Here is a 51,438-nt window from a genome sequence, read left to right as displayed (position 1 = left end):
AACGCTTCCACGCCATCGCCGAGGGCTTCGCTCTTGCAAATCCAAACTAATCCCCGCCAAATCAGATGTGTGCGCACGCTAGCCCACAAGGGGAGAAGGCAAGAGGGTGTCGCAAAACCGGATTCCACTTTTGCTGATCGCGCTTGAGTGCTAAACGCCCGCCTTCATGCATAGCCGAACCGCGTTCGGCCGGAAGCTTTTCGGGAAAGAAAATGTCCGCCTTCAAATCCGATTTCCTGCGCACGATGAGCGAGCGCGGTTTCATCCACCAGACCTCGGACGATGCCGGCCTCGACCAGCTTTTCGCCACGGAAACGGTGAGCGCCTATATCGGCTTCGACGCCACCGCCAGGAGCCTGCATGCCGGGTCGCTGATCCAGATCATGATGCTTTACTGGCTGCAGCAGACCGGCCACCGGCCAATCGCGCTGATGGGCGGCGGCACCTCGATGATCGGCGATCCGTCGTTCAAGGACGAGGCGCGCAAGCTTTTGACGCCGCAGGACATCGAGGACAATCTCGCCGGCATCCGCCGCAACTTCACGCCCTACCTCAAATTCGGCAGCGGCCCGAACGACGCCGTCATGATCAACAATGCCGACTGGCTGATGGACATCAACTACGTCAATTTCCTGCGCGATGTCGGCCGGCATTTTTCGGTCAACCGAATGCTGGCCTTCGATTCAGTCAAGCTCCGGCTGGACCGCGAGCAGTCGCTGTCGTTCCTCGAATTCAACTACATGATCCTGCAGGCCTATGACTTCGTCGAGCTCTACAAGCGTCTCGGCTGCCGGCTGCAGATGGGCGGCTCCGACCAGTGGGGCAACATCGTCAACGGCATCGATCTCGGCCATCGCATGGAAGGCGCGCAGCTTTATGCGCTGACGACGCCGCTGCTCACCACCTCCTCCGGCGCCAAGATGGGCAAGTCGGCCTCGGGCGCGGTCTGGCTCGATGCGGAGATGCTGAGCCCGTACGACTTCTGGCAATACTGGCGCAACACCGAGGATGCCGATGTCGGCCGTTTCCTGAAGCTCTACACGACCCTGCCACTCGCCGAGGTCGCACGCCTCGAACGGCTCGGCGGCTCGGAGATCAACGAAGCCAAGAAGATCCTCGCCACCGAAATCACCGCCATGCTGCATGGCCGCGAGGCGGCAGAGGAGGCCAGCGAAACGGCGCGTAAGACGTTCGAAGAAGGGGCGCTCGCCGAAACACTGCCAACCGTCGAGGTGGGCAGGGCCGACCTTGAAGCCGGCGTCGGCCTATTGTCGCTGTTCGTCACCGCCGGGCTGGCTGGGTCCAACGGCGAGGCACGGCGGCATATCCAGGGCGGCGCCGTGCGCCTCAACGACCAGCCAGTTTCCGACGATCGCAGGATGGTGACGCTGCAGGACCTTGGCCCGGAAAACGTCGCGAAACTGTCGCTCGGCAAGAAGAAACACGTTCTGGTGCGGCCGGTCTGACCAGGGCCCGGCACTTCCTGTTAGATCTTTTCCGAAACCGGTTTCATCTTGCGGCGCTGACCTTCGGTTCGGAATCACCGCCGAGGTTAATCAGCTAGCTCCCGAGAATGGCCGAGATGCCATTCGTCTCATCGATCGGAACGAGCAGGTAGCGCAAATAGCGGACGTTCTGCGGCGCTTCGATGAACGTCTTGTTCGGGGCCGGAAGCGGACTTGCGGCTTGGCGGCTTGGAATGTGAGAAGCGGACGTTCAGGCGCCCCCATGCATCGACGCGATCTGACCCATTCACGACAGTCGAAATCACGGTGAACGGGTCCGCTTGCGCCTGTAAAGCGAACGTACGACGTGCTACGAATCTCGCCTGGCTGGTCCTGGGCGGACCAGAGGAGCTAACGTCTATGCTATAGCCCTCCATGGCCCTCCTGAATCCCTGGGTTTGGACACCAGTTCGAGCGGAGCGCCAGAGAGATGCCCTGAGGCGCTGCTGTCACGTGGGATGGCTGCCTCGCAGGCGCCGCCCTCCGATAGCTCATGGGCGGCTTGAGGCGGCGATCGCGGGATAGTCGGTATAGCCAGCGGAGCCGCCGCCATAGAGCGTCGCCGAGTTGAACTCCGTCAGCGGCGTGCGCGTCTTCAGCCGTTCCACAAGGTCGGGATTGGCGATGAACGGGCGCCCGAAGGCGAAGAGGTCCGCCTTGCCCTCGGCGAGCCGCGACGCCGCGAGTTCGAGGTCATAGCCGTTATTGGCGATATAGGTATTGTTGAAGCGCCGGCGGAGCGATCCGAAGTCGAACGGCGCGACATCGCGCGATCCGCCCGTGGCGCCCTCGACGACATGGATATAGACGATGCCCAAAGCATCGAGTTGATCGACGATATAGTCGAACTGCGCCTGGGGGGCGCTGCTCGAGACGCCGTTGGCGGGCGAGACGGGCGAAATCCGAATGCCGGTGCGCTCTGCGCCGATCTCCTCGACCACCGCAGTCGCAACCTCCAGCATCAGCCGGGCGCGGTTCTCGACCGATCCGCCATAAGCATCCGTGCGGACATTGGCACCGTCCTTGGCGAACTGGTCCAGCAGATAGCCGTTGGCGCCATGAATCTCGACGCCATCGAAGCCGGCCTCAATGGCGTTCGCCGCTGCTTGCCGGAAATCGTTGACGATCCCCGCAAGCTCGTCGAGCGCCAGCGCGCGGGGCTCCGAAACCTCGACAAAGCCGTTGTTCACGAACGTCTTGGTCGCGGCCCGGATTGCCGAGGGCGCGACGGGCGCGGCGCCGTTCTCCTGCAGATCGACGTGCGAGACGCGGCCGACGTGCCAGAGCTGCAGGAAAATCCGCGCGTCCTTGGCGTGCACCGCGGTCGTGACCTTTCGCCAGCCGTCGATCTGAGCCTGAGAATAGATGCCGGGCGTGTCCTGGTAACCTTGTCCCTGCCGCGAGATCTGCGTGGCCTCGGAGATCAGCAGGCCGGCGGAGGCCCGCTGGCCGTAATACTCGGCGGCAAGATCACCCGGAACGAAGCCCGGGCCAGCGCGATTGCGCGTGAGGGGCGCCATGACGATACGATTGGAGAGCGTCAGCGAGCCGAGAGAATAAGGCTCAAAAAGTGCTTTGTTGGTCATAGGTCACCTTGTTTGTCCCCGCCGCGACGAGGTCGTTATCAAATGGATTCGTTGGTGCTCAGGCGACCTTGCGGTACCGCTCGGCGGGATGTTCGTTCCGATAGTTCGGAAGCATGGCCTGGCGCGCGGCCTGAAGCGCGTCCCACTGACCGGCATCGGGGAGTGGCGGGATGGTCACCGGTTCGCGGCGGTCGAAGCCGACCAGCGCCGCGTCAACCAGATCGTCCACCTCCATCACGTTGGAGAGCGTGTTGATGTCGGCGCCGACGTGGCCCCAGATCTCGGTTCGCGTCGTGGCGGGCAGCACGGCTTGGACGTAGACGCCCTTCGGCTCAAGCTCGAGGCTGAGCCCCTGCGACAGAAACAGCACGAAGGCTTTGGTTGCGCCGTAGACCGTCATGCCGAACTCCGGCGCCAGCCCGACCACGGAACCGATGTTGACGATCGCCCCTGCACCCGCCTTCGCAAGTCGCGGGGCGATGGCGCTGGCAAGTCGCAGAAGCGCGGTCGTGTTGAGCGCAACGAGCCGGGCGACGTCATTGGTACTCTGCTCGATGAAGCTTCCGCCGATGGCTGTTCCGGCATTGTTGACGAGAATCCCGATGCGGGCGTCATCGCGCAGCCTCGTCTCTACCGTTGCAAGCTCGGCAGGCTGCGTAAGATCAGCCTGGACGATGTCGATCGCAACGCCAGTTTCCTGACGGAGCCGGGCTCCCAGTGCCTCCATTCGTGCCACGTCACGGGCAACCTGCACGAGGTCGTGTCCGCGGCGGGCGAACCGTTCGGCATAGGAAGCTCCGATGCCCGTGGAGGCGCCGGTGATGAGGACTGATGGAATGGTGGTCATGGCATTGCTCTTTTCTCTGATGGAACCTATATTCATGACGATCATCATGATTGCGGCTAAATATGATGGGCATCATGTAAATGTCAACGGGGCCGACGGAGAATTTTGAAATGAAGGTCAGTCGAGAGCAGATGGCGGAGAACCGTCACCGGATATTGGATGCGGCCAGCCGGCTGTTTCGCGAGAAGGGGTTCGACGCGGTCAGCGTGGCGGAAGTGATGAAGGCCGCCGGGCTCACCCATGGCGGCTTCTATGGCCATTTCAGTTCGAAGGACGACCTGATCGCGCAGACCCTTGCCCACGTCCTCGCCGCGGACTCAGGCGGAGGGGGCGATCTTCGCGCTTATGTAGGTTCCTATCTTTCGCCCCGGCATCGCGACAACTGCGCCGGCGGTTGCCCGACGGCGGGCCTTGCCGCAGCCATCCGCCATCAGACCCCGGCTGCACGCTCGGCCATGACGGAAGGCCTACGATCGCAGATCGACCGTATCGGCAAGGCGCTCCCGGAGTTGGATCCGGCAGACAGACGCCGCGCGGCGATCGGAAGCTGGGCAGCGATGGTGGGGGCAGTAATCCTCGCCCGGGCGATCGACGATCCCGCGCTCTCGGATGAAGTGCTTGAGCAGACGCGTGCCTGGGTCGATGCCGGGATCAGCCAAGTGTCTGCCAGCTAGGTGGTCTGCGGCAGGAGTGCTCTTGTCGAGAGCAATGCGGCTATCGGCGTTGGTTGGGTGGCTATCTTGCAGAATATCGCACCGCAGCGTGCAATCAGCGGGATTCGCGGACCAAGAGGGTTTCGAACTTCCCTGTTGAGGCAACCATGCTGTCGCCCAATTTCCGCTAAACTGGCGAATGAAGCCGTTCAACGGCAGAACATCGAATGACCGCTCCTGGCGCAACTACGCCCTCAAGCGCGGTCGCCGGTGATGTCCGCTGTAAGGCGGTGGCACAACTAACTTTAACGGCCGACATTAGGCGCAAAGCGGCCATTTAGGCCCGGGCGGACGTCAGTCGCCTTTGGATCATGGGCGTGAATTCGCGGGGCGGACGAGCGGCCGCTTAAGATCAAAACTCGGTCGCTCGAGGTAATTGGGTTTTGACCTCAGCGATACTCGAAGATCGACCGGAAAATCCCGGGCGCTATCACCGATAGCGGATTGACCTCCAGGTTCGGCTTGTTGGCGTTGCCCTTGAGCCTGTAGGTGACGCCGATCAGGCCGCGGTCGCGGCCGTTGCCGAGCAGTGCGCCGATCAGCGGCAGTTCGCCGAAGATGCGGTTTACGCCGTAGGCCGGCATGAACGTGCCGGTCATGTCCATATTGTTGTTCTGGTCGTAGAGCGTGCCCTGGAAGGTGGTGCCGATGCGCGAGCCGCGCAGCACGCCGTTGCGCAGCTTCAGATAGCCGCTGCCCTTGTCGATTTCGCTGAAACCGCGCTCGAAATTCACCCTCGACGTGTCGAGATTGCCTTTGACCGCCTCGTTGAGGCTGCGGCTGTCGCCGGCCGGCGTCGTCGACACGATCGAGGCGAGCTTCGGCTCATTAACGATAAAGAAGTTCTTGGCGTCGACCTGGCCTTTCATCGGCCCGTCGCCGGCCCCGGTGAGCGCCAGCGTGATCGAGCCGCCTTCCATATGCTCGTAGATGTTGAGGAAGCGCAGTATGGCGCCGGCGTCGGCCGACTTCATGTTGAGCGTGCGCAGGCCGCCGCCGGTCGTGTTGCTGATGGTGATGGCGGCTCCCGAACTTGCTGTGGCGCTCACCTTGAGCCCGTTCACCCGGGAGCCGGCGGCGCTGTAGTCGAGCTTCAGATTCGACAGCACCTCGTCATGGAAGCCGGTCAGGGAACTGACGTCGGCGCTGACCGAGATCGCATCGACGCCAGTGGTCTTGGTGGCGGTGTCGACGTCGGACGTGAATTGCTTGATCAGCGAGCGTGCGTCTAGCGCGCTGCCGCTGACCTCGACAGCATAGGCCTTGCCCGACCGCTTCACCGAGACGGCGACGTCGTCGCCCCTGTTCAACGTGACCTTGCTGAACCGGGCCGAGGACAAGGCGCCGTTGACCAGCACCGCGCTGCCGTCGATGGAAAAGGTCTTGCCATCGAGTTCGAAATTGGAGAGCGTCGTGGTGTCGCCGGTCTTCGCCATGGCGAAGACGACCTTGGCGGGAATGCCAGGCCCCTTGCTCCAGCCGGCCCAGGGAATGTCCAGCCTGGCATTGGTCAGGTCGGCCGACACGTTCTGGTTGCCGGTGCCACTCTTGTCGATCGCCACCTTGATGGTTCCGGAAAGCAGCGTCGACAGGCCAGGCATGGCGGTGGCGCGCGTCTTGTCGTCGAGCACCAGCGCCACTTTACGACTGCGCGGCGGGCCGCCATCCCTGAGCGGCTCGATCAGGTCGAGCTCGGCCGGAATGCCGTTGAGCAGCGCCTTCGCCGAGATCACCGCCCGGTCGGGCGCGACCGTGATCGAGCCGTCGGCATGGCTGACTGTCTGGCCCTCGAACGGCTTGCCCAGCGACAGGTCCTTGTAGTCGAGCGCCACCAGCCAATCGAGTTTGGAAGAGTCGACACCGGACTGCAGCGGAATATCGGCCTTGACGTGGCCGGTCACCGTGCCGGATAGGTCGTCCGGCAGCAGGCCGACATGGCGCATGGCGTTGATCGGGTCAAAGGATGCCAACTCGGCGATTGCCGGCGCCTCGCCGGCGACATCGATGTCGAGCGCGCCGATCACCGGCGGATGGTTCGCGGCCTTGACGGTGAGCGTGCCGTTGCTCGCCGCCACCGTGCGGCCGCTCGGCATATAGACGCTGCCCGACGACAGCGCGACGTCGACGTCATTGCCGTGGAAGCCGACGACGCCAACGGCATCGCGGATCGGCGGAATGCGGCCGGCCGTGTCGAAGCGCGATCCTTCGACCTGGAATCGGCCGAACACTTCATCGGCGGAAAGCGGCACGCCGTTGCCGAGCCGTCCGGGCACGACCTGGAACTGCAGGCTGCCATCGACGACGCGGCCGCCGAACAGGTTCTTAAGCACCCACAGCCTGGCATTGCGCGCCGAAAACCATGGCCATAATTGCTTGACGTGCGAGACCGGCATGTCGTGGACATTGAGCGCCACCGATATGCCCGGCGCCTGGTTGGCGACGAATGAAACCGAAGCCGTGCCCAGCACTTCGCTGCCCGGTCCGGACCGGACGCCGATCTGCTCGGCGACCAGCTTTTGGCTCGTCGGCTGGTAGACGCCGGCGATACGGGCAATGAAGCTGAGTGCCGGCTCCGGCGAATCGGAAGGCGCCAGGGTCGAACCGTCGCTGGTCAGGTCGTAACGATAGGATGGCTCCTCGCCCGCTGCGCCGGTAGCCGGCTTCGGCCCGATCGAACCGGCGAAATCGAAGGTCGAGCGGCCGGTTTTCACCAGCAAACTGTCGACCTGGATTTTGTTCGACCCGGCGACGAGTGTTGCATCGAGATCGATGTCGGCCGGAAGCAGGCCGCGCGAACCGAGATCGAGCACCGATCCGGTCAGTGACAGGGCAGCGGTCAGCCGCGAACCGTTGTCGCCGGTCCCTTCCGACCCCGCCAGCTTCAAGGCGATCGCACCCAATTTGCCACCTGCCGCAGTGTCGGCATCCGCTGCCTGGATGCTGGCGTCCAGCGTGGTGATGCGTCGCGTCGCCGGATCGCGGGTGGCGGAAGCGGCGATGGTAAGCGCCCTGCCGTCGACATCCGCGTCGGATGAAAACTCCATGCTTCCCGGTCCCGACTGCGAGACGGAGGCCTCGGCGATGGTGACCGACTTGACGGATCCGGTCTCGGGCAGTGCCAGTTCGACGTTGCGCAGATCGATCTGGCGCATCGAATCCTCGCGCACCGCGTCGAGCGCGCGGTTGAGGTTGGCGAAGACGGCGGCGGAAAGTTTTTCCGGATCGATGAGGCCGTCCTGGTTGCGCAGCTCGGCCGTCCAGTCGCCGCCGGACGGCATTGCCGCCATGACGATGTGCGCGTCGGAAATCCGGGCGCTGGTCAGCCGTACCTCGCCCGAAAGCAACGGGATCAGCCGGATGCCGAAGCGGACCCGGCCTGCATCGGCCATTGGTTTTCCGTCGGCGGTCTTGAGGCTGACGTCGCTGACCTGCAGCGCAATGAAGCTCGACCCGTCAAGCGTCAGCCGTGCCGGCCCGACGGCAACGTCGACATCGAAGCCGGCCAATTTCTCGATTGCCGTTTCGGCTTCCGCGCGAAGCCGCTCCGAGCCGAAGCCGGACACGCCGATCGCATAGACGCCGGCGGCAGCCAGCAACACAAGGGCGACAAGGCCGGCAAACAGCCGCGCCATCATACGGACGCCGCGACCGATCGACGCCTGGCCGAGCGGCGGGACGCGGCACGCGGACGGAAAGGTTCCCAGGTCGGTGATCTCGTCACGCCTGAACCTGATCTTCTCGTGCTGCGGTAGCTCCTGATCCACGCAATCTTCCGTTGAAACGAATTCGATCGTGGACGAATCCCCGCTCGACATTATATCGATGCAGCCTGGCGCGTAACCTCAAACAAGGGCATCGATATGGCTGACCTCGACGTGGGCGATGTTGCGCCGCAGTTCGATCTTCCGCGCGACGGCGGCGGTTCACTCAGCCTCGCCGCATTGCTGGGAAAACCCATCGTACTCTATTTCTACCCACAGGACGACACCACAGGCTGCACCAACGAGGCGATCGGCTTTTCGCAGTTGAAGCCGGAGTTCGAAAAGGCCGGCGCTGTCGTCATCGGGCTCTCGCCGGACAGCGTCAAGAAACACGACAAATTCAAGGCGAAATACGATCTGAGCGTCGACCTTGTCGCCGACGAAGAGCGCAAAGTGATCGAGGCTTACCATTTGTGGGTAGAAAAGAAGCTCTACGGCCGCACCTATATGGGCGTCGAGCGGGCGACGTTCCTAATTGGCCGGGACGGACGCATCGCCAGGATCTGGCGCAACGTCCGCGTCAAGGGGCACGCCGAAGAAGTGCTGGAGGCGGTTCACGCCCTTTGAGAGCTGCGCCAGGCCGCTGCAATTCGATACCCGTTTTGCGCGAAGACCTTTGCCTGTCGTTCGATCCGGCAAAACTTTGTTAACCCTAATAATGTGTAATCAGGCTCGTCGTTGGTGTCGTAACGAAAGCTTGGTCCCGTGAACGTAGCCAGTCAGTCAGCGGTCTTCGGCAGACGCAAAGAGCCCCACACGGTCATCATCGCCCGGGGCGACCAGATAAGGCATTTCACCATACGCCCGTGGCTTGCGGCATTTTGCGGCTCGGCGCTGGCGGCGATCGTCATTGGCTACCTGCTGGCGACCTCCTATCTGGTGCTGCGCGACGATCTGATCGGTGCCACGACGGCGCGGCAGGCGCGCATGCAGCAGGCCTACGAAGACCGCATCTCGGCACTGCGCAGCCAGGTCGACCGCATCACCAGCCGCCAGCTACTCGATCAGCAACTGATGGAAACCAAGGTCAGCGAGCTGCTGGAACGGCAGAGCCAGCTCAGCCTGCGTCACGGCCGCCTCGGCCCGATCCTCGAACGAGCCGAAAACGAGGTCGCAACGCCGCCCGTGCCGGCGGCAAAGCCGGACGAACATGCCGACGCGACCGGGAGTATCCAGCCGACGGCGTATACTGTCGCCAGCCTTGCCGCTCCTGTGGGCGTTGACGACACCAGGCCGTTCTCGCTGTGGTCGACCCGCGCCGATCCGCTGCCGAGCGAAAGCGCGGCCGACCGGGCAGACAAGCTCTTCGTTTCGATCAACAACTCGCTGAAGGCCATCGAGAGCCAGCAGCTCACCCGCATCGCTACACTTGCCGACAATGCCTACAAAAGCGCCGACGCGATCTCGCAGGCGCTCGAGGCCGCCGGCCTGCCCGTCGATAGCGAATTCGAAAAGAGCGACGTTGGCGGCCCGCTGATACCACTCGACAGCTCGTTGGTCTTCGACAGCAAGGTCAAGGAGTTGGACGAGGCTCTTGACGCGCTGGATCATCTTAAAAAGGAAGCGCGCCGGCTGCCGCTCGCCAACCCCGCCCCCGGCCGCAGCGTTACCAGCCCATTCGGCGTGCGCACCGACCCCATCCTCGGCACGGCCGCCTTGCATTCCGGCATGGATTTCAGGGCGCCGGTCGGTATGCCAGCCAAGGTCACGGCAGCCGGCGTTGTCGTCAAGGCCGGCTGGAACGGCGGCTACGGCCGCATGATCGAGGTCGACCACGGCAACGGTTTTGTAACGCGTTACGGGCATCTCAGCGAAATCGACGTCGCCGTCGGACAGAAGCTCGATGCCGGAGACATCATCGGCAAGACCGGCAACAGCGGCCGCTCAACCGGCCCGCATCTGCATTACGAGGTCCGCCACAACGGCGAGGCAATCGATCCGCTGCGGTTTTTGACCGTCGGCAAGAAGGTCGAGCGGTATCTGTAGAGCCGGCGATTCATTCGGCGTGAAGCCTAGCGCGCGGCCAACCGCCCGCCACGCAATATTAAAGATAGATCGCTTTCAGCCCTCAGCAGCAGCCATGAACGCGCCGAGCCGCCGGTTGAACGGCTCACCGGTCTGCTGAACGCTGTGCCCCGCGCCGGCGATCACGGCACGATCGGCACCAAGCACGTTTTCGAGCACGTCGCAGACGGCGTCGAATGCTGCGCTGTGCCCGCCGGATACCACCAGTTTCGGGAACGGCGCATCGGCAAGTTGCCGAAGCGGAATTTCGGCCTCCCATGGCCCGCGTTCGACGACGAGCATGGCCGCGCCTTGCGCGAGCGGGAGCGGCAGCGGGTCTGGCAATTGTATCGCCGAGCCGACCAGATGGAGGAACTGGCGCAAGAAAAGCGCGGGATCGTCGCGGGGTCCGCTTTGCCAGTGGGTCTTCAGGCGCGTCACGAGTTCATTCACGGCAACATCCCCGCGCGCAAGGTCAAAGGCCGGCGGCTCGATCACCGTGAGCGAACGGATCGCTCGCGGGCGCATCGCTGCTGCAAGAAGAGAGATGACGCCGCCATAGGAATGCCCGACCAGATGGACGCGGCTTTCGTCCCAGAGGTCATGCGTCCGATCGAGGAATCCGGCGACCAGTCCGGCGTCGACGACGAAATCCTCGCGTTCGGCAGGGGAACTTGATCCGTATCCGGGCCGGTCGATCACAACCAGCTTCCAGCGCTCCGCAAGCGGTTGCTGGGCGGACCATGTCATCATGCCGTTCGTGACGCTGCCGTGGACGAACAGAACCGGCGGCCCGTCGCCCCGCACCTCATAGCCGAGATCAATCCCGTCGAGGGTCAGCTTCGGCATCGCATCTCCTCCCGCAGACCGGCGAGAGGAAGTATGCTCCCTGCAACGGAAAGGCGCAACGAACTCCGATCCCCTGGCCGGCTCACAGCCGGGTTCCGAATGGGCTTCAGGGCGCTGATCGGATTGCCGGCCAAGGTCATGCCTGGCTCCCGTCCAGCCGGTGGCGCTTCATACTGGAAAATTGCCAGAGTTGGCCCATCCGCCAGCGGGCGCGAATTCGCCGGCGTTAGAAGGACCTTGGCCACAGGCGAATTATTTTTGAATTCCATTTGACTGAATAAATATTCGGTGCGAACCTCTGCTCTCTCTCGAGGGCACAAGGCATGGCACTGCGGGGAACCAATCAGGAGTTCGGGCGGCCGTATAACCGGCGCATCGTGCTCGAATCCATCCGCCTTCACGGACCGATCGCCCGCGGCGACATTGCCAGGCGGGTCGGGCTCACCGTGCAGACCGTGTCTACCATCGTTCGCGAGCTGGAAGAGCACGGTTACGTGTTGTCGCTGCGCGAAGAGCCCAAGGGGCGCGGCCTGCCACCGGCAACGCTGCGCATCAATCCGGAAGGCGGCTATGCCGTCGGCATCCACGTCACCCCGCTGGGCATCAATGCCGCCCTGATCAACCTAAGCGGCGATGTTATCGAGAGCACCTACCGCGAAGCCCCAAATGCAACGCCCGACCACGCTTTCGAGCTGATCGGCGCCATGGTGCTCGAATTGACGGCATTGCGGCCCGGCGGCCGCGTTCTCGGCATTGGCATGGCGCTGCCCGGACCGTTCGGCGTGGAGTCCATGAGCTTTGTCGGGCCGACCACCATGACCGGCTGGAAGGATGTGGCGCTGCGCGAGCGGTTGGCCGCCTCGACCGGACTGCCGGCCTTTTTCGAAACCGATATGGCGGCGGCTGCCATCGGCGAGCGCCTCTACGGCCTCGGAACGGCATATTCCGAGTATTACTATCTTTATTTCGGCGTCGGTCTCGGCGGCGTCATGGTGCATGACGGGGCGGCATTGCGCGGCGCCTGGGGAAACGCCGGTGAAATCGGCCACATTCCCGCGGTGCCGGGCGGCGAGCCCTGCCCGTGCGGCAATCGCGGCTGCCTCGAACGGTATCTCTCGCTCGAGGCGCTGCGGCGCCGCAACATCGCCGACGCCGAGTGGGTGAGCGAGATTGCGCCGATCTTCCGCAACGCCGTCACCATCATCGAAAACCTGTTCGATCCCGAAACCATCATCCTCGGCGGGCTTGCCTCCACCGACCTGCTCGAAAGGCTTGCCGGCGCGGCCGCGCACCTGCCCAATTCGGTCTCGGCGCGAAGCGACCGCGCGACCCCCCGCGTCCGCGTCGCGCGCGGCGGCCAGCATGCGGTGTTGCGCGGCGCCGCCGCGCTTGCCGTCTCAGGAGTGCTTTCGCCACGCTTCGGCCAGATCTTCACCGCCGAGCGCGAACGCGGACGAGATCTCTTGCATAACAAGGGGATCGCAGCATGAGCGAACCGCTGCTGGTGCTCGACAACGTAGCCAAGAATTACGGCGCCATCGAAGCGCTGAAAGGCATCAGCTTTTCGATCGACAAGGGCGAAGTGGTGGCGCTTCTGGGCGACAACGGCGCCGGCAAATCGACGCTGGTCAAGATCATTGCCGGCGGCCTGGAGCCGACCTCCGGCCGCATGCTGTTCGAAGGCAAGGAATTCCTCGCCAAGTCCCCCGCCGAGGCCAAGGCCGCGGGGATCGAGACGGTCTACCAGGACCTGTCGCTCTGCACCAATGTCGACGTGGTCGCCAATTTCTTCATGGGCCGCGAGATCACCAGGAAGGTTCTCGGCATTCCGGTGCTCGACGAGCGCGCTATGGAGCAGGTGGTGCAAAAGGCGCTGGCCAGCGCCGGCACCCGCATTCCCTCGCTTCGCACCAATGTCGAGCACCTCTCCGGCGGTCAGCGGCAGGCCATCGAGCTCAACCGATTCGTGCATTTTGGCGGCAAGCTGGTGCTTCTCGACGAGCCGTTCGCAGCGCTTGGCGTCCAACAGACGCGGCGCGGCCTCGACATGATCCGCCAGGTGGCGAGCCAGGGGATCGGTGTCGTCATCATCACCCATATCATGCAACAGGCCTTCCAGGTCGCCGACCGGATCGTGGTGATCCGGCAAGGCGTCGTGGCGGGCGACGTCGCACGCAACAAAACAAGTCCCGACGCGGTGATCAACATGATCACCGGAGAGACGCTCGCCGGTGCCGGACCGGCGAGCTGAGGGACAAATGAGGGGTCCGGCGCAAGAGGAGCGAACGACATGAAGAAAATACTTCTTTCCGTCTTCGGTATCCTGGCACTGGCCTTTGCCACGCTCACGCCGGCATTCGCCCAGTCCAAGGGCACCGTCTACTACATGGTGCCGACATTGCTCGATGAGTTCCAGACCGGCTCGGTGAGCGCGCTGGAATTGTTCCTGAAGCAGGTCGGCTACGAGATGAAGACGTTGAACGCCGACAACAAGACCGACGCTCAGCAATCGCAGATGAACGACGTCATCGCGCTGAAGCCGGCGGCGATCATTCTTGCCGCCGTCGATTTCAATGCGCTGAAACCGTCGATCGAGGCCGCCCGTGCCGCCGGCATCCCGGTGGTCGAGTTCGACCGCCAGATCACCTCGACCCCGTCCGACTTCACCTCGGTGGCCGGAACCGTCGAGATCGGCTACGTCGCCGCCGATCAGGCGCAAAAGCTCCTGACCGCGAAAAACGGCTCGGTGAAGGGCAAGATCCTGCAGGTGCTCGGCGATCCGGGCGATCCCTACACGCTCGACATCCAGAAGGGTTTCGAGGAGAAGATGAAGGCGTTCCCGGACGTCAAAATCATCTCGCTGCCGGCCATGCAATGGGCGGCGGATGCGGCCGGGACCATCGTGAACGACCAGCTGCTCGCCAACCCCGACATCGACCTGATCTTCAGCCACGCCGCGCATCTTTCGGTCGCTGCCGTCGCCTCGCTCGAGGCCGCCGGCAAGAAACCGGGCGACGTCATGCTGATGAGCTCGAACGGCGCTCCGGTCGGCCTCGACCTGATCCGCAAGGGCTGGCTCAACGTCGAAGTCGAGCAGCCGCTCTATGCCCAGGCCGCGGCGGTCGCCATGTTCATGGACAAGGTGGTCAACAAGCAGGAGATCAAGCCCGGCGAATATGATGTGCTTGGCCTGAAATCGACCCTGACCAAAGAAGCGTGGGGGCCGAACATCAAGATCCCCGGCGCTGCGATCACCAAGGAAAATGTCGATAACCCTGCCTTCTGGGGCAACATGAAGCCGCCGACCGAAACCATAAAGCCGGTCGAATAGCAAACTCGCCAGAAGCTCCGGGCCATTGCCGGCCCGGAGCCCAGCCCTGCAGCCCCGGTGCGTTCAAACGGACGCGCACGGGGATGCTGCAGCAATTTTCAACCGCGCCTGATCTTTCCGAAGAACGAATGGTTTTCGGGGTCATGCGCCAACCGGATCCGCAGATGAACCCCCGCACGCGCCAAACCCTCGAGTTCATCCTCGACAATCTTGTCTGGTTCATGCTGGTCTTCGTGCTGGTGGTCTTTTCCATCCTCATCCCGAACTATTTTCAGCTCGGCATTTTTGCCAACATCATCGAGGCGTCGAGCGTGCTCGGCGTCATGTCGATCGGCTTGGCGCTGGTCATCATCGCCGGCCATATGGACCTGTCGGTCGAATCGGTGGCGGCGCTCAGCGCCATGGCGGTCGGCATCCTGTTCTGCTCATCGGGCATCGGCCTCGGCATCCAGTTGCAGCCGCAATGGCTGATGGTTCCAGTTTCGCTGCTCATCGCGCTTGCCGTCGGCGGCCTCATCGGCGCCTTCAACGGCTACCTGGTGGTCAGGGTCAAGATGAGCGCCTTCATCATCACCCTGGCGTCTTACATCTGGGTGCGCGGCCTGGTGCTGGTCATCTCCGGCGGCCGCTCGGCGCAGGACCTTGCGCCGGCGATCCGCTGGTTCGGCATCCAGCGCCTGGGTGGCCTGCCGCTGACAGCCTGGATCGCCATTGCGTGTTTCGTGGTGTTCTCGCTGATCATGGCCAAGACGCCCTTCGGCCGGCACCTGGTCATGATCGGCGGCAACGAGACGGCGACCTTCCGCGCCGGCATCCGCGTCAACCGCAACCTTGTCATAGCCTTTGTCCTTGCCGGCGCCATTGCCGGCCTTGCCGGCTGGGTGCTGGCGATCCGCACCTCCGGCGCGACAGCTAATCTCGGCGTCGGCCTGTTGTTCAATGCCTTCGCCGCGGTCGTCATCGGCGGCGTCAGCCTGAAGGGCGGCGTCGGCACCTTGCCCGGCGTCTATGCCGGCGTGCTGCTGCTCTCGGCCATCAACACGGCGATCAATTTGATGGGCCTGCCGGCCAACTTCACCCAGGTGATCCACGGCCTGCTCGTCCTCGCCGCGGTGCTGCTCGACGCATTCAAGCAAACCATCCGCCAGAGGCTCGCATGACCGGCCGTCTGGAAGATAAGGTCGCGCTGATCGTCGGCAGCGCACGTGGCATCGGCAAGGGCATCGCACAGCGTTTTGCCGAAGAGGGCGCGAAGCTGGTCCTGGCCGACACCGAGGCCGAGGCGGGGCAAGCGACCGCGAACGAACTCGGCGCCGCCTTCATCCGCACCGACATCTCGCAGATGGCTGATGCCGAGGCTGCTGTTGCACTGGCGCTCGACCGTCACGGCCGACTCGACATCATGGTGCAGAATGCCGGAATCTATCCCTGGCAATTGCTGGAAAACACCAGTCCCGACGATTGGGACCGGGTCATGGCGGTGAACTTGCGCGGCAGCTTCATCGCTGCTCGCGCCGCACTGGTGCCAATGAAGGCACAGCATTTTGGCCGCATGCTGTTCACCTCCTCGATCACCGGCCCGCATGTCACCAGCCCCGGCCACGGCCATTATTCAGCGACCAAGGCCGGCATCAATGGGCTGATCCGTTCGGCTGCGCTCGAATTCTCGGGCTACGGCATTACAGTCAACGGCGTCGAGCCCGGCAACATCCTCACTGAAGGCATAGAGCAGCATCGCGGTGCGGCCTTCATCAAGAACATGGAAGACGCCATCCCGCTCGGCCGTCTCGGCAGCCCTCGCGATGTGGCCAATGCCTTCCTGTTCCTGGCCTCTGACGATGCCAGCTACATCACGGGCACGACCATCATCGTCGACGGCGGGCAGCTTTTGCCCGAGGGCAAGGATTTCCGGCTGCTGCCGCCATGATCCTCGATTTCGGCGGCGGTTTCTTCCTGCGCCGGGCGACCACCGCCGATCATGCAGCGCTTGCGATGATCTGTCTCAAGACCGGCGATGCCGGCAAGGACGCCAGCGGCCGCGAGGACGACCCGGAACTGCTCGGCCTCCTCTACACTATTCCCTACCAGGTGCTCGAACCCGAGCTGGCCTTCATTATCGATAGTCCCGCAGGTGCGGCCGGCTACCTGCTTGGCGCGGCCGATACGGGCGCTTTCAATGCCAGCCTGGCATCAGACTGGTATCCCGACTTCAGCGGCGCGTGGCAGACCCGGGACCCGACAGCTCTCGCTGGCGCGGCAGCGACTGGGCGCGGCATCGGGTCCATCATCCCGATTTCGCTGTTCCGCCTGCGCTGACCGCCTATCCGTCGCATGGCCATATCGACCTGTTGCCGCAAGCGCGCGGGAAAGGCATCGGCAGGCGCGCGATGGCCTTCCTCGAGCAGGGGCTTGCCGCGAGCGGCTCTACCGGCATCCACCTCGAAGTCATGCCTGAGAACGATGGTGCGCTAAGGTTCTACAAGGCGATTGGATTTGAGGTGGTGCAGGACGCTGATTCATCGAAGCGTTGTGTTTATGTGGCGAAACGGATTGCTCACGCTCCGGCGATTGCAGGCTGATCTGCGACAAGCCAATCGCCCAAGTTGCAAAGAACCGGGAGGCCTATGGAAGTACAATGCTGCCGTTCTGCAGCAGCCAGTTGCCCCGCGTGAACACCTTTGCCGCGGGAACGAAACCTTCGTCGCGTGCTCCACCGCAGACACGAAAGTCACCAGCATCAACACGGTGCGGGGCTAATTCAAGTGTTGGCGGAGCGTCTACTAGTTCAGTATGGGCGGCAGGGGAACATCCGCGACCGTTCCCCCGGCCACTATCGAGAGCACATAAAGCAGATAAATGGCTAATACCAACAGGGCGAGGAATGAACCGCTGGCAAAGACTCCTGCAACCGCGGCGTCGGGATAAGCTTCGACTTGTTCTTTCTTGAAGGTGTCTTCTTCGTTACGGGTTGTCTTCACAACCCGTTCGCCTGGAAGCCGGTTTTTTTCAGCTTCCTTCGATATCTTATCCGCGAGATCTCCTGCGATCACGGGATCGTCCGGAAGATGACTCGCAAGCCATCCAGGAATATTTTCGCTCCCGCCCATGCCCATACGCAATTGAGATACTGCAAGTTGTAGCTTTCGGCAATCGTTTCCCTCATGAGAGGCAAGCAGATCAGACTTAAGTCCCTGCGGAAAGACAGTTCGAATCAGACCAAAGTCCGAGTAGCACAGTGGTCGGATGCGTCTCACCTGGGCGATCAGCTTGAGCGGTGTAGCCCAAACTGAACACATCGAGGAAAATGGTGGGCGATGACGGGCTCGAACCGCCGACATCTTCGGTGTAAACGAAGCGCTCTACCAACTGAGCTAATCGCCCGCCCCGGGCCGGACCTTTAAGCAGTTAGGACCGGCTTCGCAAGGCCAAATGAGCGGCGAGTGGCTTGGCCGGGAGCCGGTTTCGGCAACAAAGTTCGGCTTGTCAAAAAACCTTCTCCTGTTTGCTGTTATGCTGTCCGGGTCCGCTTGACACCCGGTGGCTTACCCCTTATCCACCGCCCCAACGACGAACACGGCTGACACGTGCTCGTCCATGCGCGGGTGTAGCTCAGTTGGTTAGAGTGCCGGCCTGTCACGCCGGAGGTCGCGGGTTCGAGCCCCGTCACTCGCGCCATTTCTCCTTTGGGGTCACGTCCCCTTGATGTCGGAGAAATGTCGACGTTGATTTGTCAAAAATCATCTTCTTTCGTGACTCGGTCTAGGTCCATTCCTTTCGAATTCTGGCATTGATCCTCATCCATCGACCTGCCCGCCTGTTTGTGGTCGAGCCAGAAGACAATAGCTTCTCGGACAAGAGTCGGGTCTAACCCATTCGCTCCAGCTTACGGTCTCATCCCGCAGTGCCGGGCTTCACCCCTCGGCGAGCAGCGCCTCGACCTCTTGCAGCGTCGGCATGGACGGCGCGGTGCCTGGGCGCGTCACCGAGATGCCGGCGACGGCGCAGGCGATGCGCACCGCTTCCAGAGGTTCGATCCCCCTCGACAGCGCGGCAGCCAGGCCGCCGTTGAAGGCGTCGCCCGCGCCTGTGGTCTCGACCACCGGGCCGGCGGCGACCGCTGCGACATGCTGGGAACGGTCGGCCGTGTGCAGCAGCGCACCGTTTTCGCCAAGCGTCACGATGACTGCCCCAACGCCCTTCTCAAGCAGGCTGTCGGCGGCACGGCGGGCATCGTCGATCGAGGACACCTTGATGCCGGTCAGTTCTTCGGCCTCGGTTTCGTTCGGCGTGATATAGTCGCAAAGCGTGTAGATACGGTCCGGAAGCTTGGCCGCCGGCGCCGGGTTGAGGATGGTGGTCACCCCTGCCCTGCGCGCGATCTCCAGCGCCCCCAGCGCCGCCTCGATCGGCTGTTCGAGCTGGGTGACGAAAACGCCGGCCGCGCGGATCAGGCCGGCATTTGCCTCGATATCGGCGGGCGAGATCAGCATCGCCGCACCAGGGCTGACGATGATCGCGTTGTTGCCGCTCGTCTCCTCGATGAAGATATAGGCGGCACCGGTGTAGCTTTCCGGCGTGTCGATGACGGCGCTCTTCACGCCGGCGTGCGACCAGGTCTGTCTCGCCATATCGGCAAAGGGATCGACGCCGAGGCGGGTAAGGAAGGTGACATCGGCGCCGAGCCGGCCGGCTGCCACCGCCTGGTTCGAGCCCTTGCCGCCGGGGCCGAGCGTGAAGGACGTGCCCAGGATCGTCTCGCCCATGCGCGGCTGGCGGGCGGCGCGGTAGGCCGTATCGGCGACGAAGACGCCCAATATGACAACCGGCTTCATGACGATCGGTTTCGCCGGCATGCCGCTACTCCGCATCCGGTGGCACGACGCCCTTGCGGAACGCAAAACAGCCATAGAAGCGGCGCTCGCCGGTCTGGATGACGCAATAGGCCTTCTTGGCGCGTTCGTAGAAGGCGTAGCGCTCGACCGAGATCATCGGCCAGGCCTTGCCCTCGGCGGCATCGATCTCTTTCTGCACTTCCTGCTGCACGGCGGGAATGTCGTCCGGCTTGCCGACGATCTCCATGCGCGCGGCCGCGTCGTCGACGAAGGTGTCCAGCGGATAGAGCGACAGTACCGCCTTGACCACGTCGGCCGCCGACGCGTCGATGCGCAGCAGCCGGCCAAGCACGGTCTGGCGCGCCACCGAATCGGACGGGAAATTGGTGTCGGCGATAATCAGATCGTCACCGTGGCCCATCGCCCGCAGCGCCTGCAGCACATCGGCATTGAGCAGCGGATTGATTCCTTTGAGCATGGTATTCCTCGCGAAGTTTGCTGGGGCGAAATCAGAGACGCTTGCCGGTCTCTGCGTCGAAGAGATGCACCTGGTCGAGCCGCGGTTTCAGGTGCAGTGTGTCGCCCGGCTTGAAGTCGTGGCGCTCACGGAACAGCGCCACCATCTCGCCCTCGCCGAAGCGCAGGAACACCAAAGTCTCGGAACCGGTCGGCTCGACCACCGAAATCTTCGCCGGAACACCATCGGGATGGATTTCGAGATGCTCGGGCCGCACGCCGTAGACGACATTACGGCCATCCTCGACGGCACTGGTCGCCGCAATCGGGAACGGCGTCCCGGCGATCTCGACGACGGGCTTGTCGCCCTTGCGCACGACGCCCTTGAGCAGGTTCATCGAGGGCGAGCCGATGAAGCCGGCGACAAACAGGTTGGCCGGCCGGTCGAATAATTCCAGCGGCGCGCCGACCTGTTCGATGCGACCGTCGCGCATCACCACGATCTTGTCGGCCATGGTCATGGCCTCGATCTGGTCGTGGGTGACGTAGATGGTGGTGGTCTTCAGCCGCTGGTGCAGTTCCTTGATCTCGGTGCGCATCTGGACACGCAGCTTGGCGTCGAGATTGGAGAGCGGCTCGTCGAAGAGGAACACCTGCGGGTTGCGCACGATGGCGCGGCCCATGGCGACGCGCTGGCGCTGGCCGCCAGAGAGCTGGCGCGGATAGCGCTTGAGGTAGGGATTGAGGTCGAGGATGTCGGCGGCACGCTTGACCCGCTCAGTGACCACCGCCGGGTCGGTTTTGCGCAGCTTGAGAGCAAAGGCCATGTTCTGCTCGACCGTCTTGTGCGGATAGAGCGCGTAGTTCTGGAACACCATGGCGATGTCGCGCTTGGCCGGCGGCAGATGGTTGACGACGCGCTCGCCGATGGCGATGGTGCCGCCGGAGACCGTTTCCAGCCCGGCCACCATCCTCAGCAGCGTGGACTTGCCGCAGCCGGAAGGCCCGACCAGCACCACGAACTGCCCGTCGGCGATGTCGACGCTGACATCGTGCAGAACCTTGACGGTTCCGAACGCCTTGGCCACATTGCGGATCGCGACTTGAGCCATCATTCCCCCTTCAGTTGCCGTGAAGCTAAACAACGCAAACGGCGAGGGCAAGTCAGTCTCTTATAGATAAAAAACCCATTCACGTTGACACCGCACTTCGTTGTGCGAATAGTGACAGTGTCCGGCTTATGACCCTGTTCCGGGCGCACCGGTACGCTTGTCCGGCACTGAATGCCAAGCGTCGCGGGAGGGAGAATTCGGGCCGCTATTTACGGGAGTCGCTGTCGTTGGGGAACATAATCGGCGCTCCACCATCTGAACCAATTCACAATTGACCTTCTGGGAGGAACGAAATGAAAGTCAGCCTTTATAACCAACTTGTCCGCGCCGGGGCCACCCGCCGCGACGTGCTGAAGGGAGCGGCCAGCATGGCCGCCCTCGCGGCGGCCTCAAGCGCCGGACTTGGTGCGCTGACGCGCACGGCTGCGGCCGCCGACGACCTGCGTGCGCAGATCCTGCAGATCCCGGGTGTCGGCAAGGGTCAGCCGACCGATGCCGACTTCCAGCAGGTCGGCGAGCTTTGCCTTGGCGCCACCAAGGCCAATGTCAAGGAAGGCGAATTCGCCGGTGTCGAACTCACCTTCATGGGTCTCAACAACCAGAACCTGCACAATGTGCTGTTTCGCGGCTTCCTGAAGCCGTGGGAGACCTATACCGGCGCCAAGATCAACTGGATCGACCTGGCGCAGGCTGACTACAACGCCCGCCTGCAGCAGTCGATCGCGACCGGCACCGTCGATTTCGACATCATCGAAATGGGGGCACCGTTCGAAGGCGACGTCTGCGGCAAGGGTCTCACCTCCGAGATGCCGGACTGGGTCAAGGACCAGATCGACATGAAGGATGTCGTGGCCTATCTGCAGCCGCCGGTGGGCACATGGGACGGCAAGCAATATCGCGTGACCGTTGACGGCGACGCACATAATTTCAACTACCGCACCGACGTGTTTGCCGATGCCGACCTCGCCAAGGCCTGGAAGGACGGCGGCGGAGAAGGCGAATGGGGCGTGCCGAAGACCTGGCAGCAGGTGCAGGCGGTGACGAAATTCCTCAAGGGCAAGCAGGTGAAGGGCCAGGATGTCTTTGGCTACCTCGATGCGCCCAAGCCCTGGGGCGGTTTCGGCTTCTATTTCCTCGGCAGCCGCGCCAGCGCCTACGCCAAGCATCCCGATGACAAGGCCTGGCTGTTCGATGCCGACACGATGAAGCCGCGCGTCAACAATCCGGCATGGGTGCGGGCGATCCAGGACGTCATCGATGCCCTGCCCTCCGAACCCGCCGACCAGATCAATGCCGACCCGAACACCACCGCCTTCCAGCAATTCCTGGCAGGCACCGGTTCGATGGTCACCTGGTGGGGCGACGTCGGTTCGAACGTCAAGACCAACGATTCCTCGGTCGTCGGCGACATCACCGGCTTTTCGATCCTGCCGGGCTCGGACGACGTCTACAACTCCAAGACCGGGCAGTGGGACAAGCTCGCCAGCGGGCCGAACCATGCGCCAAACTGCGCCTATCTCGGCTGGGGCGTTTATGTCATGGCCCGCGTCGACAACGACGAAAAGAAGAAGAAGGCGGCATGGTCTGCCGCTGCCCATCTCGGCGGCAAGGACCTGTCGCTCTGGTGCGCGGCCTATCCGTCGGGTTTCCAGCCCTATCGCAACTCGCATTTCAACATTCCGGAATGGGTGGCGGCGGGCTACGACGAGGCATTCATCACCTCGTATCTGAAGTCGGAAGCCGACAGCTACAACCATCCGAACGCGGCGATCGAGCCGCGCATCCCCGGCATCTTCCAGTACTACAGCGCCGCCGAGGACATTTTGGCCAACACCTTTGCCGGCAAGATGAAGGCGCAGGAAGGCGCCGACGCCATCGCAGCCGCCTGGGAGAAGCTCACCGACCAGATCGGCCGCGACAAACAGGTCAAGCTCTACAAGGCCTCGCTCGGCATGTAGGCTGAGATAGTGAAACTGGTTCGGCGGCGCACAGCCGCCGGACCTCACCTTGACCGACTTGGCCTCGACCGGCTCGGCCGGTCATCGAGCCTCCTGTGAACGGGCAAGAACGCGTGGCTGACCGGACCCTGGCTGACCAGACTTTGTCGACAAGTGAATGGCCGGCAGGCGCCGTGCCATCCGACCTGATACCGCGGAGCCGCAAACGGCTTGGCTGGGCGCTGATGGCTGCTGCGACGCTCGGCCTTCTGGCGGTGATCGCGCTGCAAATCCTCTACAAGAGCGAGGTCGACACTATCGGCTTCGACACCTGGCGGCCGGTGGTCTACGCCTATGTGCTGTGGGGTGTCGCGCTCGGCATCGGCCAGGTACTGACGCGCGGCGAGGACGGCCAGCGCGCTCTGTTCCTGCTGCCGGCGCTGCTGTTTACCATTGCTATGGTGATCTTCCCGACGCTGTTCGGCTTCTACATCGCGCTGACCGACTGGAACCTCAGTTCCTTCAGCGGACGGCAGTTCAACGGGCTCGACAATTTCTGGCAGATGCTGAACGACGCCTATTATCGCAACGCGCTGTTCAACATGGTGCTCTACGTGCTGGCGGTGTTCGTCGAATATGTCATCGCCTTCGGCCTGGCGCTGCTGCTCAACGCGCAGATCCGGGCGCGAAAATTCTTCCGCGTCGTGTTTCTCATGCCGCTGATGCTGTCGCCGGTCGCGGTGTCGTGGATGATCGGCAAGTCGCTGATGGAATACCGCTTCGGGCCCGCCGCGACGCTGGCGCGCCATCTCGGCTGGGAAAACCCGGCCTTCTTCTCCAACCCGATCACCGCCCGCATCTCGATCATGGTGCTCGACGCGTGGACGTTCATCCCGTTCATGATGATCATGCTGCTCGCCGGCCTGCAGGCGATGTCGCGCGAGGTGCTCGAGGCAGCGCGTGTCGATGGCGCGACTGCCTGGCAGACCTTCTGGCAGGTCACCTTCCCGCTGATGCTGCCGGTGTCGGTGACAGCGGTCATCCTGCGCATCATCTTCAAGCTGAAGCTCGCCGACATCATCATCACCGTCACCTCCGGCGGGCCGGGCGGCGCGACCGATTCGGTGTCCAGTTTCATCTACCGCGAATATCGCGACCGCTCGAACGTCGGCTACGGCACGATGCTGGCGATGGCCTATTTGATCATCATCATCGTGTTCGTGACCTGGCTGCTGAAGTTCGCCAGCCGCTTCGTGCGCAACGTCAATTGATCGGGCCGGCAAGATGAGCGTTCAAACCACCGACTTTGCCGCCTCCGAAATCCGCTCGCCGGCGAGCTTCGTCGCCAACCGCGTCTTCATCTATGGCGCCCTCATCTTTTGGGCTTTCATCTGCCTGTTCCCGATCTATTGGACGATAACCACTTCGTTCAAGACTGCGGTCGACGTCACCCAGGGTCATCTGATCCCGTTCGTCGACTTCCAGCCCGACTGGAAAGGCTGGCGGTCGCTCGGCCTGTCTCCGGACTCGATCTTTCGGACGTCGACGGTTCGCGACGAGTTTATCAAGCGCTTCATGAATTCGGTTATTACTTCGGTCGGCGCCTCGACCCTCGCCATCGTCATCGGCAGCCTCGCCGCCTATGGGCTGACCCGCTATCGTTACAAGTTCGCCTGGTTCAGGAACGAGGATATTTCCTTCTTCTTCCTGTCGCAGCTGATCCTGCCGCCGGTGGTTTTGGCCCTGCCCTTCCTCGTGCTTTACCGGGAGGTCGGCCTGCTCGACACGCGCGTCGGGCTGATCCTGCTCTACACGCTGATGGTGCTGCCGATCGTCATCTGGATCATGCGCGACCAGTTCAACTCCATCCCGGTGGAGTTGGAGGAGGCAGCACTCGTCGACGGCCTGTCGATCTGGGGCGCCTTCTTGCGCATCGTCATGCCAATCGCGCTGCCGGGCATGGTCGCCGCCTTCATCCTGGCGATGGTGCTGTGCTGGAACGAGTATTTCTTCGCCGCGCTTTTGACCTCGACCGACGCAAAGACCATTCCTGTCATGGTGGCCAGCCAGACCGGCTCACAAGGCATCAACTGGTGGTCGATGGCAGCGCTTGCCACCGCCGCCATCACACCGCTCGCCGTCATCGGCATCGCGCTCGAGCGTTACCTGATCATGGGCATGACAGCGGGCGCGGTGAAATAACTGCGCCGGCTCTCCCTTCTCCCCTTGTTGTGGGAGAAGGGAAAAGCGCGCTAACCCGAAAGTGTTGCCCGCAAATGCTCGAGGATCATGGCCACCCCTTTTTGCCCCAATTCCGCCGAGGCTTCGGGCGCACTTGCCGTGTACCAGCCGGTGTTGTCGGCGAAGCGGCCGGCATCCACCGCTTCCGGGCACAGCGCCAGCATCAATGACGTCTCGCCGGTGCCGGCATGGTCGAACGGGTACCGGCTGTGCATTGAAGCCGGCATCAGCGGATGCACTTGCACCCAGTTGAAGAAATTGCTGCCCTCGTCGTGCTCGGCATAATAGTCGGCCATCGCCGGAGAGCCCCACCAGCCTTCGCCACGTTCTTTCTCCAGGAAGCGGAAGATCGCCTGCCGGCCGGCGGCCTTGAAGGCGAGATCGGTCGGCATGCCGGCGGCAAAATTTTCGGTCTGGTGGTGAATGATGGCGTGGATGTTGCGGAAGCCGATGCGCAGCAGGCTGTAGAACAGTTCTTCCGCAAATGGCGCCAGCACATTGCCACCGACCTGCACCGAACCACTGCCTTCCGGTGCTGCAACAGCATAGCTCGCCGCGCCGTAATGGAAGGGTGGCAGAATGACGATCTCGGCTTCTTTTTCGAACAGTTCCAGGCTCTTGACCACCGCCAGCGTGTCCATGCCGACGGCCATGTGCTCGCCGTGATATTCAAGCACACCGAGCGGCAACACGACCGGCCAGTTTTCGGCGATCACCTTGCGTATCTGATGCGGCAGCATCAATTCGTAGCGCATGACACCTACTCCATATTGGTGTGGCGGGCGCGCATCGCTTCCGGCGAGACGCCGGTCAGATCCCTGAGCTTCAGCACCATCACTTCGAAGAGGACGAACAGCGCGCCTTCGAAAACCGAGCCCATCGGCAGGACGGATGTCTTTTCGGGACCCTGGTCGTCGGCCATGGTCTGAGCCGGGATAAGCAGTGCGAAATCGGCCAGCTTCGCGGCAGTGCTGTCGGCTTGCGCGGTGAGCAGCAGGACTGTGGTACCGGCCTCGCGCGCGACCTGCATCAAGGTCAGCACGGTCGACGTCTCACCCGGGCCGGAACTTGCGAGGAAGACATCGGCCTCGCCCAGCGGCGGCGTGGTCATGTCGCCGACGACCGACACCGGCAGACCGAGATGGTAGAGCCGCATGGCAAAACCCTGGACCTGCAGCGCCTCGCGGCCGCAGCCATAGGTGACGATCTTTTTCGCGCCAGCCAGGATGGCGCAAGCGGCGTCGATGCGGCTTGCGTCGATACGCTCCAGCACGGTGCCAAGCTCGTTCAGCGCAATCCCAAACAGGTTTTCGCCGGCGTCCGTCATAACATTTGCACCAGCTTGCAGGTGCCGGAGAACCATTTGAATATCTTAGTCACCTCTGCCCCGAACAGCTTGTTTTCACTCATGCTATCACCGCGAAAATCGGTGTCCAACGACACGCAGTGCTTTTGATGCGCTACAGCCGTGATAGTGTCACGGCAAATCCAAATGAGGAAACGACAGCATATGAAGACACGGCATTTCGACCGCATCGGTAATGGCGGCATCACCTTCACCGAGCTCGGCTTCGGCACTGCGCCGCTCGGCAATCTCTACCGCGCCGTCTCCGACGAGGATGCCAATGCTACGCTGGAGGCGGCCTGGCGGGTCGGCTGCCGCTACTACGATACCGCGCCGCTCTATGGGCTGGGCCTAGCCGAAACGCGACTCAATCCGTTCCTGCGTTCGAAGAAGCGCGACGACTACGTGCTGTCCAGCAAAGTCGGGCGCATCATGCGCGCCTGCCCGCCGGAACAGCGCACCGGCATCGGCAAATTCTTCGACACCCCATCGCGCCGCGAGGTCTACGATTACAGCTATGACGGCGTCATGCGCTCCTTCGAAGCCTCGCTGGAACGACTCGGCGTCGACCGCATCGACATCCTCTTCGTGCATGATGTCGACATCTTCACCCATGGCAGCAAGGAAGCCTCGGACCAGCGCATCCAGGAATTCATGAGCTCCGGCTATTACGGATTGCTAGCATTGCGCGACCAGGGCGTGATCAAGGCGTTCGGCGGCGGCATCAACGAGTGGCCGGTTGCCCAGACGCTGGCCGAGCGCGGCGATTTCGATCTGTTCCTGCTTGCCGGGCGTTACACGCTGCTGGAGCAGGAAGCGCTGCAGTCTTTCCTGCCGCTATGCCAGCAACGCGGCATCGGCATCGTTCTCGGCGGGCCTTACAATTCCGGCATCCTGGCAACCGGGCCGAAGCCCGGCGCCTACTACAATTATTCGGAGGCGCCGCAGGACATCATCGACCGCGTCACCCGCATCGAGGCCGTCTGCAAGCGCCACGGCGTGCGCCTGATCGAGGCGGCGCTGCAGTTCCCGCTGCTGCATCCTTCCGTCGTCTCGGTAATCCCCGGCGGCCAGCGGCCGGGCGAAGTCGAAAGCAATCGCTCGCTGCTCGACACAAAACTGCCACCGGCGCTGTGGGCCGATCTCAAGACAGAAGGCTTGATGCGCGCGGATGCGCCGACGGCATAGTGCCGCCTTTCCAACGACGCTGCGGGCACAGCAAAGAAAAACCGGATATACCGGCTTTTCTTTTCTCTGAAAGACTTAAGGAGGCGCTTAGTTGACCGCGTCCTTGAGGCCCTTGCCGGCCGAGAACTTCGGCACGGTGCGCGCCGGGATCTTCACTTCCGCACCGGTCTGCGGATTGCGGCCGGTCGACGCGGCGCGTTGTGACACGGTGAAATTTCCGAAGCCGACAAGCCGGACATCGCCGCCCTTTTTCAGTTCGCCGGTGATGACGGAAAACACCGCATCAACCGCCGACTGCGCGTCACCCTTCGAAATACTCGCGGCATCGGCGACAGCGGACACCAGTTCGTTCTTGTTCATAAAAATTCCCTTCCATGAGAAAACCGGAACACTCGACTCATCCGGCAGGAAACGGACTTTAGAAAGAAGCGCTCCGGCAACCAAGTCGAAAAGCGCCACGAAAGTTGAAAAAAGCCCGGAAATCCGGGGTTCTTCACATGAAAAAGCCGGGCTCAAGGCCCGGCTCTCTCTTTGTGCATTGCAACTTTAGCAAGAGCTAATGCGCCAGCGATTTACCAGCTTCGTCCCCGACATCGACCACGGCCGGCGCATTGACGGGTTCAACCCACTGGATCGGTTCCGGCATGCGCACCAGCGCATGGCGCAACACTTCGCCAACCCGTGAGACCGGAATGATCTCCATGCCGCTCTTCACGTTCTCCGGAATCTCCGCCAGATCCTTGGCGTTCTCTTCCGGGATCAGCACCTTCTTGATGCCGCCGCGAAGTGCGGCAAGCAGCTTCTCCTTGAGGCCGCCGATCGGCAGCACCCTGCCGCGCAGCGTGATCTCGCCGGTCATCGCCACATCGGCCTTGACCGGGATTCCGGTCAGCACCGAGACGATCGCCGTCGCCATCGCCACGCCAGCCGACGGTCCGTCCTTGGGCGTTGCGCCTTCTGGCACGTGGACGTGGATATCGCGCTTGTCGAACAGCGGCGGCTCGACGCCGAAATCGATGGCCCGCGAGCGGACGTAGGACGCCGCCGCCGAAATCGATTCCTTCATAACGTCGCGCAGATTGCCGGTCACGGTCATGCGGCCCTTGCCGGGCATCATGACACCTTCCACCGTCAACAGCTCGCCGCCGACTTCCGTCCAGGCGAGCCCGGTGACCACGCCGACCTGATCGTCGCTCTCGACCTGGCCGAAGCGGAAGCGCGGAACACCAAGATAATCGGCAAGATTGTCCGCCGTGATGTTGATCGTCTTCTTCTTCGTCTTCAGGATCTCGGTCACCGCCTTGCGCCCGAGCTTCATCAGCTCGCGCTCCAGGCTCCTGACGCCCGCTTCACGGGTGTAGGTCTGGATGATGCCGCGGATCGCGTCCTCGCCGACGGAGAACTCCTTCGGCTGCAACGCGTGGTCGCGGATCACCTTGGGCATCAGGTGACGCTTGGCGATTTCGATCTTCTCGTCCTCGGTGTAACCCGCGATACGGATGATCTCCATGCGGTCCATCAAGGGCGCAGGGATGTTCAGCGTGTTCGCCGTCGTCACGAACATCACGCTCGACAGGTCGTATTCGACCTCGAGGTAATGGTCCATGAATGTCGAGTTCTGCTCGGGATCGAGCACCTCGAGCAAAGCCGATGACGGATCGCCGCGGAAGTCCTGGCCCATCTTGTCGATCTCGTCGAGCAGGAAGAGCGGGTTGGATTTCTTCGCCTTCTTCATCGACTGGATGACCTTGCCGGGCATCGAGCCGATATAGGTGCGGCGGTGACCACGGATCTCGGCCTCGTCGCGCACGCCGCCCAGCGCCATGCGGATGAACTCACGGCCGGTCGCCTTGGCGATCGACTTGCCGAGCGAGGTCTTGCCGACGCCGGGAGGTCCGACGAGGCACAGGATCGGCCCCTTCAGCTTCTTCTGGCGGCTCTGCACGGCGAGGTATTCGACGATGCGGTCCTTGACCTTGTCGAGGCCGAAATGGTCGGTATCGAGCACGTTCTGGGCAAAGGCCAGATCCTGCTTGACCTTGGAGTTCCTGCCCCACGGGATCGACAGCAGCCAGTCGAGATAGTTGCGCACGACGGTCGATTCAGCCGACATCGGCGACATCGTCCGCAGCTTCTTCAGTTCGGCTTCCGCCTTTTCGCGGGCCTCCTTGGAGAGCTTGGTCTTCTTGATGCGCGCCTCGATCTCGGCGGCCTCGTCGCGGCCGTCCTCGCCCTCGCCGAGCTCCTTCTGGATCGCCTTCATCTGCTCGTTGAGGTAGTATTCGCGCTGCGTCTTCTCCATCTGGCGCTTGACGCGCGAGCGGATACGCTTCTCCACCTGCAGCACCGAGATTTCGGCTTCCATGAAGCCCATCGCCTTTTCCAGCCGTTCCTTGACGGACAGCGTGGCGAGCATCTCCTGCTTCTCGGGGATCTTGATGGCAAGATGCGAAGCGACCGTGTCGGCGAGCTTGGAATAGTCGTCGATCTGGCTGGCGGCACCCACCACTTCGGGCGAGATCTTCTTGTTCAGCTTGACGTAGTTCTCGAAGTCGGTGACGACGGAACGGGCCAGCGCCTCGACCTCGACCTCCTCCTCCTCCGGTTCGACCAGCGCCGCAGCACGGGCTTCATGGAAGTCGGGACGGTCGGTGAACGCGACGATTTTCGCGCGCGAGGCGCCTTCGACCAGCACCTTCACGGTGCCGTCCGGCAGTTTCAGCAATTGCAGCACATTGGCGAGCGTGCCGATGTCAAAGATGGCATCGGGCTCCGGATCGTCGTCGGCGGCATTCATCTGGGTCGCAAGCAGGATCTGCTTTTCCTGACCCATCACTTCTTCCAGCGCCTTGATCGACTTTTCACGCCCGACGAAGAGCGGAACGATCATGTGCGGGAACACCACGATGTCGCGCAGTGGGAGGACTGCGAAGACGCCGTCGCTGGGAGCCTTGGATAATTTGGCCATTGTCCAACCTTTCATGTCGCGGCCGCCAATCGGCCAACCGCGAATCTCATATTAACGACCGGGGATCGTTCCGCCTACCACCGTTTGTGACGGGAGTTTTACAGCACAGAATTCGGCACCACGGCCTTCTGCCATTAGTTGGAGGCACAGGGGGTAAAGATCAAGGGTCAACACGGTCCGTCCCTCCAATCCGCAGCCATTACGCGGCGCCGTACGCGGTCTGCGACAGCAAAACGGCGCCCTGCGGCGCCGTTTCGGAAAAAAAATCCATTGCCGGCTCACGTCAGGCGCTGACGTTGCCCTTCTTTTCCTTCTGCTCGGAATAGATGTAGAGCGGCCGGGCGTTGCCTGACACCACCTCTTCCGAAATAACCACTTCGCGCACGCCTTCCAGCGCCGGCAGCTCGAACATGGTGTCGAGCAGGATCGCTTCCATGATCGAACGCAGGCCGCGCGCGCCGGTCTTGCGCTCGATGGCGCGCTTGGCGATCGCCGAGAGCGCGTTCTCGTGGAAGGTCAGGTCGACATTCTCCATCTCGAACAGCCGCTGATACTGCTTGACCAGCGCGTTCTTCGGCTCGGTCAGGATCTGGATCAGCGCCGGCTCGTCGAGGTCCTCCAGCGTCGCCAGGACAGGCAGACGGCCGACGAACTCTGGAATGAGGCCGAACTTCAAGAGATCCTCAGGCTCGACCAGGCGGAAAACATCGCCGGTGCGGCGATCCTCGGGCGAAGCGACGATGGCGCCGAAACCGATCGAGGTCTTCCTGCCGCGATCCGAGATGATCTTGTCCAGGCCGGCGAAAGCGCCACCGCAGATGAACAGGATGTTGGCGGTGTCGACCTGCAGGAATTCCTGCTGCGGATGCTTCCTGCCGCCCTGCGGCGGCACGGAGGCGACAGTGCCTTCCATGATCTTCAAAAGTGCCTGCTGCACGCCCTCGCCCGAGACGTCGCGGGTGATCGAGGGATTGTCCGACTTGCGCGAGATCTTGTCGATCTCGTCGATATAGACGATGCCGCGCTGGGCGCGCTCGACATTGTAGTCGGCCGACTGCAACAGCTTCAGGATGATGTTCTCGACATCCTCGCCGACATAGCCGGCCTCGGTCAGCGTCGTCGCGTCGGCCATGGTGAAGGGGACGTCGATGATGCGGGCCAGCGTCTGCGCCAGCAACGTCTTGCCGCAGCCGGTCGGGCCGATCAGCAGGATGTTAGACTTCGCCAGTTCGACGTCGTTGTTCTTGCCGGCATGGGCGAGGCGCTTGTAGTGGTTGTGGACGGCCACCGACAGCACGCGCTTGGCGTAGGGCTGGCCGATGACGTAGTCGTCGAGAACCTTGAGGATTTCCTGCGGGGTCGGCACGCCCTCGCGCGACTTCACCATCGAGGTCTTGTTCTCCTCGCGGATGATGTCCATGCACAGTTCGACGCATTCGTCGCAGATGAACACCGTCGGCCCGGCGATCAGCTTGCGCACTTCGTGCTGGCTTTTGCCGCAAAACGAGCAATAAAGCGTGTTCTTGGAATCACCGCTGTTGTTGCCGACCTTGCTCATTTTCCTGTCCTTTCATGGCCGCCCGCCGATGGTCTGGTTGAAAGGGCGCATATTCAATCTATCGCGGGAATCCGCTGCCGCCAGTGCCCCGGCTCCCGCAACGCATTCCGTACGAAACACAAATCGGAAAACGGGGCAATGATTCGAACAACCCCACGCAAAGCTAAGCCGTCGAAAATCAACATAGCCTTAACGTAGGCAATTGCACCCGTCGAGGGAACAGCCAATTGTGGCCGAAATGCCGCAAGCTGCGCCAAAAGCGCGTGATCCCGCCACTCATTGCCACCGCAGGGCCACCGCGGGCCTATAAGGCAATACCTTCGACCGGCTCACGTGACGAAATGACCTTGTCGATGAGGCCGAAATCCCTGGCCTCGTCGGCAGTCATGAAATGGTCACGGTCGAGCGTTTTTTCAATCTCATCGTAGCTCTTGCCGGTGTGCTTGACGTAAACCTCGTTGAGGCGGCGCTTCAGCTTGATGATGTCCTGGGCATGGCGCTCGATGTCGGAAGCCTGGCCCTGGAAGCCGCCGGAAGGCTGGTGGACCATGATGCGGGCGTTCGGCGTGGCGAAGCGCATGTCCTTGTGGCCCGCCGTCAAGAGCAGCGAGCCCATCGAGGCGGCCTGACCGATGCAGAGCGTCGACACGGCAGGCTTGATGAACTGCATCGTGTCATAGATCGCCATGCCGGAGGTGACGACGCCGCCGGGCGAGTTGATATAGAGGTTGATTTCCTTCTTCGGATTCTCCGCCTCGAGGAACAGCAGCTGCGCGCAGACCAGCGTCGCCATGCCATCCTCGACCGGGCCGGTGATGAAAATGATGCGCTCCTTGAGGAGCCGCGAGAAAATGTCGTAGGCCCGCTCGCCGCGATTGGTCTGTTCGACCACCATCGGAACGAGGTTCATGTAGGTTTCGACGGGGTTCTTCATGGACTATCCCTTTTTGAGGATGGGATTCCGGCGCCGGAGATTTGCAATCGGGCAGAATCGGTTCTGGATCGTTATTGTGTAAATAGGATGCCGGCTCACCCTAGCGCAAGGCCGCCTCTCCTAGCCATCCGGTTAAGTCGAATCAAGGTTTCCAAACCAGTTTCGCCTGTCGCCGTGCCGGCAGCCCCTCTCCTGCCGTGGGAAGGGGCGCTCATGCTTGGCCGTTGTTTAGCAGTTTCTTAACCCCATCGCTTAACGAAAAGTGGTGAAACCGCTTTTTCCGGCCACGGCTTACCCTACAATTCAACGTTGAACTCGCTTCACGCAGTTCAAACAGGGGGAGTGCGATGATCAAGAAAGTTGCTTCCTTGGCCCTTACCGGCATCAGCGTTCTCGGCATGGCATCCGAAACGGCTGCCGGCGGACGCGCGGTCGAATGCTACGAGCAGGTCAATCGGCCGGCCGTCTACGACACCGTCTACGAGGATGTGCTCGTCAGCCCAGCCGGCCAGCAGGTGCAGTATGAAGCGCCGATCTACGGGACGCGCGAGCGCGTGGTGCAGATCGCGCCGGCGCGCGTCAGCTACGAGATCGTGCCCGCCATCACCCGCACCATCTACCGGTCCGTGAGGGTCGATGACGGCGGCTATTCCTGGGAATGGCGCATCATCAATGGCCGCAAGGTGCTGTGCAAGGTCAGGCACAAGGCGCGCTATGAACGCGTGGCCGAGATCGTCGTGGTTGAGCCGGAACGCCGGCGGCGCGTTGTCCTCCCCGCCGAGTACGAGGGCGTCGCCGAAGAGGTGCTCGTGCGGCCGGAGCTGCGGCGCATCATCGAAATTCCGGCGTCCTATCAGACAGTGGCTCGCCGCGTGGTGGTCAGGGAGGGCTCGTCGAGCTGGCGGCGCGTGCATATTCCGAGGCATTGCCGATACTAGGCGCTCAGGCGCCCTCCGCCCTGAGCCATATCTTCAGGCCGTCGACATCGCCATGGCCGACGCAGGCCGCAACCCTTCTGCCGACTGCCGCGCCGAACTTGTAGCCGTGGCCGGAGCAGGCCGAGACGACCAGGCATTTGCCTTTCGGGTGGGCCAGGAACTTCTCGTCGACAGTGAAGGTGTAGGCGCAGGTGACCACTTCGGTGAGCTTATACTCCTCGATACGGGCAATCGGCGGCGAAAACAGGTTGCGGATCGCCTCACCCTCGCCCGGTACCGGCTGACGGTTCCAGTCTGCATCGCTGGTCGGCACCCTGTGCAGGCCCGAGCCGAATTTCATGCCTGCGCCGCCTGTCGGCGGGATGGCGTAGCCGTCGACAGTTCCGCCGATGTTGAGGACGACCGGTGCTGCCTGCCAGACCGCTTTCAGGTCCGCCGGCGGTTCGACATAGGCGAGCGCGGTGCGCCAGGTTTTCAGCTCGCCATCCAGCTCCGGGAACAGTTTTAGCACCCAGGCGCCGGCAGCGACGACGATCCGGTCGGCCTGCATCGTTTCGCCGCCCGCCAGCACGACATGCCCGGCCTCGGCGTCGATCTCGACCACCTTGCTGTTCTCATAGACATTGGCGCCGTTCGCGCGCAGCCACCTGGCGAGGCCGGCAGCGATCTTGCGGCAGTGCAGCGCGCCGCCGTCCGGCGAAAAATACGCATAGCGGAATGAACCAGGTTCTAGAAACGGCCAGCGTTCGACCGCGGCATCCGGCTCGAACAATTCGAACGGGTAGTTCCCGGCTTCCATGCCTTCTCGGTATTCCTCCGCCTCATCTCCCGGCTCCCGCGAAATACAGATGAAGCCGCGCGGATCGAGATGGCTTTCACCGAGATCGGCCCACATCTCATCCCAGGCTTCATAGGCTTCGGTGATCAGCCGGCCGTAGCCCGTTCCGGCCCGGTAGGCGCGGCGGATGATGCGATGATGGTCGCCGGAGGCGGCGAGCGGATTGGGGATCGGTCCCTGCTCGACGATCGAGACGAGGTGACCGGCCTTGGCCAGCGACCACGCCGTCGAAAGCCCGGCAATGCCCGCACCGACCACGATCACATTCATGAAAACCGTCCTTCCGCAACCGCTTCGGCGGCTCGCCTCACGGGAGGGCCAACATACGGTCTGGCACCAGACAGGCAAGCCGCGCTAATGATCTGGCATGACCGAATTGAAGCCGCCCTACCTTGCCTTTGATCCAGCCACGCGTCGCCTGCGGCTCGATCCGCACGAGCCGGCTTTTTTCCAAGACCCTTACGAAGCCTACGCCTTCCTGCATGGCGCATCGAGCGCCTTCTTCTGGGAAGAATTTGGTTTCTGGTGCTTTGGCGGCTTCGACGACGTCAACCGACTGCTGCGCGATCGCCGCTTCGGCCGGCAGAACCCGGCCGGCATTCCGGACAGCCGAGGCATCGGCCAGGACCGCACGCATCTCAGCGCCTTCGACGGTGTCGAGGCCAATTCGATGCTGGAGCTGGAGCCGCCCGTCCACACACGGCTCAGAACGCTGGTCAACCGCGCCTTCGTCTCGCGTCAGGTCGAGCGGCTCAGGCCGCGTGTCGAAGCGCTGGCCAACGAGCTGATCGACCGTTTCGAACCAGGAAGAGTCGACCTGCTGCCGGCTTTCGCCGCTCCCTTGCCGATCACCATCATTGCGGAAATGCTCGGCGTGCCGGTCGAGATGGGGCCGCAGCTGCTCGACTGGTCGCATCAGATGGTCGCCATGTACATGCATGGCCGCACCCGCGAGACGGAGGACACGGCCAATCGCGCCGCGCGCGACTTTTCGAATTTTTTGCGCGGCTACGTCGCCGAGCGGCGAAAGAGGCCGGGCGAGGATCTTCTGTCGCTGCTGATTGCGGCACAGGAGGACGGCCAGAAACTGTCGGAGGACGAGCTGGTATCCTCGGCCATCCTTTTGCTCAATGCCGGCCATGAAGCAACTGTCCACCAGACCGGCAATGCGGTGCGCTCGATCCTTGCGCAAGGCGGCGACCCGCGCCGCTTCTTCGCCTCACCGGAAGCAACAGCCGCGACGGTCGAAGAGTGCCTGCGCTACGACGCGCCGCTGCACATGTTCACGCGCTACGCCTATCACGAGGTCGAGGCCGGGCCGGGGATCATCGTCCAGCCGGGCGAGACGATCGGGCTGTTGCTCGGCATGGCCAATCGCGACCCTACTGCGTTTGCCGAGCCTCTCGCCTTCAGGCCGGACCGTGCCGACCAGAAGAACGTATCGTTCGGCGCCGGCATCCATTTCTGCATCGGCGCGCCGCTCGCCCGGCTCGAACTGCAGGTGTCGCTGAAAACCTTGTTCGACCGGCTACCGCAGCTGCATCTTGCCGAACAGCCGCGCTTCCGCGACACCTATCATTTCCACGGCCTGGAAACGCTCGCCGTACACTTCTGAGCATTCGGTCCGGCAGGGGTGATCAAAGCTTGATCACATACTCCTTGCGCGTCGTTTCAAGCACTTCCCAGCTTCCTCTAAAGCCCGGCCTCAGCACGAAGCTGTCGCCTGCCCTGACGGTGCGCGCATCGCCGCCGTCTTCGGCGATCACCGAAACCCCTGACAGGATGTGGCAGAACTCCCATTCGTCATATTCGATGCGCCATTTGCCGGGCGTTGCTTCCCAGATGCCGGCATAAAGGCCGCCGTCCTGTTCCTCTACATTCCAGGTGCGGAATTTCGGATCGCCCGAAATCAGGCGATCCGGCGCCGGTGCGCCATGCTCGGCTTCGACGGCGTCGATGTCGACGGACAGAAATTTCGGCGTGGTCATGGCGATCAAACCTTGGCGAGAGCCTGTTCCAGATCGGCGACGATGTCGTTGACGTCCTCGATGCCGACCGAAAGCCTGACCGTGTCCGGCCCTGCCCCGGCATTGATCTTCTGCTCGTCGGAAAGCTGGCGATGCGTGGTCGATGCCGGGTGGATGACCAGCGACTTGGTGTCGCCGACATTGGCCAGGTGCGAGAACAGCTCGAGCGCCTCGACGAACTTGATGCCCGCGGCATAGCCGCCCTTCAGCCCGAAAGTGAACACCGCGCCGGCGCCAAGCGGCGAGTACTTCTTCTGCAGCGCATTGTTCTTGTCGCTGGGCAGGCCGGGATAGGACACCCAGGCGACCTTGGGATGGTTGGAAAGCCATCCGGCGACCGCCGCCGCATTGTCGCAGTGGCGCTGCATCCTGAGCGGCAAGGTTTCCAGACCGGTCAGGATAAGGAATGCGTTGAACGGCGAAATCGCCGCGCCGATGTCGCGCAGGCCGAGCACGCGAGCAGCGATGGCGAAGGCGAAATTGCCGAAGGTCTCGTGCAGGACGAGGCCGCCATATTCGGGGCGCGGCTCCGACAGCATCGGATATTTGCCCGACTTCGACCAATCGAAGGTGCCGCCGTCGACAATGGCGCCGCCGATCGAGTTGCCGTGGCCGCCGATGAACTTGGTCAGCGAATGCACGACGATGTCGGCGCCATGCTCGATCGGCCGCAGCAGGTAGGGGGAGGCCAGCGTGTTGTCGACGATCAGCGGCAGGCCGTGCTTGCGGGCAATGTCGCCGATCTTCTCGATATCGACGAAGACGCCGCCCGGATTGGCCAGGCTCTCGATGAAGATTGCCTTGGTCCTGTCGTCGATCTGGCTCTCGAAGGTCGAGATGTCATTGGTGTCGGCCCAGCGCACCTGCCAACCGAAATTCTTGAAGGCGTGGCCGAATTGGTTGATCGAGCCGCCGTAAAGCTTTGTCGCTGAAACGAAATTGTCGCCGGGCTGCATCAGATTGTGGAAGACCAGCACCTGCGCGGCATGGCCGGAGGCGACCGCAAGGCCTGCCGTGCCGCCTTCGAGTGCCGCGATGCGCTCTTCCAGCACCGCCTGGGTCGGGTTCATGATGCGGGTGTAGATGTTGCCGAACGCCTTCAGCCCGAACAGCGAGGCGGCATGGTCGGCATCGTCGAAGACGAAGGAGGTGGTCTGGTAGATCGGCGTCGCTCGCGCGCCGGTCGCCGGATCCGGCTTGGCACCTGCATGGACGGCGAGCGTGTTGAAACCGGGCGTGCGGGCCATCGAAAAACCTCCCTCAATGGTGAATAGTGAATGGTGAATGGTGAATGGTGAATGGTGAATGGTGAATGGCAAAGTCGGCCAGCCCCACCCTGATTGCAAGCGGCTCATATGCCGCCTTGCCGGCCTTCCAGAAAAATCCTTCTATTCACCATTCACCATTCATTACCTACTTCTGGCGAACGCCGAAACTCTGGAACCCCGGCCGCATCAGCGGCTTCTTCGACGACAGCACGCCGGAATTGACGCCGGTCCAGCCGATCTCGCCGGACAGCTTGCCATATTCGATCTTGGGGCAACGGTTCATCACCACCTTGATGCCGACAGCCTCTGCGCGCGTCGCCGCCTCGTCATGGCGTATGCCAAGCTGCATCCAGATGACTTTCGGCAGCGGATCGAGCCGCAACACCTCGTCGACAATGCCCGGCACAGCGGCGGAAGCGCGAAAGACGTCGACCATGTCGACAGGTCCCGGAACGTCGGCGAGCCTGGCATAGGTCATCTGGCCGAGGATCTCCTTGCCGGCCTGGCCGGGATTGATCGGGAACACCGAAAACCCTTTGCCGAGCAGATATTTCAGCACGAAATAGCTCGGCCGCACATCGTTGGCCGACGCGCCGACCAAGGCGATGGTCTTCACCGAATTGAGGATGCCGGCGATATAGGCGTTGTCGTAGGCGTCGTGGTTCATGCCTCGTCATACAGCGCTTCGGAGTGAGGTGCCAACAGCCGCGTCAGTTGCTTGCGATGAGCCAGAGGGGAACCTCGTCAGCCGGGCAGCGAAATCGATCCGTCTTCCGCGATCGGAAAAGCCGGATTGTGCGCCACTTCCCAGATGTGCCCGTCGGCATCGGCGAAATAGCCGTACCAACCGCCCCAGAATGCGCGGCCAGCCGGCTTGACGATACGGCCGCCGGCCCTCTCGGCCATCGCCAGCACTGCATCGACCTCGGCGTCGGAGCGGGTGTTGTAGGCGAGGTAGACGGCCGACGGCGCCCTGGAGAAGGTGACGCCCGAATCCTCTTCGGCGCTTGGGCGCGGAAACAAGCCAAGAATGGCGCCGCCCATCTGGAAGAAGGCAACGCCCTCGGTGATCCCGGCATGGCGCTTCAGGCCCATCGCCTCGTAGAAGCGCACGGCGCGGTCAAGATCGTCCGTGGCGATGGTGATGATGGAGATGCGCGGTTCCATATCCGCCTCCTATTCCTCCGGCCATTCCGGCTTGCGCTTGCCGATGAAGGCGCCGATGCCCTCTTCCGCATCGCGCGCCAGCATGTTCTCGACCATGACGCGCCCGGTGTAATCATAGGCCTCGGCCAGCCCCATCTCGGCCTGCTCATAAAAGGCTTCCTTGCCGATCTTGACGACCAAGGACGATTTGGACGCAATAGTTTGCGCGTATTTGGTGACAATCTGATTCAGATATTCGCGCGGCACGACGCGGTTGACCAAGCCGAATTCCTTGGCGGTTGCCGCATCGATCGTCTCGCCGGTCAAAAGCATCTCCATGGCGTGCTTGCGCGAGACGTTGCGCGACAGCGCCACCATCGGCGTCGAGCAGAACAGTCCGATATTGACGCCAGGCGTGCAGAAGGTCGCCTCGTGCGAGGCGATGGCGAGATCGCAGCTGGCGACCAGCTGCAATCCGGCCGCCGTCGCGAGGCCGTCGACTTCGGCGATCACCGGCTTAGGATGGCGAACGATCGCCTGCATCAGCGCGGCGCAGGCGGAAAACGTCTTTTCGAAAAAGGCCCTGCCGCGATCGGTATCTGCGCGGTGCGTGCTCAACTCCTTGAGGTCGTGCCCGGCGCAGAACACTTTGCCGGCCGCCCCAAGCACGATGACGCGGACGGATTTGTCGGCCTTGGCGCGGTCGAGTTCCGCCATCAGCGCCGCCATCACTGCAAGCGAAAGAGCGTTGGCCGGCGGATTGGCCAGCGTCAGGCGCAGCACGCCCTTGTCCAGCCTGGAGACGACGGGCCCTTCGGCAACGGCAGGTTTGATGGCAACGATTTCGGCCATAGGTCGTTCCTCCGCGATTCCGGATCGGTGATCGACTAATCTAGTATGCCGTCTCACTTCGTCCAACTCCCTCGTCCGCTTCTGCCATAATGAATGGGCTGTTGCCAGAAACGCCACGTCGCGTTCATACATGCAGGGCGCAAACCGGGAGACTGAAATGCCCGCCCACAGCAATCTCAAGCCGGTGCTGACGGCTGCTGATGTCAACGCGCTGATGGCGACCGTTTTCCCGCAACTCAACGACCAGTTCACCTTCTACGAGGCGTTGGAGGTGTTTCCAGGCGGCTGTGTCGTGCGACTCAATGCCGACGAGCGCCATTTGCGTCCCGGCGGCACCGTGTCGGGTTCGGCGCTGTTCACGCTGGCCGACATAGGCGGCTATGTCTGCGTGCTCTCGCATGCCGGACCGGATGCGCTTTCGGTCACCACCAGTCTCAACATCAATTTCGTCCGCAAGGCCGAGGCCGGGCCGATCGACGGCCATTGCCGCATCCTCAAGCTCGGCAAGAGCCTGATGGTGTTCGATATCGACATCGTCGCCGGCCCGGAGGGACACACGGTAGCGCACGCAACGGGCACCTATTCGATCCCGCCAAAGCGGATTGGAGATGCGGTAAAATAATACCTTATGCTCAAATCGTTGTTTTTGTTTGATTTTACCCTAGAGATGGTTTTTCCCGCGCCTTGACGCAGTCGCCGTCCTCTCCTATAAGCCCTCACGGAGCAGCGGCCCGCAAAGGCCGCCGTTTTGTTATTGGCGGCGGGCAAGCGCCTTTCGCCAATCCAAGCAACAAGAAACGCCTTCTTTTGAAGGTCCGAACCGAAAGCAACAATCCATGGCAACCTTTTCGCAGAAGCCTGCGGATGTGGTGAAGAAGTGGGTGCTGATCGACGCCGAGGGTCTCGTCGTCGGCCGTCTCGCCACTGTCATCGCCAATCATCTTCGCGGCAAACACAAGCCCACCTTCACCCCGCACGTCGACGACGGCGACAACGTCATCGTCATCAATGCCGACAAGGTGGTGTTCACCGGCAAGAAGTTCACCGACAAGGTCTATTACTGGCACACCGGCCACCCCGGCGGCGTCAAGGAGCGCACCGCGCGCCAGCTGCTCGAGGGTCGTTTCCCCGAACGTGTCGTCGAGAAGGCCGTCGAACGCATGATCCCGCGTGGCCCACTCGGCCGTCGCCAGATGAAGAACCTCCGCGTCTATGCAGGCACGGAACATCCGCATGTCGCCCAGCAGCCCGTCGTCCTCGACGTGGCCAAGCTGAACGCCAAGAACAAGAAGGTTTCGTAAGATGGCTGAGCTTTCCTCGCTCGCAGAACTCGGAGCTGCCACCGGCAATACCAACACCCAGCCGGCCGCACCCGTCCACGTCCAGAAACTCGATAAGTCGGGCCGCGCCTACGCCACCGGCAAGCGCAAGAACGCCATCGCCCGCGTCTGGGTGAAGCCCGGCTCCGGCAAGATCGTCGTCAACGACAAGGTGTTCGCCGAATATTTCGCGCGTCCGGTGCTGCAGATGATCCTCAACCAGCCGATCATCGCCGCCAACCGCGCCGGCCAGTACGACATCGTTGCCACCGTCATCGGCGGCGGCCTCTCCGGCCAGGCCGGTGCCGTGCGCCACGGCATCTCCAAGGCGCTGACCTATTACGAACCGGCGCTGCGCGCCGTGCTCAAGAAGGGTGGCTTCCTGACCCGCGACAGCCGCGTCGTCGAGCGCAAGAAGTACGGCAAGGCAAAGGCCCGCCGGAGCTTCCAGTTCTCCAAGCGTTAAGCGCTGCGCAATTACACGTTTTCGAAAGGCCGCCTCCGGGCGGCCTTTTCCACAAAAAGGGGCACCAATCACCCCATCGGGCGCGGCTCGCACGCATGGTGGCAGACTTCAGGCCTTGATGAAGTCAATGAACGCCCGCAACGGCGCCGGCACGAGGCGCCGGCCGGGATAGTAGAGGAAGGGCCCGGAGAAGCTCTGCCACCAGGATTCAAGCAGCGGTTCGAGCGCCCCGCTCTCGAAGTGAGGGCGTAGCCAATCCTCGAACAGGCTGATGATGCCGGTGCCGGCGATGGCTGCATCGACTTTGAGGTCAGTCGCCCCGCCCAGGGTCACGAGAAGCGGCCCCGTCGGGTCGACCCGCACCACCTCGCCGTCGCGCTCGAATTCCCACGGCGGCATCGCACGGCTGGCAAAGCGGCCGCGCAGGCAGGCGTGGCCGAGCAGGTCGCTCGGGTGTTGCGGCCGGCCATGACGATCCAGGTAGGCCGGGCTGGCGGCGGTGGCGAAGCGCTGCACGCGCGGTCCGATCGGCACAGCGATCATGTCCTGCTCCAGCCGCTCCTCATAGCGGATGCCGGCGTCGCACCCCGCCGCCAGCACATCGACGAAGCTCTCCTCCGAGATCACCTCCAACCGAATGCCTGGATAGGCGGCGAGAAAAGGCGGAACGATGCTGGGCAGCACCAGCCGCGCCGCGCTGACCGGCACATTGAGGCGCAACGTACCTGCCGGCCTGTCGCGAAAGCCGTTCACTACGTCGAGGGCCGACTCCACCTCGGTCAAGGCAGGACCGAGCCGCGCCAGCAGGCCTTCGCCGGCTTCCGTCAGGACAACGCTGCGGGTCGTCCGGTTGAGCAGCCTGACACCGAGCTGCGTCTCCAGGCGCCGCACCGCCTCGCTCAAGCCGGACGCACTGCCGCCGCTGGCGCGTGCCGCACCGCGAAAGCCTTTGGCGCGCGCTACGGCCACGAAGGCGTTCAGATCCGCGAGATCAATCTGCATTGTTCGTCATTCCGCACAGCCCGTGCGAATTGTACCCAATTATCATGAGATCGGACAGCGTCTATCTCTGCACCATCCCTGAAGGAGAAAGACCATGTCCAGCGGCGACCAGTCCGGCACATTCATCCTCGGCGACCGCAAGGTGAGACGGCTCGGCTACGGCGCCATGCAGCTCGCAGGGCCAGGCGTCTTCGGCCCACCAAAGGACCACGACGCGGCATTGGCCGTACTGCGCGAAGCCGTTGCACAAGGCGTCAACCACATCGACACCAGCGACTTCTATGGCCCGCACGTGACCAACCTGTTGATCCGCGAAGCGCTCGCACCCTATCCCGACGACCTCGTTATTGTCACCAAGATCGGTGCCCGGCGCGGCCAGGGCGGATCGTGGCTGCCGGCCTTCTCGGCAGAAGAGCTGACACAGGCGGTGCACGACAATCTGCGCAATCTTGGGCTCGACGCGCTGGAGGTGGTCAACCTGCGGGTCATGTTCGATGCGCATGGCCCCGCCGAAGGGTCGATCGAGGCGCCGCTTGCGACGCTTGCCGAGCTCCAGCGACAGGGCCTCGTGCGCCACATCGGGCTGAGCAACGTCACCGCTGCACAGATCGCCGAAGGCCGCAGGATTTGCAGGATCGTCTGCGTGCAGAACCAGTACAATCTGGCGCATCGGGGCGACGATGCCTCGATCGACGATCTGGCCCGCGACGGCATTGCCTATGTGCCGTTCTTCCCGCTTGGCGGCTTCAACCCGTTGCAGTCGTCGACCTTGTCCAAGGTCGCCGCACGCCTCGGCGCCACGCCCATGCAGGTCGCGCTCGCCTGGCTGCTTCGCCGCGCGCCCAACATTCTTCTGATTCCCGGCACGTCTTCCGTCGCGCATCTCAGGGAGAACCTCGCCGCTGCCGACCTCGAACTGTCGGACGATGTCATCAAGGAGCTGGATGGTGTGGCAATGGCGGCCTGCGAGTAGATTACCGAAGGCAGTGATGAGCCAATCTCCCCCAAAATGGGTTCCCTTGCGGGGGAGATTGCCGGTAGGACAGCGAAGGCGCGCGACCTAGCAGGCGGGACAGCCGAGACGCTGAAGGATCGTCGCATTTTTCTGCCACTACGCCACATTTTGTTCTTGCTTTGTGCCGGCAGCTATGCTACTAATCTGGGTATGGTGCTAATTGGCTCCAACGACCCGCCCACGGAGGCGGGTTTTCTGTTTCTGGGTTCCTTCGAAAGTTTGGCGCTGCCGGCCTGGGGTCGGCGGGACAGCGCCCTTCTGCCCTGCCGGGCATCGTCACCACAAGAGGGAGATCCAATTCTCGCCGCGCCGGTCTAGTTGATGCTGGCCGTGTTGGCCGGCTCGGCCGGGCGCTTCTCACCGGCATAGGGCACGCGAAAACCGTTCGCCGCCAGCCAACCGATGGCGGCCTTCGGTTCGTCGGTCTGGATGATGGTGGCGCCGCGCTCGACCCAGAAGCCGTAGGTCTCGCGCGGCAGGCTGGCCGCGACCGCCAGCTCGTCGCCGCGGCCGCCGGCGAGGAAGCCGCCCGGCTTGTTGACGATGGCATAGGTGTCGGCCCAGATGTGCCAGTCGCCCCTCACCGCCAGCGCGCGCATGCGCGGGCTGAACAGCGGGCCGCCGGTCTCGGTCAGTGTCTCTGATCCCGTGCGCCAGTTGATCATCTCGACCGCGCGCATCGGGAAGGCCAGGCTCACTTTCTCGGCAAACATGGCGTCGCGAACCGCGTCATCGGCGATAATGGGCATGAACTGGAAGCCGCTGCCGATCGCGTCCATGGCGGCCTTGACACTGGCAATCCGCTCCGCATTCCACAGGTTCTCCTTGACGATCACCTGTTCGACCATGCCGAGGTCGCGCGCAACCGCGACCATGCCGACGAGGCTTTCGGTATCGAGCTTGTTGTCGAGATTGATGAGGATCCTGTCCCTGGTCGTCATCAACATCTCGCGCAACGTCGAGACCGTCTCGCCCGTAACGGCGCCGGTGCCTTCGATCACCAACCGGCAAGTCTTGAGTTCGGCCAATGTGTGCTTGTCGACCTCACCTTTGCAATTCGTCGTGCGGTCGAGCCAACTGTCATGCATGACGACGAACTGTCCGTCCTTCGAGCGCCTGATATCGACCTCGACGATTTCGGCGCCCGTTGCGATCGACGCCTCGACGGCGGCGATCGAATTTTCGGGATAGAGCGTCTTGCCGGATTGCATGCCGCCGGCGCGGTGCGCGGCCACTAGCACATGGTCGCGCCATTGGTTGGCGTGCTCGAAGCGGTCGAGAATCTGCCTGGCGCGCGTTTCGCCTGCCGATGCCTGGCCAAGGGAGAGCGCCAGCGCCGCGGAAAGCAGAAGGCTCAGCCAAATCGTTCGCATGAGACAAGTCGTTCGCACGAGAATCGCTCCGTACCGGGATCGCACCCCGGTTAAGCGATGCCCGTGACAGGCAGGTGAACGAAGCCGGCTTGCAAAATGCCGGAAAATCAGGTCAGCGCCGGCCGAGGCAGTCGTCGGCGGCTACTTTCGGTTGCTTGCCAGGCAATCTCCTGGCGAGCCATGCCGGGTTCGCCTGGCGAGCAAGGATTTGTGACCGGATCGAATGGCCATGATCCTCCGCAGGGGTCGCAATTCTGAGAATTATGTCCAATAAGGTTGCGCGTCGACGCACAGGAGATCGCTTCATGCCGCCAAGGACCATCGATCATGCCTTCACCACCCGCTCCAGGACGGGTGCGTCGTTCGAGCCGACCTATGCCGGCGCCCTGTCGTTCATGCGGCGCAAATATTCGAAGGACGTGAAGGACGCCGATGCGGTGGTGTGGGGCATTCCCTTCGACGCTGCGGTCACCAATCGGCCGGGCGCCCGTTTCGGACCGCAGGCGATCCGCCGCGCCTCGGCCATCCTCGACAACGATCCGCAATATCCGTTTTCGCGCGATCTGTTCGAACAGCTTGCCGTGGTCGATTATGGCGACTGCCTGCTCGACAGCGGCAATCACCAGAAGACGCCTGCCACGATCGAACGCGAAGCGGCGAAGATCCTGAAATCCGGCGCCTTTCTGCTGTCACTCGGTGGCGATCACTTCGTCACCTGGCCGCTGCTGAAGGCGCATGCCGCCATCCATGGCCCGCTGGCTCTGGTGCAGTTCGACGCACACCAGGACACCTGGCCCGACGACGGCAAGCGCATCGATCACGGCTCCTTCGTCGGCCGTGCAGTCAAGGAGGGCATCATCGACCCCGACCGGTCGATCCAGATCGGCATCCGCACCCATGCGCCCGACACGTTCGGTATCAAGATCCTGTATGGCCATGAAGTGGAGGAAATGCGTGCGTCCGACATCGCCTATGCCATCGTCGACCGTACGGGCGGCAAGAAGACCTACGTCACTTTCGACATCGATTGCCTGGACCCGGCTTTTGCGCCCGGCACCGGAACGCCGGTCGCGGGAGGCCCGTCTTCGGCAAAGATCCTGTCGGTGCTGCGCCAGATCAACCAGCTCGATATCGTCGGCGCCGACGTCGTCGAGGTTGCGCCAGCCTATGATCACGCCGATATAACGGCGATTGCCGGGTCGATGGTGGCCATGCACTATCTCGGGCTGTTGGCGGAACGAAAGGCCCGACTCGAAGAAATGAACCAGGGCAATCACGGCGTTGCCGGATTGAATCAGGCAAGCGGCATATAGCTTTGAGATAACAGGAATTTTGGCAAGCAATGAAACCGAAAATCTTCATCGACGGCGAGCACGGCACCACCGGTCTGCAGATAAGGGCGCTGCTTGCCGAGCGTGGCGACCTGGAAATCATCTCCATCCCGACCGAGCGCCGCAAGGAAACGGCAGCGCGCGCCGAGTTCCTCAATGCTGCGGATGTCGCGATCCTCTGTCTGCCGGATGCAGCCGCCAAGGAAAGCGTTTCGCTGATCGCCAATGACACCACCAAAGTGATCGACGCCTCGACGGCACATCGCGTCGCCGATGGGTGGGAATATGGTTTCGCCGAAATGGACAAGGACCAGGCGAAAAAGATCGCTTCGGCGAAGCGCGTCGCCAATCCGGGCTGCTGGCCACAAGGACCGATCGCGACGCTGCGGCCGCTGGTTGCGGCGGGGCTGCTGCCGGCCGATTTTCCGGTCACCGTCAACGGCATTTCCGGCTATTCCGGCGGCGGCCGGCCGATGATCGAGGATTATGTCGGCAAGGGCGAGGATGCGCCGGAATTCCTGCCTTACGGGCTGACGCTGCAGCACAAGCACGTGCCTGAGCTCAGGACCTATGCCAAGCTTTCGCACGATCCGATCATGCAGCCGGCGGTCGGCAATTTCGCGCAAGGCATGATCACGGTGGTGCCGCTGCAACTCGGCGGCCTCGACCATGTGCCGACCGGCGCCGAGCTTCACGCGGCGATCGCCGATCATTTCGCTTCCATCGATGGCGGCGTGGTCGAGGTGGCGCCGTATCTGCATCAGGAACGCATGCCTGACATCGATCCGGAGATCTATAATGGCACCAACCGGATGAAGCTCTACGTCTTCGCCAATGACGATCGAGCGCAGGCGCTGCTGCTTGCGGTCTATGACAATCTCGGCAAGGGCGCCTCGGGCGCTGCCGTGCAGAACATGGATCTGATGCTCGGCCTCTGAATGGATGTGCCGGCATTTCCAAAGCGCTGGAAGGTCGGCGCGCCCGAACTCACCGCCGACACGTTCAGCAGCCGCATCTGGAAGGTTGCGCGCGAGGACGGCTCGCCGGCAATCGTCAAGGATCTAAAGCCTTTCGACGATGTCGAGGACGAGTTGCGTGGCGAGCATTTCCTCGCCTGGCGACGCGGCGAAGGCGTGGTGCGGCTGCTCGGCAGCGACGGCCACCGCATGCTGCTCGAATACGCTGGCGACAGGATGCTGTCACACCATCTTGCCGAACACGGCGACAATGCCGCCACCGCGATCGCGGCGGGGGTGATGGCAAGACTGGTCTCGCCGTCGAAGCACCCTGCCCCGCCGGACCTTCAGCCGTTGCGGACCCGGTTTTCCAGCCTATTCAAAAAAGCGAGGGCCGATCGCGCCGCCGGCGAAAGGAGCCTGTATGTCGAAGCAGCCGAAATCGCGGAACGGCTGCTGTCCAATCCGCACGACGTGCGGCCGCTGCACGGCGACCTGCATCATGACAACATCATGCACGGTCCGCGCGGCTGGCTGGCGATCGACCCGAAGGGCGTTCTCGGCGACCCCGGCTTCGACGCCGCCAACATGTTCTACAACCCACTTGACCGGGACGATCTTTGCCTCGATCCGCGGCGGATCGCGCATATGGCGCATGTCTTTTCCGCAACGCTCGGCCAGTCGCCGCCCGCGATACTGGACCACGCCATCGCCTATGGCTGCCTGTCGGCTGCATGGCATCATGAGGATCGCAATGCGGTCGACGAAAACCGCGAGCTGGCGATTGCCACAGCAATCCGGCGGGTGCGGCTCAGCCTCTGAGAGCAATCTCATGAGGCAGCGGATAAGCGCCCTTGGTGCCGCGCCAATGCGCGGCGGCGAAGCCGAGCAGGAACAGCGCGAATGCCTGATGCGTCAGGGCCATGTGCAGCGGCACATGCATCAATAGTGTGCCGATGCCGATCGATGCCTGCACCACGACAATCAGGAACAGAAGCGTCGCGCGTCGGGCATGCGTCGTGCCCGGCAGGCGCCGGCGTGTCGAGATCATGTGCCAGAGCGCGACCGCGAAGATCGTGTAGGCGCCGACCCGGTGGACGAATTGCACCGTCTTCGGATTTTCGAAGAAATTGCGCCATGCCGGCTCGAGCAGCAGCAGGTCGCCAGGGACCAGCTTGCCGTCCATCAGCGGCCAGGTGTTGTAGCTCAAGCCGGCGTCGAGCCCTGCGACCAGCCCGCCGAGATAGATCTGGACCAGCGCCAGCAGCACCAGGAAGCCGGCCAGACGTTGCGTCGAGCGGTCGGCGGCAGGTTCCGAGTGCGGCGCCAGCCCACGCGCGACCACCATGGTCGCCGTGAAGATCAGCGCCGCCAGCGTCAGATGCGTCGCCAGCCGATATTGGCTGACCGAAACCCGGTCAACCAACCCGGACGCCACCATCCACCAGCCTATCGCGCCCTGCAGGGCGCCGAGAAGGAGGATGCCCGACAATTTCGTGCCGAGGCCCCGCTCGATGCGGCGCGTCGCCCAGAAGAACAGCAGCGGCAGGGCGAAGACCACGCCGACACTACGCGCCAGGATGCGGTGCACCCATTCCCACCAGAAGATCGATTTGAACGCCTCGATGCTCATGCCGTTGTTGAGTTCGGCATATTGCGGAATTTGCTGGTAGCGCAGGAACTCCTCCTGCCACTCGGCATCATTGAGCGGCGGGATGACGCCGTGTATCGGCTGCCATTCGGTGATCGACAGGCCGGAATTGGTGAGCCTTGTAGCGCCGCCGACCAGTACCAGCGCAAACAGCACCAGGAGCACGACATAGAGCCAACCGCGTACCAGCGCGCGGTTGCGAAGGTCGCGATCGCGGGCGGCGAAAGGCGCGGCATCGGATATGGCAGCAGCCATGGATTTGTCCCGGCAGTTGAAGTCGCGGATTGGTGAACCATCGCAACCCGGCTTGCAAGACCGGACAGCGCGGCACGCCGTCGCGCCGTTTCTGGCGGGTTGCGCGTATTGGCTGTTCGGCCTAAGCGATAGCGATCAACGAGATCGCGCCATGCCCATTCGCCTGAAAAAGCTGATCGGAAGCTTCCTGCTGGTAGTGCTGGTCATAGTCTATGCGCTGGTCGCCTCGATCGTGGCGGTCGCCCAATTGTCGCAGTCCGGGCCGCTGGCGCACTTCATCTTCTTCCTGCTCAGCGGGCTTTTGTGGGTGCTGCCGGCGATGGGCATCATCAAATGGCTGATCCTGGAGCCGCGGCCGAAGGGGCGAGGCAACAGTTAGATCGTCACCACCGTCTTGCCGGCATTGGCCAGCGGCGTCGTCACGCCCGACAACATTGTTCGGATGTGGGCGACGCTCTGATAGCGGCCATTGACCGAAATGCGCGGTAGGGCGTGCAGGAAGCCGGCATGCTCGGCGCGGAGTATGCCGTGGCGGGTTGTCACCGCCGAGGCATAGCCGGCATCGCGGACTAGGCCTACTTCGCGGCGGCCGACGGCACTGGCATAACCGTAGGGATAGGCGAAATGGCGCGGCTCCTCGCCGAGTTTGGCCTGCAATATGCGCTTGACGTCGCCGATCTCATGTCGCGCATCGCTCTCGGAAAGCCGCTTCAGATTGCAGTGATTGACGCTATGTGCGCCGATCGTCACCAGCGGGTGCTCGGCCATGGTGCGGATCTCGTCCCAGTTCATCAGCGTGCTCGGGCGCGGACCACCCAACTCGATGCCGTTCGAGCGCGCCAGATCCCGCAACACCGCACGCTGGTCCTGCTCGCGCACCTTCAGCGTCAGATGAGCGTGCAGGCGCGCATTGGCCTGGACCTTTTTTCCCGGACTCGAGCAGTCGATTGTCACCGGGCCATCCGGCGTCGTCAGCGTCAGGCGATCGCGCGCATTGACGATGTCCTCGACCACGTCCCACCACAAATCGGCGGCGCCGTCGATCAGTCCCGGCGCGACGTAGATGGTGATCGGCGCGCCGTGTTTCTCCAGCACCGGCAGCGCCTCGGTCATGTTGTCTCGATAGGCGTCGTCGGCGGTGATCGTCGCAAACTGGCCGTCCTTGTCACCAGCCTTGATGCGCTCGATCGCCTCGTCAAGCGTGACGAAACTGTAGCCGTTCGCCTTCAAGTCGGCGATCACGGTGTCGAGAAACCCAGGCGCGATGTTCAAGTGGCGGTTGACGCCGTTCGGCTTTTCCGGTGTCGCGGTTACCCGATGCAGCATCAGGATAGCGCCGAGACCGCCGATAAACGGCTTGGCCAGCGGAGCGAGACCGGAATAGCGGGCGAGATTGAGCGCCAGTTTGCGGATTGCCTCGCCCCCGTCGATCATTCATTCACCTTTTGCGCCTAAGCTCATCAAGCATGGAATGCGCCTGCGCGGACCCCCAATCGCGACGAATACGCCCTAAGGATTGAGGTATGGTTGACGCCACCGCGTCATTTGACGGCAATCGGCTGGCAAGCAGCGAGGCGTCGCCGTGTGCCTTGCCGGCCGGCAAAGCCGGCCTGTCAACCTCGGTCGCCGATAGTGTGGCGTTGGCGGCGTACGCAGAATTCTGCCGTTCGGCGCTTTTTGCCCCTGCGCAAAGCGCAGGCTGGATCCTGAACTGGGCCGCACATACCGGCGCCGACGTTGTCGTTGCGACGCTGCGCGCCGAGGACAGGCCGGTTTTCTCACTGGCGCTGGAGGTCACTTGTAGTGGAGCGTTCCGCGTCGCCCGGTTCATGGG

At 62.8% G+C, this 51,438-nt stretch carries 50 protein-coding genes and 2 tRNA genes (1 of these 52 cut by a window edge); 27 read left to right on the top strand and 25 right to left on the bottom strand.

Going from position 1 to position 51,438, the window contains the following annotated elements; all coding sequences use genetic code 11:
• Positions 1–212 precede the first annotated feature (212 nt).
• A complete protein-coding gene (gene tyrS / locus NKJ28_RS21505; RefSeq protein WP_023674679.1) occupies positions 213–1,466 on the top strand; it encodes a tyrosine--tRNA ligase in 1,254 nt (417 codons plus the stop codon).
• 530 nt (positions 1,467–1,996) lie between these two features.
• On the opposite strand, the gene NKJ28_RS21500 is transcribed toward tyrS, so the two are convergent.
• Positions 1,997–3,091 (bottom strand): alkene reductase, encoded by a 1,095-nt coding sequence (locus NKJ28_RS21500; RefSeq protein ID WP_023674678.1) that lies wholly within the window; start codon positions 3,089–3,091, stop codon positions 1,997–1,999.
• Between the two features lie 58 nt (positions 3,092–3,149).
• Positions 3,150–3,938 carry an SDR family NAD(P)-dependent oxidoreductase gene (locus NKJ28_RS21495; protein WP_352636888.1) on the bottom strand — a complete coding sequence of 263 codons (789 nt, stop codon included), beginning with the start codon at positions 3,936–3,938 and terminating at the stop codon, positions 3,150–3,152.
• A gap of 110 nt (positions 3,939–4,048) precedes the next feature.
• Between NKJ28_RS21495 and NKJ28_RS21490 the strand changes: the two genes are divergently transcribed.
• A complete protein-coding gene (locus NKJ28_RS21490; RefSeq protein WP_023674676.1) occupies positions 4,049–4,612 on the top strand; it encodes a TetR/AcrR family transcriptional regulator in 564 nt (187 codons plus the stop codon).
• Between the two features lie 428 nt (positions 4,613–5,040).
• On the opposite strand, the gene NKJ28_RS21485 is transcribed toward NKJ28_RS21490, so the two are convergent.
• On the bottom strand, positions 5,041–8,415 hold the full coding sequence (locus NKJ28_RS21485; protein ID WP_352571433.1) for a hypothetical protein: 3,375 nt from the start codon (positions 8,413–8,415) through the stop codon (positions 5,041–5,043).
• Between the two features lie 96 nt (positions 8,416–8,511).
• Here NKJ28_RS21485 and NKJ28_RS21480 point away from each other — a divergent pair, with 96 nt between their 5' ends.
• Together NKJ28_RS21480 and NKJ28_RS21475 are read left to right on the top strand one after the other, a co-directional pair.
• Positions 8,512–8,979, top strand: coding sequence for a peroxiredoxin (locus NKJ28_RS21480; protein WP_352571434.1), 468 nt, complete (start codon positions 8,512–8,514; stop codon positions 8,977–8,979).
• Positions 8,980–9,117: 138 nt separating this feature from the next.
• On the top strand, positions 9,118–10,398 hold the full coding sequence (locus tag NKJ28_RS21475) for a M23 family metallopeptidase (protein ID WP_352571435.1): 1,281 nt from the start codon (positions 9,118–9,120) through the stop codon (positions 10,396–10,398).
• A gap of 75 nt (positions 10,399–10,473) precedes the next feature.
• Here the strand turns inward: NKJ28_RS21475 and NKJ28_RS21470 are convergent, their stop codons facing one another.
• Positions 10,474–11,265, bottom strand: a complete 792-nt coding sequence (locus NKJ28_RS21470) for an alpha/beta fold hydrolase (RefSeq protein ID WP_023674672.1) — start codon at positions 11,263–11,265, stop codon at positions 10,474–10,476.
• Positions 11,266–11,588: 323 nt separating this feature from the next.
• Here NKJ28_RS21470 and NKJ28_RS21465 point away from each other — a divergent pair, with 323 nt between their 5' ends.
• The 7 genes from NKJ28_RS21465 (at position 11,589) to NKJ28_RS21435 (ending at position 17,175) form a co-directional block, all read left to right on the top strand.
• Positions 11,589–12,755: an ROK family transcriptional regulator gene (locus NKJ28_RS21465; RefSeq protein ID WP_352571436.1), complete on the top strand. Its 1,167-nt coding sequence runs from the start codon at positions 11,589–11,591 to the stop codon at positions 12,753–12,755.
• Positions 12,752–13,516: an ATP-binding cassette domain-containing protein gene (locus NKJ28_RS21460; protein ID WP_352622779.1), complete on the top strand. Its 765-nt coding sequence runs from the start codon at positions 12,752–12,754 to the stop codon at positions 13,514–13,516. The genes NKJ28_RS21465 and NKJ28_RS21460 overlap by 4 nt, the downstream gene beginning before the upstream one ends.
• Positions 13,517–13,555: 39 nt before the next feature.
• The gene (locus NKJ28_RS21455; protein ID WP_292663104.1) at positions 13,556–14,596 is read left to right on the top strand and encodes a sugar ABC transporter substrate-binding protein; all 1,041 of its coding nucleotides are present in this window, start codon (positions 13,556–13,558) and stop codon (positions 14,594–14,596) included.
• A gap of 164 nt (positions 14,597–14,760) precedes the next feature.
• On the top strand, positions 14,761–15,756 hold the full coding sequence (locus NKJ28_RS21450) for an ABC transporter permease (protein ID WP_352575964.1): 996 nt from the start codon (positions 14,761–14,763) through the stop codon (positions 15,754–15,756).
• On the top strand, positions 15,753–16,523 hold the full coding sequence (locus tag NKJ28_RS21445; RefSeq protein WP_352575962.1) for an SDR family oxidoreductase: 771 nt from the start codon (positions 15,753–15,755) through the stop codon (positions 16,521–16,523). The genes NKJ28_RS21450 and NKJ28_RS21445 overlap by 4 nt, the downstream gene beginning before the upstream one ends.
• Complete coding sequence (locus NKJ28_RS21440; RefSeq protein WP_352636887.1) at positions 16,520–16,912, top strand: hypothetical protein; 393 nt, start codon at positions 16,520–16,522, stop codon at positions 16,910–16,912. Before NKJ28_RS21445 ends, NKJ28_RS21440 begins: the two co-directional genes overlap by 4 nt.
• A 71-nt stretch (positions 16,913–16,983) precedes the next feature.
• The gene (locus tag NKJ28_RS21435; RefSeq protein ID WP_352636886.1) at positions 16,984–17,175 is read left to right on the top strand and encodes a GNAT family N-acetyltransferase; all 192 of its coding nucleotides are present in this window, start codon (positions 16,984–16,986) and stop codon (positions 17,173–17,175) included.
• Positions 17,176–17,376: 201 nt separating this feature from the next.
• Here the strand turns inward: NKJ28_RS21435 and NKJ28_RS21430 are convergent, their stop codons facing one another.
• Positions 17,377–17,715 carry a hypothetical protein gene (locus tag NKJ28_RS21430; protein WP_352636885.1) on the bottom strand — a complete coding sequence of 113 codons (339 nt, stop codon included), beginning with the start codon at positions 17,713–17,715 and terminating at the stop codon, positions 17,377–17,379.
• Positions 17,716–17,901: 186 nt separating this feature from the next.
• Positions 17,902–17,977 (bottom strand) — tRNA-Val (locus NKJ28_RS21425).
• Between the two features lie 217 nt (positions 17,978–18,194).
• On the opposite strand from NKJ28_RS21425, the gene NKJ28_RS21420 reads away from it, so the two are divergent.
• Positions 18,195–18,271 (top strand) — tRNA-Asp (locus NKJ28_RS21420).
• 236 nt (positions 18,272–18,507) lie between these two features.
• Here NKJ28_RS21420 and rbsK read toward each other — a convergent pair.
• The 3 genes from rbsK to NKJ28_RS21405 are packed head-to-tail and all read right to left on the bottom strand — an operon-like array spanning position 18,508 to position 20,996.
• Entirely contained in the window at positions 18,508–19,449 is a 942-nt protein-coding gene (gene rbsK / locus NKJ28_RS21415) for a ribokinase (RefSeq protein ID WP_352636884.1), read from the bottom strand.
• Between the two features lie 4 nt (positions 19,450–19,453).
• Complete coding sequence (locus tag NKJ28_RS21410) at positions 19,454–19,906, bottom strand: RbsD/FucU family protein (protein ID WP_023674665.1); 453 nt, start codon at positions 19,904–19,906, stop codon at positions 19,454–19,456.
• A 31-nt stretch (positions 19,907–19,937) separates the two neighbouring features.
• Positions 19,938–20,996 (bottom strand): ABC transporter ATP-binding protein, encoded by a 1,059-nt coding sequence (locus tag NKJ28_RS21405; protein WP_352456634.1) that lies wholly within the window; start codon positions 20,994–20,996, stop codon positions 19,938–19,940.
• A 293-nt stretch (positions 20,997–21,289) separates the two neighbouring features.
• Between NKJ28_RS21405 and NKJ28_RS21400 the strand changes: the two genes are divergently transcribed.
• The 3 genes from NKJ28_RS21400 to NKJ28_RS21390 all read left to right on the top strand — a co-directional run bounded on the left by NKJ28_RS21400 (position 21,290) and on the right by NKJ28_RS21390 (position 25,135).
• Positions 21,290–22,954, top strand: a complete 1,665-nt coding sequence (locus NKJ28_RS21400; RefSeq protein WP_352636883.1) for an ABC transporter substrate-binding protein — start codon at positions 21,290–21,292, stop codon at positions 22,952–22,954.
• Between the two features lie 128 nt (positions 22,955–23,082).
• Positions 23,083–24,204, top strand: a complete 1,122-nt coding sequence (locus NKJ28_RS21395) for a carbohydrate ABC transporter permease (protein WP_352456633.1) — start codon at positions 23,083–23,085, stop codon at positions 24,202–24,204.
• Between the two features lie 13 nt (positions 24,205–24,217).
• A complete protein-coding gene (locus tag NKJ28_RS21390) occupies positions 24,218–25,135 on the top strand; it encodes a carbohydrate ABC transporter permease (RefSeq protein ID WP_023674661.1) in 918 nt (305 codons plus the stop codon).
• Between the two features lie 50 nt (positions 25,136–25,185).
• On the opposite strand, the gene NKJ28_RS21385 is transcribed toward NKJ28_RS21390, so the two are convergent.
• Together NKJ28_RS21385 and NKJ28_RS21380 are read right to left on the bottom strand one after the other, a co-directional pair.
• On the bottom strand, positions 25,186–25,929 hold the full coding sequence (locus NKJ28_RS21385; RefSeq protein ID WP_352636882.1) for a creatininase family protein: 744 nt from the start codon (positions 25,927–25,929) through the stop codon (positions 25,186–25,188).
• A 5-nt stretch (positions 25,930–25,934) separates the two neighbouring features.
• On the bottom strand, positions 25,935–26,501 hold the full coding sequence (locus NKJ28_RS21380; RefSeq protein ID WP_352465573.1) for an SIS domain-containing protein: 567 nt from the start codon (positions 26,499–26,501) through the stop codon (positions 25,935–25,937).
• A gap of 183 nt (positions 26,502–26,684) precedes the next feature.
• Here NKJ28_RS21380 and NKJ28_RS21375 point away from each other — a divergent pair, with 183 nt between their 5' ends.
• Positions 26,685–27,707, top strand: a complete 1,023-nt coding sequence (locus tag NKJ28_RS21375) for an aldo/keto reductase (RefSeq protein ID WP_352636881.1) — start codon at positions 26,685–26,687, stop codon at positions 27,705–27,707.
• Between the two features lie 87 nt (positions 27,708–27,794).
• Here NKJ28_RS21375 and NKJ28_RS21370 read toward each other — a convergent pair whose 3' ends face one another.
• The 4 genes from NKJ28_RS21370 to NKJ28_RS21355 form a co-directional block, all read right to left on the bottom strand.
• Positions 27,795–28,067: an HU family DNA-binding protein gene (locus NKJ28_RS21370; RefSeq protein ID WP_023674657.1), complete on the bottom strand. Its 273-nt coding sequence runs from the start codon at positions 28,065–28,067 to the stop codon at positions 27,795–27,797.
• A gap of 196 nt (positions 28,068–28,263) precedes the next feature.
• On the bottom strand, positions 28,264–30,675 hold the full coding sequence (gene lon, locus NKJ28_RS21365) for an endopeptidase La (protein ID WP_023674656.1): 2,412 nt from the start codon (positions 30,673–30,675) through the stop codon (positions 28,264–28,266).
• Positions 30,676–30,958: 283 nt separating this feature from the next.
• Positions 30,959–32,233: an ATP-dependent Clp protease ATP-binding subunit ClpX gene (gene clpX / locus NKJ28_RS21360; RefSeq protein ID WP_006332719.1), complete on the bottom strand. Its 1,275-nt coding sequence runs from the start codon at positions 32,231–32,233 to the stop codon at positions 30,959–30,961.
• A gap of 304 nt (positions 32,234–32,537) precedes the next feature.
• Positions 32,538–33,167 carry an ATP-dependent Clp protease proteolytic subunit gene (locus NKJ28_RS21355; protein WP_023674655.1) on the bottom strand — a complete coding sequence of 210 codons (630 nt, stop codon included), beginning with the start codon at positions 33,165–33,167 and terminating at the stop codon, positions 32,538–32,540.
• 347 nt (positions 33,168–33,514) lie between these two features.
• On the opposite strand from NKJ28_RS21355, the gene NKJ28_RS21350 reads away from it, so the two are divergent.
• The gene (locus tag NKJ28_RS21350) at positions 33,515–34,105 is read left to right on the top strand and encodes a hypothetical protein (RefSeq protein WP_352636880.1); all 591 of its coding nucleotides are present in this window, start codon (positions 33,515–33,517) and stop codon (positions 34,103–34,105) included.
• A gap of 4 nt (positions 34,106–34,109) precedes the next feature.
• On the opposite strand, the gene NKJ28_RS21345 is transcribed toward NKJ28_RS21350, so the two are convergent.
• Positions 34,110–35,213, bottom strand: a complete 1,104-nt coding sequence (locus NKJ28_RS21345) for an NAD(P)/FAD-dependent oxidoreductase (RefSeq protein ID WP_352636879.1) — start codon at positions 35,211–35,213, stop codon at positions 34,110–34,112.
• A 97-nt stretch (positions 35,214–35,310) separates the two neighbouring features.
• On the opposite strand from NKJ28_RS21345, the gene NKJ28_RS21340 reads away from it, so the two are divergent.
• Entirely contained in the window at positions 35,311–36,558 is a 1,248-nt protein-coding gene (locus NKJ28_RS21340) for a cytochrome P450 (protein ID WP_352636878.1), read from the top strand.
• 22 nt (positions 36,559–36,580) lie between these two features.
• Here the strand turns inward: NKJ28_RS21340 and NKJ28_RS21335 are convergent, their stop codons facing one another.
• From NKJ28_RS21335 to NKJ28_RS21315, 5 genes are all read right to left on the bottom strand, one after another.
• On the bottom strand, positions 36,581–36,931 hold the full coding sequence (locus NKJ28_RS21335; protein ID WP_352636877.1) for a cupin domain-containing protein: 351 nt from the start codon (positions 36,929–36,931) through the stop codon (positions 36,581–36,583).
• 5 nt (positions 36,932–36,936) lie between these two features.
• The gene (locus NKJ28_RS21330; RefSeq protein ID WP_023674650.1) at positions 36,937–38,217 is read right to left on the bottom strand and encodes an O-acetylhomoserine aminocarboxypropyltransferase; all 1,281 of its coding nucleotides are present in this window, start codon (positions 38,215–38,217) and stop codon (positions 36,937–36,939) included.
• 166 nt (positions 38,218–38,383) lie between these two features.
• Positions 38,384–38,905, bottom strand: coding sequence for a CoA-binding protein (locus NKJ28_RS21325; RefSeq protein ID WP_352636876.1), 522 nt, complete (start codon positions 38,903–38,905; stop codon positions 38,384–38,386).
• A gap of 77 nt (positions 38,906–38,982) precedes the next feature.
• A complete protein-coding gene (locus NKJ28_RS21320; RefSeq protein ID WP_352636875.1) occupies positions 38,983–39,405 on the bottom strand; it encodes a VOC family protein in 423 nt (140 codons plus the stop codon).
• A 9-nt stretch (positions 39,406–39,414) separates the two neighbouring features.
• A complete protein-coding gene (locus NKJ28_RS21315) occupies positions 39,415–40,236 on the bottom strand; it encodes an enoyl-CoA hydratase (protein WP_352636874.1) in 822 nt (273 codons plus the stop codon).
• A 157-nt stretch (positions 40,237–40,393) separates the two neighbouring features.
• Here NKJ28_RS21315 and NKJ28_RS21310 point away from each other — a divergent pair, with 157 nt between their 5' ends.
• The 3 genes from NKJ28_RS21310 to rpsI all read left to right on the top strand — a co-directional run bounded on the left by NKJ28_RS21310 (position 40,394) and on the right by rpsI (position 42,021).
• Positions 40,394–40,858 carry a PaaI family thioesterase gene (locus NKJ28_RS21310; RefSeq protein ID WP_352636873.1) on the top strand — a complete coding sequence of 155 codons (465 nt, stop codon included), beginning with the start codon at positions 40,394–40,396 and terminating at the stop codon, positions 40,856–40,858.
• A gap of 214 nt (positions 40,859–41,072) precedes the next feature.
• Positions 41,073–41,537, top strand: coding sequence for a 50S ribosomal protein L13 (gene rplM, locus NKJ28_RS21305; RefSeq protein WP_023674645.1), 465 nt, complete (start codon positions 41,073–41,075; stop codon positions 41,535–41,537).
• Between the two features lies 1 nt (position 41,538).
• Entirely contained in the window at positions 41,539–42,021 is a 483-nt protein-coding gene (gene rpsI, locus NKJ28_RS21300) for a 30S ribosomal protein S9 (RefSeq protein WP_023674644.1), read from the top strand.
• A gap of 108 nt (positions 42,022–42,129) precedes the next feature.
• Here the strand turns inward: rpsI and NKJ28_RS21295 are convergent, their stop codons facing one another.
• Complete coding sequence (locus tag NKJ28_RS21295) at positions 42,130–43,023, bottom strand: LysR family transcriptional regulator (protein WP_352636871.1); 894 nt, start codon at positions 43,021–43,023, stop codon at positions 42,130–42,132.
• A 94-nt stretch (positions 43,024–43,117) separates the two neighbouring features.
• Here NKJ28_RS21295 and NKJ28_RS21290 point away from each other — a divergent pair, with 94 nt between their 5' ends.
• Positions 43,118–43,996 (top strand): aldo/keto reductase family oxidoreductase, encoded by an 879-nt coding sequence (locus tag NKJ28_RS21290; RefSeq protein WP_352636870.1) that lies wholly within the window; start codon positions 43,118–43,120, stop codon positions 43,994–43,996.
• Between the two features lie 356 nt (positions 43,997–44,352).
• Here NKJ28_RS21290 and NKJ28_RS21285 read toward each other — a convergent pair whose 3' ends face one another.
• Positions 44,353–45,411 carry a glycerophosphodiester phosphodiesterase family protein gene (locus tag NKJ28_RS21285; RefSeq protein ID WP_352636869.1) on the bottom strand — a complete coding sequence of 353 codons (1,059 nt, stop codon included), beginning with the start codon at positions 45,409–45,411 and terminating at the stop codon, positions 44,353–44,355.
• A gap of 305 nt (positions 45,412–45,716) precedes the next feature.
• Between NKJ28_RS21285 and speB the strand changes: the two genes are divergently transcribed.
• Genes speB through NKJ28_RS21270 form a run of 3 tightly spaced genes read left to right on the top strand, consistent with a single transcriptional unit; the run spans position 45,717 to position 48,520 of the window.
• Positions 45,717–46,724: an agmatinase gene (speB, locus tag NKJ28_RS21280; RefSeq protein WP_352449331.1), complete on the top strand. Its 1,008-nt coding sequence runs from the start codon at positions 45,717–45,719 to the stop codon at positions 46,722–46,724.
• Positions 46,725–46,753: 29 nt separating this feature from the next.
• Complete coding sequence (gene argC, locus NKJ28_RS21275; RefSeq protein WP_352449330.1) at positions 46,754–47,680, top strand: N-acetyl-gamma-glutamyl-phosphate reductase; 927 nt, start codon at positions 46,754–46,756, stop codon at positions 47,678–47,680.
• Complete coding sequence (locus NKJ28_RS21270; RefSeq protein ID WP_352636868.1) at positions 47,681–48,520, top strand: aminoglycoside phosphotransferase family protein; 840 nt, start codon at positions 47,681–47,683, stop codon at positions 48,518–48,520.
• Here the strand turns inward: NKJ28_RS21270 and NKJ28_RS21265 are convergent.
• Positions 48,510–49,604: a COX15/CtaA family protein gene (locus NKJ28_RS21265; protein ID WP_352636867.1), complete on the bottom strand. Its 1,095-nt coding sequence runs from the start codon at positions 49,602–49,604 to the stop codon at positions 48,510–48,512. The genes NKJ28_RS21270 and NKJ28_RS21265 overlap by 11 nt on opposite strands.
• A 151-nt stretch (positions 49,605–49,755) precedes the next feature.
• On the opposite strand from NKJ28_RS21265, the gene NKJ28_RS21260 reads away from it, so the two are divergent.
• The gene (locus NKJ28_RS21260) at positions 49,756–49,983 is read left to right on the top strand and encodes a DUF2842 domain-containing protein (protein WP_023674629.1); all 228 of its coding nucleotides are present in this window, start codon (positions 49,756–49,758) and stop codon (positions 49,981–49,983) included.
• On the opposite strand, the gene NKJ28_RS21255 is transcribed toward NKJ28_RS21260, so the two are convergent.
• Complete coding sequence (locus tag NKJ28_RS21255) at positions 49,980–51,038, bottom strand: polysaccharide deacetylase family protein (protein ID WP_352636866.1); 1,059 nt, start codon at positions 51,036–51,038, stop codon at positions 49,980–49,982. The two genes, NKJ28_RS21260 and NKJ28_RS21255, sit on opposite strands and share 4 nt — an antisense overlap.
• Before the next feature lie 89 nt (positions 51,039–51,127).
• On the opposite strand from NKJ28_RS21255, the gene NKJ28_RS21250 reads away from it, so the two are divergent.
• On the top strand, positions 51,128–51,438 hold the 5' end (the start) of the coding sequence (locus NKJ28_RS21250; RefSeq protein WP_352636865.1) for a GNAT family N-acetyltransferase. 919 nt of this gene lie beyond the right edge of the window; the window shows 311 of its 1,230 coding nt (coding positions 1–311); the start codon lies at positions 51,128–51,130; its stop codon lies off the right edge, out of view.

The sequence above is a fragment of the Mesorhizobium sp. M0145 genome (assembly GCF_040322355.1).
Lineage (GTDB): Bacteria > Pseudomonadota > Alphaproteobacteria > Rhizobiales > Rhizobiaceae > Mesorhizobium.
This window is presented reverse-complemented; position numbering and strand designations above follow the sequence as displayed.

Bases quoted from the DNA above. Each gene is read 5' to 3' on its own strand.
- tyrS (WP_023674679.1), top strand. From the start codon at position 213: ATGTCCGCCTTCAAATCCGATTTCCTGCGCACGATGAGCGAGCGCGGT.
- NKJ28_RS21500 (WP_023674678.1), bottom strand. From the start codon at position 3,091: ATGACCAACAAAGCACTTTTTGAGCCTTATTCTCTCGGCTCGCTGACG.
- NKJ28_RS21495 (WP_352636888.1), bottom strand. From the start codon at position 3,938: ATGACCACCATTCCATCAGTCCTCATCACCGGCGCCTCCACGGGCATC.
- NKJ28_RS21490 (WP_023674676.1), top strand. From the start codon at position 4,049: ATGAAGGTCAGTCGAGAGCAGATGGCGGAGAACCGTCACCGGATATTG.
- NKJ28_RS21480 (WP_352571434.1), top strand. From the start codon at position 8,512: ATGGCTGACCTCGACGTGGGCGATGTTGCGCCGCAGTTCGATCTTCCG.
- NKJ28_RS21470 (WP_023674672.1), bottom strand. From the start codon at position 11,265: ATGCCGAAGCTGACCCTCGACGGGATTGATCTCGGCTATGAGGTGCGG.
- NKJ28_RS21465 (WP_352571436.1), top strand. From the start codon at position 11,589: ATGGCACTGCGGGGAACCAATCAGGAGTTCGGGCGGCCGTATAACCGG.
- NKJ28_RS21460 (WP_352622779.1), top strand. From the start codon at position 12,752: ATGAGCGAACCGCTGCTGGTGCTCGACAACGTAGCCAAGAATTACGGC.
- NKJ28_RS21455 (WP_292663104.1), top strand. From the start codon at position 13,556: ATGAAGAAAATACTTCTTTCCGTCTTCGGTATCCTGGCACTGGCCTTT.
- NKJ28_RS21450 (WP_352575964.1), top strand. From the start codon at position 14,761: ATGAACCCCCGCACGCGCCAAACCCTCGAGTTCATCCTCGACAATCTT.
- NKJ28_RS21445 (WP_352575962.1), top strand. From the start codon at position 15,753: ATGACCGGCCGTCTGGAAGATAAGGTCGCGCTGATCGTCGGCAGCGCA.
- NKJ28_RS21440 (WP_352636887.1), top strand. From the start codon at position 16,520: ATGATCCTCGATTTCGGCGGCGGTTTCTTCCTGCGCCGGGCGACCACC.
- NKJ28_RS21435 (WP_352636886.1), top strand. From the start codon at position 16,984: ATGGCCTTCCTCGAGCAGGGGCTTGCCGCGAGCGGCTCTACCGGCATC.
- rbsK (WP_352636884.1), bottom strand. From the start codon at position 19,449: ATGCCGGCGAAACCGATCGTCATGAAGCCGGTTGTCATATTGGGCGTC.
- NKJ28_RS21410 (WP_023674665.1), bottom strand. From the start codon at position 19,906: ATGCTCAAAGGAATCAATCCGCTGCTCAATGCCGATGTGCTGCAGGCG.
- NKJ28_RS21405 (WP_352456634.1), bottom strand. From the start codon at position 20,996: ATGGCTCAAGTCGCGATCCGCAATGTGGCCAAGGCGTTCGGAACCGTC.
- NKJ28_RS21400 (WP_352636883.1), top strand. From the start codon at position 21,290: ATGAAAGTCAGCCTTTATAACCAACTTGTCCGCGCCGGGGCCACCCGC.
- NKJ28_RS21390 (WP_023674661.1), top strand. From the start codon at position 24,218: ATGAGCGTTCAAACCACCGACTTTGCCGCCTCCGAAATCCGCTCGCCG.
- NKJ28_RS21385 (WP_352636882.1), bottom strand. From the start codon at position 25,929: ATGCGCTACGAATTGATGCTGCCGCATCAGATACGCAAGGTGATCGCC.
- NKJ28_RS21380 (WP_352465573.1), bottom strand. From the start codon at position 26,501: ATGACGGACGCCGGCGAAAACCTGTTTGGGATTGCGCTGAACGAGCTT.
- NKJ28_RS21375 (WP_352636881.1), top strand. From the start codon at position 26,685: ATGAAGACACGGCATTTCGACCGCATCGGTAATGGCGGCATCACCTTC.
- NKJ28_RS21370 (WP_023674657.1), bottom strand. From the start codon at position 28,067: ATGAACAAGAACGAACTGGTGTCCGCTGTCGCCGATGCCGCGAGTATT.
- lon (WP_023674656.1), bottom strand. From the start codon at position 30,675: ATGGCCAAATTATCCAAGGCTCCCAGCGACGGCGTCTTCGCAGTCCTC.
- clpX (WP_006332719.1), bottom strand. From the start codon at position 32,233: ATGAGCAAGGTCGGCAACAACAGCGGTGATTCCAAGAACACGCTTTAT.
- NKJ28_RS21355 (WP_023674655.1), bottom strand. From the start codon at position 33,167: ATGAAGAACCCCGTCGAAACCTACATGAACCTCGTTCCGATGGTGGTC.
- NKJ28_RS21350 (WP_352636880.1), top strand. From the start codon at position 33,515: ATGATCAAGAAAGTTGCTTCCTTGGCCCTTACCGGCATCAGCGTTCTC.
- NKJ28_RS21345 (WP_352636879.1), bottom strand. From the start codon at position 35,213: ATGAATGTGATCGTGGTCGGTGCGGGCATTGCCGGGCTTTCGACGGCG.
- NKJ28_RS21340 (WP_352636878.1), top strand. From the start codon at position 35,311: ATGACCGAATTGAAGCCGCCCTACCTTGCCTTTGATCCAGCCACGCGT.
- NKJ28_RS21335 (WP_352636877.1), bottom strand. From the start codon at position 36,931: ATGACCACGCCGAAATTTCTGTCCGTCGACATCGACGCCGTCGAAGCC.
- NKJ28_RS21330 (WP_023674650.1), bottom strand. From the start codon at position 38,217: ATGGCCCGCACGCCCGGTTTCAACACGCTCGCCGTCCATGCAGGTGCC.
- NKJ28_RS21325 (WP_352636876.1), bottom strand. From the start codon at position 38,905: ATGAACCACGACGCCTACGACAACGCCTATATCGCCGGCATCCTCAAT.
- NKJ28_RS21320 (WP_352636875.1), bottom strand. From the start codon at position 39,405: ATGGAACCGCGCATCTCCATCATCACCATCGCCACGGACGATCTTGAC.
- NKJ28_RS21315 (WP_352636874.1), bottom strand. From the start codon at position 40,236: ATGGCCGAAATCGTTGCCATCAAACCTGCCGTTGCCGAAGGGCCCGTC.
- NKJ28_RS21310 (WP_352636873.1), top strand. From the start codon at position 40,394: ATGCCCGCCCACAGCAATCTCAAGCCGGTGCTGACGGCTGCTGATGTC.
- rplM (WP_023674645.1), top strand. From the start codon at position 41,073: ATGGCAACCTTTTCGCAGAAGCCTGCGGATGTGGTGAAGAAGTGGGTG.
- rpsI (WP_023674644.1), top strand. From the start codon at position 41,539: ATGGCTGAGCTTTCCTCGCTCGCAGAACTCGGAGCTGCCACCGGCAAT.
- NKJ28_RS21295 (WP_352636871.1), bottom strand. From the start codon at position 43,023: ATGCAGATTGATCTCGCGGATCTGAACGCCTTCGTGGCCGTAGCGCGC.
- NKJ28_RS21290 (WP_352636870.1), top strand. From the start codon at position 43,118: ATGTCCAGCGGCGACCAGTCCGGCACATTCATCCTCGGCGACCGCAAG.
- NKJ28_RS21285 (WP_352636869.1), bottom strand. From the start codon at position 45,411: ATGCGAACGATTTGGCTGAGCCTTCTGCTTTCCGCGGCGCTGGCGCTC.
- speB (WP_352449331.1), top strand. From the start codon at position 45,717: ATGCCGCCAAGGACCATCGATCATGCCTTCACCACCCGCTCCAGGACG.
- argC (WP_352449330.1), top strand. From the start codon at position 46,754: ATGAAACCGAAAATCTTCATCGACGGCGAGCACGGCACCACCGGTCTG.
- NKJ28_RS21270 (WP_352636868.1), top strand. From the start codon at position 47,681: ATGGATGTGCCGGCATTTCCAAAGCGCTGGAAGGTCGGCGCGCCCGAA.
- NKJ28_RS21265 (WP_352636867.1), bottom strand. From the start codon at position 49,604: ATGGCTGCTGCCATATCCGATGCCGCGCCTTTCGCCGCCCGCGATCGC.
- NKJ28_RS21260 (WP_023674629.1), top strand. From the start codon at position 49,756: ATGCCCATTCGCCTGAAAAAGCTGATCGGAAGCTTCCTGCTGGTAGTG.
- NKJ28_RS21255 (WP_352636866.1), bottom strand. From the start codon at position 51,038: ATGATCGACGGGGGCGAGGCAATCCGCAAACTGGCGCTCAATCTCGCC.